This is a genomic window from Terriglobus sp. RCC_193, assembly GCF_041355105.1.
Lineage (GTDB): Bacteria > Acidobacteriota > Terriglobia > Terriglobales > Acidobacteriaceae > Terriglobus.
The window spans coordinates 1,095,758-1,151,290 of sequence record NZ_JBFUPK010000001.1 but is presented as its reverse complement, the minus strand read 5'-3'; the positions used below and the strand labels follow the sequence as shown (position 1 = coordinate 1,151,290).

Here is a 55,533-nt window from a genome sequence, read left to right as displayed (position 1 = left end):
CGCCGGTTGCTGCTGTGTAAACACCAAGTTGTGCCCAGGGATTGTGGTATTCGCCTGCGATGACGGCAGCGGAGGACCATGCGATGAGGCTGTGACCGGAGACGAAGGACGAATCCAGTTTGGAGGTGGAGGAGAAGAAGTCGCCTCTTGCGTTGTCGACGTTTGGGCGTTCACGGAAGGTGGCAACCTTGACGAGTTCACCCACGGCATACGCCTCCACCAAAGCCTGTGAGCCGAGGATGCCTGTTTCGCGGGAGCGCTCGTCGCTTTTGATCCTGCCCCATGCGTACATGCCTATAGGTGTGGCGATGGAGGTGTACAGCAGACCGTCGGATACATTGGTGGCGGTTTGATTGAAGCCTGGGTTGCGGCTGACCACATCGCGCATGGTATGCGTGTCAGTGGCGAAGGCTGCGCCGGAGGCGCCTGCAAGCGGGAGCAGCCATGTCAGGTCGCGGGGGCGCAGGTATGCGGGGGAGATGAAGATATGGACGGCGTCGGAAGCCATGCTTTTCGGGAGACCAAGGAGGGTGACCTCAGGGTGGGGCTGGTCTTCGAGGGGGATATGTTCGGGCGTTTGCCCGTGCTGTGGTAACTGCGCTGCAGAGTAGGAAGGCGCGTCTGGGATTGCCGTGCTGGCTTGTCCGTGGGCCGTGGCCGAAAAAGTAAGAAGCAGGGTTAGGGCAAGGAAGGCAGGGGTAATTTCCTTTTCTCGAAAAGAAGGGGAGACGAATGCTTTTGCAATCACGGAATCCAGATTGCCTAAATGAACCTTAATCCTTGCTGAATGCTAAAGATATGGCTTGTGCCGATATACAGTTACCTCCGGAAACACTGAGTAGAGAAAATGTGTGGCGTAATTTGGCGTCGCACCAGGTGGCGTAAGTTTACGTAGCAACACTCGAACGGGAGAGTGATGAATGGCTGCTTTTGCAGATGATGTGCGTTATGGAATCAGAAGATTGCGGCGTTCGCCGGGATTTGCAGCGACCGCTTTGCTTACGCTGGCATTGGGCATCGGCGCTACTACGGCCATCTTCACGCTGATCTATCAGGTCATTCTTCGTTCCATGCCGGTGGAACATCCGGAACAGATTTACAAGGTGGGGAAAGAGATTGAGTGCTGCGTGGATGGTGGCCTGCAGGATGACTGGCGCATCTTCTCCTACGATCTGTATCGCACCTTCCGCGACCATGTGCCGAATGCGCAGGATATGGCGGCAGTACAGGCCGGGTCGATTACGGTTTCAGCGCATCGTGCGAACGAGACAGCCACGCAGCCGGTAGAAGTCCGGATGATTTCCGGGAATTATTTTGACGTGTTGCGTGTGCATCCGTACGCGGGGCGCCTGATTCATCCCGATGATGATCACGAAGGAGCGGCGCCGGTTGCGGTGTTGAGCTATCCGGTGTGGCAGACGAAGTTTCACGGCGATCCCAGCCTCGTGGGACAGACGCTGATTCTGACGGGGCATCCAATCACCGTGGTCGGCATCACGGCAGACGGATTTATGGGCGACCGTAATTCCGCTGATCCGGTGGGTGTATGGATCCCGGTGACACAGGAACCTCTGTTTTCGGTTCGCAACCTTTCGAAGCAGCCAGCTTCGCACTGGATGGATTTGCTGATGCGTGTTCCGGACGCATCGAAAGTGCCACAGATTCAGAATGCGATGAGAGGGACGCTGGTGCAGTGGCTGCTGGCGAATCGCGATCCTCAGTCGCGCGATACGGTGGAACAGATACGGAAGCAGACCACGGAACTGGCACCCGCGAGTGGTGGCATCAACGACCTGCGCGACGACTATCAGAAGAGCCTGACGATGCTGCAGATGATTGCGGGCTTTGTTCTGCTGATTGCGTGCGCGAACCTGGCGAACCTGATGCTGGTGCGCGGTGTGGCACGGCGTCAGGAGTTGAGTGTGCGATCCGCGCTGGGCGCGAGCCGGAGTCGGCTAATCCGCGAGATGCTGGTGGAGTCTGTCCTGCTGGCAGTGACAGGCGGAGCGCTGGGCCTGGTGGTGGCGTATGTGGGTGTGAAAGGCATCCTGGCGCTGGCCATGCGTGGCGCAGAGATAGTTCCTGTGAGTGCTTCACCTTCTCTGCCGGTACTGGGATTTGCGCTGGTGCTATCGACGGTGACGGGTGTGCTGTTTGGAATTGCGCCGGCGCTGATTGCTTCACGTACAAATCCCGCGGAGGCGCTGCGTGGTGCGAATCGTACTACCGGACATAGCGGCGGCATGCAGAAAACGTTGGTCATATTGCAGGCTGCGTTGTCTGTGGCTCTGTTGAGCACAGCCGGTCTGCTGATCATGAGCCTGAACAAGCTGGAGTCTCAGAACTTCCGCTTTGAAACCAAGGGCAGAGTGATTGCCTTTATCGACCTGGCGGCGGCGGGATACAAGTACGAACAACTCGATGGGCTGTATCGGCAGGTCGATCAGGCGTTCGCAGGGCTTCCGGGTTTGCATGATGTTTCTTACGCGACCTATGGACCGATGGCATTCAACAACTGGGGTACGAATGTTGCGGTGGAAGGCGGCAATCCTGATGACAAGTTGAATGTGAGTTATACCGCGGTGAGTCCTCACTTCTTCGATGCCGTGGGGCAAAAGCTGATGCTGGGCAGGACATTTACGGAACATGATTCCCCCACCAGCACGCATGTGGCTGTGGTGAACCAGCAGTTTGTGAAGAAGGTTCTGAAGGGTGGATATCCGATTGGCAAACGGTTCGGCCAAGACCGCAGAATGAGCGGTGAGTTTCAGATTGTGGGCGTGGTGGACGATTCGAAGTACGGCAATCCTTCGAGGGAGACGCGACCGATGTTCTTCACGCCGATGAGCCAGACGTCGGACTACAGCAATATCAACGCTCCGGCGGCGGTGCTGGAGCAGGCAGTGAAGGGCGAGCAGTACAAACACTTTGCGACGAACCTGATTGCGCGTTACGACGGCGATCCTTCGATCGCGACAGCGACGATACGGCGGATCGTGGGCCAGATCAATCCCGATATCGCGGTGACAAGGCTGACAACGTATGACGACCAGGTGAGTAACTACTTCACGCAGCAGAAGCTGGTAGTGCGGTTGACGACGATCTTTGGGACGCTGGCGCTGTTATTGGCTTCGATTGGGCTGTATGGCGTGACAGCGTATGGTGTGGAGCGTCGGATTCCGGAGATTGGTGTGCGGATGGCACTGGGTGCGGATCGCAGCAATGTGGTTCGGCTGATTCTGCGGGGTGCGGCGATTCAGACGGCGATTGGTGTCGCTGTGGGGATTCCGCTGGCGCTGCTGGCTGGGCATTTTCTGCAATCGCAGCTGTATGAGGTGAAGGGGATCAACGTGAACGCATTGCTGATGGCGTGTGGCGTGATGATCGTGAGTGCGCTGGTGGCGAGTGCGGTGCCCGCGGCAAAGGCGGCAAATGTGGAACCGATGGAGGCGCTTCGGATGGAGTAGGTTTGTTGCAATTTGAGACGGGACGCGGCTCCTGATGTTCTGGGAGTCGTGTCTCGTCTCATTCGCGTCGAACCGTTATCCGTCAGTCGGCCTTTAAATTGTTCGCTCCAGCTCAGCGGACTTTCGAATGGAAGCCGGCCCCATAAAGGCGCTTAGTTTTCGGACGGCGTTTCGATGTGATCAATGACCATGACTTGAACCGAAGTCTTGGTCGGAACGAGCTTCAGTCCGATCTGCTCTTGCATCGCGGTGTAAAGACCCGGCGGCGAGTCACTCTCAGAATGAGAGTGCGTTACATCCACGGGACAGTAGCTCTGCGATTCATCGGGTAGCCATTTGAGATCGAAATCGTATCGATCCTGCAAACCAGTTTGATCGACCACGGGCTTGTCCAGAAATGCCTCTTGCATGCCTTTGGCAACGTCTGCAAGGGAAGCATTTCGAACGGTGAGAACGATCTGGCAGTTGTAAGAAAACCCTGTGCTATCGCCGGCTTTGCGTGTGCTTCGTGTGAGTTTTGGACCACCTTTGGCAATTTGGATGGCATAGGCCGAAAGTTCACGAGACTCGTAGTGGAACGCGAACTTGAAACGAGAGACGAGCAGCTTCTGAAACATCAGCCGCGACTGCGCCAGATTGGGACGGCCTATGATGTCGGGCACACCATCCAGGTCAAAAGGCATGTCAAGAATCGACGATGTGCCACTAACGATCTGCTTCTGGTGCAGGCCATACGAAAAGGCGATTAGTTCGCCGATAGGAAAATTGAATGCGACGATATGGCGTCCATTGTTTCGAATACCGGTGCCATGCGGAGCGGAAGTATCGCTTGGCTTAATGACGGCGACATCGAACGATGGAACTGCATTGGAAGGCATCGGTGGAAGCTGCGACGTCGTGTTTGATTGGGCGGGCACGGTGACGGAAAACGAGAAAACCATGAGAAGGACGATGAGCATGGGTCTTGTCACCGAGCGCACCGGTTTCTCCTTGCGATGAACATCTCGCACAATTAAACATTATTCGTCAGACCCGCTTATCCGATATGGGCTGAGCCGATCAACGGCTGGTTCTGTGCCGTAGCGCGATCAGTCGTTCTCATATCTGGATTACAAAATGAAGATGGGGCGCCGAAGCACCCCATCTGGTCGATATGTCCGTGTTGTTTAGCGCAGGGCAGCGGGATCGTTCACGGTGTTCTGTGTGGCGTCTCCCGCGGGTGCTGTTGCAATGGCTGCAGTGCGTGCGGTGGCGACGAAACGTCCGGGCCATACGCCGAGCGCCAGGGTGGCGATGACGGCGGCAGCCAGTGCGATGTAGCCGGGGAGGCGGCGACCGTCTTCGTGCGTGAACAGCGTTGCCGGGCGGCCTGCGGAGGTGAAGCTGCCGGAGGTGGGTTCGTTGGGCTGCGGCGTGCTGTACAGGCGGATGATCAGGCGCAGGTAGTAGTAGCAGGCGACGCCGGAGTTGGCGAGACCAATGATGGCGAGATTCACGTGGCCCGCGTGCAGGACGCCGGTGAACACGTAGAACTTGGCGAAGAAGCCGCCGGTGAAGGGAATACCGATCATGGACAGCAGGAAGAAGCTGAGAGCCGCACCGAGAACGGGGTGGCGGAGCGCCATGCCGGTGTAGTCTTCGCCGGTGCGGACGGTTTCCTTATAGCCGGAGATGAGCGTGATGACGGTGAAGGCACCGACGTTCATGGCGGCGTAGGCAGCGGAGTACAGCGCGGCCGCTGCAATGCCGTCGGTGGGCAGCGCCGTGAACGCGCAGATGAGATATCCGGCATGTGCAATCGAGGAGTATGCCAGCATACGCTTGACGTCGCGCTGCAGCAGGGCGCCGAGATTGCCGATGCACATGGACAGCGTCGCGATGACGGCCATGAGGATGGCCCAGCGTGGCTGGAAGATGGCGTAGCCCGAGAAGAGGATGCGCAGCAGGACGGCGAAGGCTGCGGCCTTGGGCGCGGTGGACATCATGCCAACGACCGGTGGCGGTGCTCCCTGATAAACGTCCGGGGTCCAGACGTGGAAGGGCGCTGCGGAGACCTTGAAGCCGATGCCGATGATGATCATGGCAACGGCGACGATGGCCAGCATGGGGGTGTTGGTGTTGGTAATGACCGTGGCGACCGTGTTGATGTTGGTGGAGCCGGTGGCACCGAAGGTCAGCGCAATGCCGTACAGGAAGAACGCCGTGGCGAAGGAACCGAGTAGGAAGTACTTCAGCGAGCTTTCGGTCGCAGTGGCTTCCGTCTTGCGGTAGCCCGCCATGATGTAGGTCGAGATGGACGAAATCTCCAGACCGATGAAGACCATGAGCAGCTCTGTGGAGCAGCACATGAGCATCATGCCGACGGAGGCGAAGCAGGTAAGTGCGTAGTATTCGCCCGCATGGCTGTTGTTGCCATCGAGGAAGTCCAGCGAGGACAGCAGAGAGAGCACGACCACGAAGCAGATGATGACCTGGAAGAAGACCGAATAAGCGTCCACGCGGATGGAGTCGCTGAAGGCATTCATGATGCCCAGGTGGAGCTGCCAGAGCGTGATGCCGGTGGTGATAAGTGTGCCGAGTACGGCGAACCAGCCGAGCGAGCGGCGGGACTTGCCAGCAGGCAGCAGAGGCTCCACCAGCATGATGATCACGCCGAAGAGGGTGAGGACATACTCCGGCAGAAGGGCCAGGACGTTGTTGGAGAGCGATTCGAGCATCTTAGCGTGCGTCTCCTGTGCGAATGGCCGAAGCAACGGCAGTGGTGTTGGCGGGGAGGCTCTGCGAGTAGGTCTCGGCTTCCACTTTGCGAGTGGAGTCCGCGGGAGCGGGTGTGTAGCCGGAGTAGTGGACGCCGAGCGGATCAAGCGAACGGGTGAAGGTGGGCGAAGAGAGGCCCATGAAGAGGAACAGCGCGACCAGCGGCCACAGTGCGAGGTGTTCGCGCGGCGTGATGTCCCAGCCGGGCTTTTCCGCGGTAGTGGACCCGAGGTTTGCGTAGAAGACGCGCTGGATCATGGTGAGCAGGTATGCCGCGGCGAAGATGACGCCGGTGGTGGCGATGGTGGTCCAGAGCCACGGACATGCGGTCAACGTGTTGCCTGCGGTGCCGGAGAGGATGAGGAATTCACCGACGAAGCTGTTCAGCATGGGCAGACCGACGTTGGATAGCGCCGTGATGACGAAGAGCGTGACCATCCACGGGAGCTTGCCGGCGATGCCGCCGAGTTCGCGCATGTCGTAGGTGCCGTACCGCTCGTACAGGAAGCCCATCAGCAGGAAGAGTGCGCCGCCGGAGATGCCGTGATTCAGGATCTGGTACATGCCGCCGTCAAGGCCGTTCACGGTGAAGGTGAAGATGCCCAACGTAATGAACGACAGGTGGCCGAGGGTGGAGAAGGCGGCGAGGCGCTTCAGGTCGTCCTGGATGAGAGCGACGCAGGCACCGTAGACGATGCCGATGGCGCCGAGAGCGATCATCAGCGGAGCGATGCGGTGCGACTGTTCCGGAAAGATACCGAAGGAGAAGCGCAGCACGGAGTAGAGGCCTACCTTACCGGCGAGGATCATGACGGCGGCGGTGGGCGCTTCGCTGACGGCGTCAGAGAGCCAGCCGTGCAGCGGGAAGACCGGAATCTTGACCGCAAAGGCGACCAGGAAGGCCAGGGAAGCCAACCACAGGGCTGCTGATGAGCCGTTGATGCCGTGATTTGCGGCAAGCGTGATCAGGTGTGGAATCTGGAAAGTGCCGGTCTTGGCGTAGATCCAGATGACACCCACGAGAAGGATGGCCGAGGGGATGAAGTTGTACAGGAAGTACTTCATCGCGGCCTTCTGGCGGTTATTGCTGCGGCCATAGATGGCGATCAGCAGCGTCATGGGGACCAGCGCCAGTTCAAAGAATGCATAGAACAGGAAGAGGTCCAGCGACATGAAGACGCCGAAGATGGCGACCTGCTGCAGCAGGAACAGCGAGTAAAAAAGCTTCTGGCGGTGGGTGATGCTGTTCCAGGAGGCAAGCACGCCGAGCGGTGCAAGTAAACCGCTGAGGACGATCAGCCACATGGAAAGACCGTCCACGCCGACGTGGTAGTGAATGACCGGCGAGGGAATCCAGATGCGGTCGAATTCGAAGGCGAAGTTGAGAACGCGGCTGCCCGGGGCAATTACAGACTGCGCCTGATGGAAGTACGTGGGCAGGTGCAGCGTGAAGACAAAGGTGAGCAGCGTGATAATGAGCGCTACCCATTGGTGCGATTTACCGCGCTGCGGCAGAAGTGCAAGGATTGCAACTCCGGCCAGCGGCGTGAGGAGAATCAGCGTCAGGATGAGGTCGTTGAGTGTCATAGGTCCTCGCGCGTCTCCTTACTTGAGGTGCAACGCCGCTTTGGTGGCGTGCTCAGTCAATGCGGTGTAGGTCATCAGCAGGATGACGGCTGCGGCTCCTGCCGCGAGCCATCCGGCGTAGGAACGAATGTTGCCGGACTGCATGCGGCGTGTGCCGTTGCCTGCCTGGCGGGTGAGGAAGGCAGCGAGAGCGCCGCTGCCACTGACGAGGCCGCCGTCGATCAGCGCACCAAGGATGAGGCGCGAGAAGACGAGAATCGGCGTGACGATGGCGTAGTGGTAGATCTCGTCCACGTAATACTTGTTCGATACGAGTTTGTAGAGCGGGTTGTTCGTTGCCTTCGCGCCGAGCGTACCGGGCTTCTTGTAATAGAAGAAGTATGCGGCGAGGAAGCCTGCGATTGCGGTCAGCAGGGAAACAGCGGCAAGGCCGAGTTCCATGCCGTGCGATGCAGTCTCTTCGGCTGCGGCGTGTGCGCCTTCCATGGCCGGTGCGAAAACAGGGGCAAGGAACGCGCCGATTTCATCGTGGCCCCACTGCGCGGCGGGAACGCCAACCCATCCACCGATGATGGACAGGACGGCGAGGATGGCCAGAGGTCCGAGCATGACCCACGGAGATTCATGGACGCCGTGGTGGCCGTGTGCGGATTGGCCTTCGTCGTGTTCCTCTTCACCGGCGTGTGCAGCGTGGCCGTGAGCCGCGCCGAGGGCGTGCTCGTCAAAGCGCTCGGTGCCGAAGAAGGTCTTGAACCAGAGACGGAACATGTAGAACGAGGTCAGACCTGCGGTGATGAGGCCGACGGCCCACAGCAGGTAGTGCAGCGGGTTCTCCGTGTGGGAGAAGGTCTGCCACAGGATCTCGTCCTTGGAGAAGAAGCCGGCGAAGGGCCAGATGCCTGCGATGGCGATGACGCCCATCGTCATGGTCCAGAACGTGACCGGGATGCGCTTGCGCAGGCCGCCCATGACGCGCATGTCCTGCTCGCCGGAGAGTGCGTGGATGACCGAACCTGCAGCGAGGAAGAGCAGTGCCTTGAAGAAGGCGTGCGTCATGAGATGGAAGACCGCCGCGCCATACGCCGCAACACCGCAGCCGAGGAACATGTAGCCAAGCTGCGAGATGGTGGAGTAAGCAAGGACACGCTTGATGTCGTGCTGCACTGCGCCGATGGTGGCGGCGAAGAGAGCCGTTGCCGCACCAATGATGGCGACTACGCCGAGCGCGAAGGGCGAACGGTCAAACAACACGTGCGAACGGGCGACGAGATAGACGCCTGCCGTGACCATGGTTGCTGCGTGGATGAGTGCGGAGACCGGTGTGGGGCCTTCCATGGCGTCCGGCAGCCAGACGTAGAGAGGAATCTGCGCGGACTTACCGGCTGCACCGACGATCAGCAGCAGAGCGATGGCGGTGAGGAACCCGCCGTGCAGTTCCGGGTGGTGCTGGATGGCGGCGAAGACCTGCGTGAAGCTCAGCGTACCGAAGTGGTTGATGAGCAGGAACATTGCAAGGAGAAAGCCGAAGTCGCCGACGCGGTTGACGACAAATGCCTTGCGTCCTGCATTGTTAGCCGAAGGCTTCTTCCAATAGAAGCCGATGAGCAGGTATGAAGCGAGTCCCACGCCTTCCCAACCGACGAAGAGCAACAGGAAGCTCTCTGCCAGAACCAGCGTCAACATGAAGAACATGAAGAGGTTCAGGTAGGCGAAGAAACGCCAGTAACCCTCGTCGTCTGCCATGTAGCCGGTGGAGTAGATGTGGATGAGGAAGCCGACGCAGGTGACGACACCCAGCATGATGAGCGTGAGGTGGTCGACCGTGAGGGCGAAGCGCACGCTGAATGCGGCGGTCTCAATCCAAGGCCGGGAAGCTGCGGTGATCTGAAGAACGTCATGCGAACGCATGAAGAACCAGAGCCACACCCACAGCAGGGCCGGGATGGCGGTGAACAAAAGTGCGATAGCTGCGACACCGGCTTTGGGGAGCCTACGGCCGATGGTGCCGTTCAGCAGGAAGCCGGTGAAGGGAAGCAGCGGGAATAGCCAGAGCAGATGTGCGGGCATCGGTATGTATCTCGTCTCCGCTTAGTTCTTGAGCAGGTTGATGCGGTCCACGTCCAGCGTCTGGCGGGTACGGAAGATGGCGATGATGATGGCAAGACCCACGGCAGCTTCTGCGGCGGCAACCACCATGACGAAGAAGACGAAGATCTGTCCATGCACGGAGTGATGCACGTGCGAGAACGCAACAAACGTCAGGTTCACAGCGTTGAGCATGAGCTCGATCGACATGAAGACGGTGATGATGTTGCGCTTAATAAGGAACGAAGCAATGCCGATGGTGAAGAGCACCGCGGCAAGAACCAGGTAGGCGTAGATGGGCACCATGTGTTTAGTGCTCCTTCCGTGCGAGAACCACCGCGCCAAGGATGGCAACGAGGATCAGGATCGAGGTGACTTCGAAGGGTAGCAGCAGGTCAGTGAACAGCGTCTTGCTGATCTCCACCATGTTGTTCACGCCGTTGTTCAGATGGCCACCGAGATTCACCGAACCCAGGATGTCCTTCTCATGAAAGAAGGTATAGCCCAGCAGCGCGATGACGCCGATGGCTCCGGGAATGCCGGCGAAGTAGGCAGCCTTTGAGCCCCGTGTCCGATCTTCTTCACCTGCATTCAAAAGCATGATGACGAAGGTGAACAGCACCATGATGGCGCCGGAGTAGACGATGACCTGAGCGGCGGCGAGAAATTCCGCGCCCAGCGTCCAATAGATGACGGCGAGCGACATCATGACGACGATGAGCGAGAGTGCGGAGTTGATGGGGTGACGCTGAAATAAAAAATTCAGCGCACCGGCCACACAGAGCACCGCGAAGATGATGAAAAGCGCGAGTTGCATCGTTCCGGCAAGTCCTTCGTCTGTTGCAAGAAGCGGTTTTGAGGCTGTTTGCGGGTATCCGTTCCTGTTGATTGTAAACGACGGGAACGACGGAGTTATTGTTTGGGGCGCACCTCAGGAGATTCAAAGGGCAGCAGGCGGAGATAAACGCCGTTGGTCCAGCCAAAGCCTGCGTTGTTGCTGCGATAACCGGCTGCGAGAGGCGTGTCGGTGGTGCCGGTTTCGGCGTTGTATTTTTCGCGAATGGTTCCTTCGCGGTTGTAGTTTGCTTCGACGGTTTGCAGGTAGTGTTCTGCGATTCCGTTGGCTGCGGCGGTATGGCCGGTGGTTTGTAAGCCGATGGCGGCAAAGTAGACAGTTGGCGCCCACATATAGGGAAGATCCCACTGTATCCCTGTGGGCTGGTCGCTCATGGCAAGACCGTGGGATTCCATTAGCTTCGGCATGATCGTGGTGATGGTTGCGGTCTGTTGCTGTGGCGTTGCTATGCCTGCCCACAACGGATAGAACGCAGAGGCATAGGTGTAGGTTGACCGCTTTGCCGCGATGAAGTCGTAGTCGTAGAAGCCACCCTGCTTCTGATCCCAGAGATATTTGTTGATTGCAATTTTGCGGGCTTCTGCGTACTGCGTCCAGGTATTGGACTCTTCTTTGCGACCCAGTTCAGTGGCGAACGTCGCCATATCGGTTTCGTAGCGGTAGAGCAGGCTATTCAGACAGACGGGCGCGAAGTGGTGGGTTGATCCGCTGAAAGCGCCGAAGCGGAAGCTGGTGTCAAAACCGCTCTCACGCATGGCGCGGTCGCCTTTATAAAAGTCGCGGGACAGGCGCATGCCTTTGACCTGGGCTGCGGCACAGACCTTGCTCTCAGCCTTGTTGCAGCTTGCCTTGTCGGGCGCGGAGGCTGGTACGAGGTACCGCTTGCCTTCGGTGGGGTGGGCAAGCATCCAGCGGATGGCGTCGGGGTAGTAGGTGCTGTCGTCGGCCATTTCGATGACGGGGCCTTCGCCAATGTCGAAGTAGCGCGCGAGGCCGGTGTCACCGGCTTTGTGTTCGGTAGTGCGCCAGAGGGCGTAGTCGCGTTTGGCGGCGATGTAGGCGTGCTGCAGCCACGCTTTTTCCTCGGGGCTCTTTGGAGATGCAGCATCTACTTCGCGGATCATTTCGCCAAGTAATGGTGGCTGCGAACGTGTGAGGTAGTAGGTGCGGTTGGCGTTCAGGAGCGCGCCGTAGTGCTCGATTTCAAAGAGGAAGTTGTCGACGATGCCGCGAGCGAGTTCGAGGCGGCCGTCGCTGATGAGGCCGAGGATGATGAAGTAGCTATCCCAACCGTATTGCTCGTTGAAGCGACCACCGGGAACCACATAGGGATGCGGCAGGTAGAGGAGGCCGGGGGCCTTGAGTTCTTCCGGGCGCACGTCGCCTTCGGAGTGGATCGCTCGCGGGAGACGACGGACGTCGACCCTGCAGTTCCGTTTGAGCTTCGCTATGTCAGCGGGTTCGGGGATGTCGGCGGGTAGGTAGAGGATTGGCTCGGTGGTGACCTTGGGGTCGATGAGGGAGTTGCAGTCGGTGGTGGAGCGGGTGAGTGTGTCCCAGGTTTTGGCGATGTACTGGCGGATGGGTTCGCGTTCGGTTTGCTGTGCGGATAGAGATCCGCAAAGCAGCATCGCCGCTGCAGTGGCGACTGTTGTGAGTCGATTGCAGCGGCGATGGCTTGTCTTACGCAATGGTGGTTACCCCTTGAAAGCCAGGACGAGCGCGGTGCCTACGATGTTGAGCATGGAGAGCGGCAGCAGCCACTTCCAGCCGAAGCTCATGAGTTGGTCGTAACGGAAGCGCGGCAATGTGGAGCGCACCCAGATGTAAAGGAACAGGAAGCAGAAGACCTTGAAGACGAACCAGAGCACCGGGAAGAGGTGCGAAAGGATCGGGCCGCCGAAGTTGTCCGGCAGGAGGTGTCCAAGCGGGGAAGATGCGCCACCGAAGAAGAGGAGCGTGGCCACGCAGGACACCGTAATCATGTTCGCGTATTCCGCCATGAAGAACATGGCGAACTTCATGGACGAATACTCGGTGTGATATCCGGCGACGAGCTCCGATTCCGCTTCCGGAAGATCGAACGGAGCGCGGTTGGTTTCCGCGTAGGCCGCCATCAGGTACACGAAGAAGCCAAGAAGCTGCGGCCAGATGTTCCAGCTCAGCAGGCCATGCGTGGCCTGGGTGTCCACGATGTCGCGCAGGCGGAGTGAACCGGAGCGCAGGACGACGCCGACGAGTGAGAGGCCGAGTGCAAGTTCGTAGCTGATGACCTGGGCAGAGGCGCGCAGGGAGCCGAGCAGCGAATACTTGTTGTTCGACGACCAGCCGGAGAGCGCGATGCCGTAAACGCCGATGGAGGTGATACCGAGGACGACCAGAAGGCCGATGTTGATGTCGGAGATCTGGAAGAGGTCCACGCCGTGGTAGACGAACATGTTGCCGAAGGGAACGACGGCGATGGAAACCAGTGCGCAGCCGAGCGCGATGATCGGGGCGAGTACGAAGAGCGGACGCTCCACCGCGAAGGGCATAAGGTCTTCCTTGAGGAAGAGCTTGATGCCGTCGGCCAGTGGCTGGAAGAGGCCGAAAGGGCCAACGCGGCTGGGTCCCCAGCGGTTCTGGATGAGTCCGATCAGCTTGCGTTCGAGCAGAACCGTGTACGCCACCGAGGTGAGCGTGATGACGAGGACCACCACGATTTTGAGGATCGTGAGCAGGATGAAGATTTGCGTGTCTGTCAGATGCATCGCGGCTGTCTTATGTCCTTATCAGTCAGCCGGGATGCCGGCGGGTTCTACTGCGTACTTGTCAGCCAGTTCGGTCAGCTTGGGCGAGTAGCGGCCCAGCGTGCCGGAGGTGAAGAGCGTATCGTCGGCGGGCAGGACGAGGTCGCGGCGCGCCGGTGCGATCTGGATGAGGTCTGCCGGAGCTGCGGGCGACAGGTGCTGGTCGTTGCCGCTGAGAAGCTGCAGACGGAGCAGATCGTAACCCGGGACGAGGCGCTGGATTTCATCGAGCACCGCGAAAGGATCGAACGGCGAGAGCTTCGGCTCAAGGTTGTTGCTGGTGAGCCATACGGCGTGACGGTCGGCCTCGCCGGCTTGTGCGCCTCGGGTCTGGCCCAGGTCGGCGCGGAGTCCGGTGGACTTCTTGCCGAAGGGAACCAGCTCGCGGATGTTTGCGCCCATAGCATCGGCCACGCGGACGATCAATTCCAGGTCGGTGCGGACACCGGCGCGGTCGCTGGCCTTCTGTACGAGTTGCAGGTCGCCGTAGCTGTTGGTGACGGAACCGGATTTCTCGTATAGGTTGGCGCAAGGCAGGATGACGTCTGCGAGCTTGGCGGTTTCCGTGAGGAACATCTCGTGGACAACCGTGAAGGTGTTTGCGAGATAGGACTCTCCGATAGAGTAGCGGCTGACCGGGTTTGCGTTGACGATGTACAGCGCGCCGAGATTGCCTGCGTTGGCCGCATCGAAGATGCCGACGAGGTCGAGGCCGGGCGTTGCATTGAAGCGCTCGCCGTACTCGGCTGCGAAGCCGTGCTGGCCATTGACTGGCTGGTAGCCGGGCAACATGTCGGGCAGCAGGCCCATGTCTGCGGCGCCGTGTGCATTCACGTAGTCGCCGAGGAGCGCGAACTTCGTGTTGGGCAACGACAGGCCGAAGTCGATGAGGCGCTTGAGGGCTTCGCCGCGCAGTTCGTCGCCGATGAGAATGACGAGCGACTGCTCTGCCTTCACGGCATCGCGCAGGGTGTTGAGCGCATTGTCGCCTGTGCCATTTACCAGCGCGTCGATGGCTGCGCCGTAGCCGAGTTCGTCGATCTGAGCGAAGTTCTTCGCCTGGCGACGGAGCTTAATAGTGCGGTGATTTACGATGAACAGCTTGGCGTTGTTCAGGCGCACGTTGGTACGCAGATTCCATGCGGTCAGCGGAGCCTCGTTGGTGGGGTCGCCGCCGACAAGGAGGATCGCCGGAGCCTTCTCATTGTCATGCTGCGAGGCGAAGCGATCGCGATGGCCTGCGAGGGCTGCGGCCAGCGTGACGTAGTCGGCCGTGCGGTGGTGATCGATGTTGTTGGTGCCGAGGACCGTGCGTGCGAACTTCTGCAGCAGGTAGGCCTCTTCGTTCGTGAGGCGGTTGCCGCCGATGACGGCGGTCTGCTTGCCAGCGTCGCGGATTTCGCGAAGGCGCTTGCCGGTGAAGGCGAGTGCTTCGTCCCAGGTGACGGTCTTGAACTCGCCGTTGGGCTGACGGAGCATCGGTTCGGTGATGCGCTGGGGCGAGTTGGCAAAGTCGAAGCCGTAGCGGCCCTTGTTGCAGAGGAAGTCGCCGTTCAGGCCGGACTTGTCACGGTTGTCACCGCGCATGATCTCGCTGCCGTCGGTGGTGGAGCGCACGCCGAGCGTGGTCTTGCAGCCATCGCCGCAGTGCGTGCAGATGGTGGCGACGTGGTTCATCTCCCACGGGCGCGTCTTGTAGCGATAGGTGTCGCTGGTGAGCGCGCCGACCGGGCAAACGTCAATGCACATGCCGCACTCTTCGCAGTCGAGCTTGGCAAGGCCGTCTTCGGTTTGCGATGCGGGGATGTTCGGCGCGATGACGGCGGAGGAGCCGCGGTTCTGGATACCGAGAGCGTAAACGTCCATGCCTTCGCCGCACATACGGACGCAGCGGTAGCAGAGGATGCAACGCGGACGGTCAAAGTAGACCGTGGGCGACCATTTCTGTTCTTCGCGGTGGTTCTTCGGTTCGGTGTAGAAGGACTCTGCCGCGCCGTACTTAAAGGTCATGTCCTGCAGTTCGCACTGGCCGCCTGCGTCGCAGACGGGACAGTCGAGCGGGTGGTTGCCGAGGAGGAGTTCCAGCGTGGCCTTGCGGGCCTGCGCAATCTCCGGTGTCTCGGTCGCAACGATCATGCCTTCAGCGACGGGCGTGGTGCAGGCCGTCTGCAGCTTGGGCATTTTTTCAATGCGGACAACGCACATGCGGCAGGCCGCCTGGAGCGACAGGCCGGGGTAGTAGCAGAAGGCCGGGATCTGGATGCCCGCGGCCTTGCAGGCGTCGATGAGCAGCGTGCCCGCGGGTGCGGTTAGCTGCTGGCCGTCTACGGTAAAGGTTACGTCTGGCATTCTGCTTCCTTATGCTGCGGTGGCGTGAGCCGGTGTCGGTAAAGAGAGAGCGATGCGTTCCAGGATATAGACAGACTCATCCGCCGGTTCATCCGTAGGAACATCAATGCTGGTGATGCCGGGATGAGGGACAGGATCGCCCGATTCAGCGAGCCAGCGCAGATGAGCCTCTGCTGCGCCAATGAAACGTTCCTTGGCTTCTTCAAGGTTCTGACCAACCGCAAAGCACCCGGGAATCTCCGGCGACATCGCGCCGAAACTTGTAGGTCCCTTTTCAAAGATGACGAGATACTTTTCTCTCATTTCAACCCTGTCTGTTTCAGAATCGCGTTTAAGAGTCCCGGAGGGACGTCGTCGTTGGGGTGGCCGGCAATGGTAACTTTGCCCTTCTTTGTCGGATGTTCGTAGTGTGCATGACTGCCTTTTTGACTGTCATGGAACCATCCGTCCTGTTCGACCAATTTCCTCAGTTCACGAAATTTCACGATCGTTAGTGCGAAGCGCCGATGAGTTCATCGGTGGTGATGAAGGCCTTTTCGGTGCGATGGCCCTTCAGATACTCTTCAAACTCGCCGCGGAACTTCTTAATGAAGCCGAGCGTGGGCATCGCTGCTGCATCGCCGAGTGGGCAGAAGGTGCGGCCCATCATGTTTTCGGCGAGGTACTGAATGTTGTTAATGTCCTTCACGTTGCCCGCTCCGTTGTAGAAGCGTGTGAGGGTCTTCTTGAGCCAGTCCGTGCCTTCGCGGCAGGGAATGCACCAGCCGCAGGATTCATGCTGGTAGAACTTGATGGTTCGCAGGGCAAACTCCACGATGGAGACCGTTTCGTCAAGAACAACGATGCCGCCAGAGCCGAGCATGGTGCCGGCTTTGCCCATCTGGTCAAAGTCGAGGCCCACGTCGATTTCATCGGGCAGAAGGACTGGGCAGGATGATCCGCCGGGGACGACGGCCTTCAGCTTGCGTCCGCCCTTGACGCCGCCTGCAACGTCGTAGATGGCCTTCTTCAGGTTGTAGCCCATGGGCAGCTCGTACACGCCGGGACGCTCCACCATGCCGCTGATGCCGAAGAGGCGGGTGCCGCCGTTGCGCTCGGAACCGAGCTTGGCGTATGCCTCGCCACCCATCAGCAGGATGTGCGGTGCGGAGGCGATCGTCTCTGCGTTATTGATAACGGTGGGACCACCGTAGAGGCCCACGACAGCGGGGAACGGTGGCTTGATGCGCGGAACGCCGCGCTTGCCTTCCAGCGATTCCATCAGCGCCGACTCTTCACCAACCTCATATGCGCCAGCACCGGACTGCGTGACGATGTCGAAATCCACGCCTTCCTTGCCGAAGATGTTCTTGCCGAGGAAGCCCTTGGCATATGCGTCGGCAACGGCCTTTTCGACGATCTTGAGCAGGTAGCGATACTCACCACGCAGATAGATAAAGCCCGTCTTTGCACCGATGGCGAGGCCCGCGATCATGGTGCCTTCGATGACGGCGTGTGGGTCGTGCAGGAAGATGACGTGATCTTTGCAGGTGCCGGGTTCGGATTCGTCGCCGTTCACGAGAACGTATTTCGGCTTGTCGCTGACCTTGGGGACGAACGACCACTTGAGGCCGGTGGGGAAGCCTGCGCCACCACGACCGCGAAGGCCGCTGGCCTTCATCTCGTTGATGACCCATTCCGGGCCGCTCTCAATGGCTTTCTGTACGGCCTTGTAGCCATCGAGTTCGAGGTACTTGTCGATGTCTGCCGCGCCTGCGCCGAAGCGGCGGGAGAGGACTTTGACTTCATCGGGATGTGAGACGAGAACGGGCATGTTACTTCACGTCCTTTCCGCGGCCTGCTGCGTAATCTTCGAGGATGACGTCGACTTTTGCGGGCGTGAGGTTTTCGTGGAAGTCGTAGTTGACCTGCATGGCGGGAGCCCAGCAACATGCGCCGATGCATTCGACTTCTTCAAGCGAGAAGAGACCGTCCGCGGTGACTTCCTTGTGGCCGATACCGAGTTTTGCCTTGCAATGATCGAGAATGTCGTAACCGCCGACGAGCATGCAGGAGATGTTGGTGCAGACCTGTACGTTGAACTTGCCCGCGGGTTTGGTGCGGAGCATGGAGTAGTACGACAGCACGCCGCGAACGTCCAACTCGAGAAGGTCGAGACGCTGGGCAATCTCAGCCACGACGGCGTCGGAGACATAGCCGACCTCGTCCTGCGCATAAAGCAGCATGGGAACAAGAGCCGAGCGCTTGACGGGGTACAGCGTAACAAGTTTGTCGAAGCGCGCGGCCGTGGCCGGCGAGAAGATGCTGTCGGTTACGGTGCTCACACGGTAATTATCGCCGATGCAAGGCGCTCTGCGAACAGGTCCATCTCATCTTCGTGGTCACCAACGATGGCACGCCCATTTTCCGTGAGTTTGAAGGGCTTCGATTCGCCTTCGCTGGTGCGATATTCGTCATGCGTGAACTGCATCCATCGCAATCCATAGCGGACCAGAATGGTCGCATCAGAGACTTCAACAACGGCGTGAAGTTCGCGTCCCAGCGAGTGCACGGCAGAGTAAGAACGCAGCAGGGAAGCCCACGATGTCCAGAGTTCGCGATGAAGCTGTGCAGTGATGTCGCTCACCTCTTCACGCTATCGCATCTGGAGCGCTAGGATGTGGATGTTCCTCGCGAGGCGGCATTTCTGCTGTCTCTACCTGCACTGCGAAACCTTCTCGCCGTGGTGTGGATGGGGGCTGATCCGCGAGAGTGTGCTCAGGGAAGCACGGAGGTTAACTCATGGCTAAGAATCAGTTTTCCTACATTGAACTGCCGGCAACAGACGTGGCCGTACTGAAGTCGTTTTACGGAAACGTCTTTGGATGGACACACCAGGACTGGGGCCCGGACTACGTGACGGCGCATGGATCGGGATTGGAAGCAGGCTACAACGGCAGCGATGAGGGGCGGTCAAAGAGTCCGCTGGCGATGATTGAGACGGATGCGATTGAAGCGGTGGCGGAGCAGGTAGAGGCTGCGGGTGGGGCGATCACGCAGCCGATCTTCCAGTATCCCGGCGGACGGCGGTTTCACTTCACGGATCCCTCAGGGAATGAACTGGCCGTGATGCAGCCGGATAAATGATTCAGGCAGCAACCCGCCTGCCCTGAACATCGGGTACGCTGGGGTGCTTTTGAGTCTGTTCCGCAGGTTCGTCTGCAAGGAGGTTCCAGCCGTCGTAGGTACCCTTCATGCCAGCGGCGGTATGGACCAGGTCTGCGACGAACTCCTCGCGGACAACGTCGCGCAAGCTGCGCTTGACCCCCACCTGGATGGCCCAGCGGCCGTTGGATTTCTGCTCCGGGTCACGAGTAAGAGAGCGAGTGCCTTTTGCGAAGAGAGCTTTGTTCAGTGCGCGGGCGCATTCTTCGTCGGGTGCGGAGAAACAGAGGACCAGGGAGCGTGTGACTTCCACGTTGTACTGCTGATCGATCAACTCCTTGATGCGGATGCTGTTGTTCGCAAGCTGCTGGTCAAGGTTTTCCTTCTCACGCAGATCGGCGGCCATGGTTTTCCTCGTGTGCACTCATGTGATGCCGAAAAGGGGATTTTGTGTTTCTTCCCAATGCACTATGTTTTGGGAGCGTTGTCGGCTTTGGGAGCGTTGTCGATTTCTTCGAAAATATCTGCGATGTCGACGCGAACAGGCGTGCCGGGGATGGTGAAGGCATCTTCCATCATGGGAACGGCACCGCCATTAGAATCCATGGTCCATGCTTCGCGCGTTTCAGGATCGATAATCCAGATGTTGGATACCCCCATGCGCTGGAATTCCTGCGCGCGGACGATAATGCGTTGAAAACGGTCTTCCGGGGAGAGGACTTCCACGCAAAGTACAGGAGCAATCGAAAGAATTGGTTCGATTGGATCCGAGGAGGACACAACGCACACATCCGGGACTCGATACCGTGACGCTGTCACCTGAATGCGTTGCTCTGTGATAGGACGCAGGCCCCAGGCTTTACGATTTGCGAAGAAGATGGCCGCAATCGCGGTTTGTACGAGCCCGTGTTTCTGTTCACCCAAGTTGCGCTCCTCAACTTCACCATCCACGTAGTCGCAATCCGGACGATAGACGGTGTGAAGGTATTCGCTTACCGGGATGTGGGCGGCGGTTGCCATACAGTCATTTGACTCCTTCCGTACCTTCAACGCAAGAAGAAACCCCACATCTCAGAAGCGAGATGTGGGGTACTCATTTGGTTTGGGTTACTTACCGGTCGATCTCGCCGAGGACAATGTCGATGGAGCCGATGACGGCTACGACGTCGCCCAGGAGTTTGCCTTTGCACATGGTTTCCAGCGCCTGCAGTGTTGCATAGCTGGGATTGCGCATGTGGACGCGCAGGGGCTTTGCCGTGCCGTCGGAGACCACGTAGTAGCCCATGACGCCGCGGGGCGATTCCACTGCCTGGAAGACTTCGCCTGCGGGGACTGCGAAGCCCTCGGTGACGATCTTGAAGTGGTGGATAAGCGATTCCATCTGGGTCTTCATCTGCTCGCGGTTGGGCAGGATGATCTTGGGCGCGTCGGCCACGATGGGGCCTTCCGGCATGCGGTCCAGCGCCTGCTGGCAGATCTTTACCGACTCGTACATTTCTTCGAGGCGGATGACGTAGCGCGCCCAGACGTCGCCTTCGGTGCGGATGGGTACCTTGAACTGGTACTTCTCGTAGCCGGAGTAGGGCATGTCGCGGCGCAGATCCCAGTCCACACCCGAGGCACGGAGTGGCGGGCCGGTGACGCCGAGGGCAATTGCGTCCTCAGGTGAGAGGTAGCCGACGCCCTTGAGGCGGTTGATCCAGATGGGGTTGCCGCTGAGCAGGCCTTCATACTCGGCGATCTTCGACGGCATGATCTTCAGGAACTTCTGCACGCGGGCGAACCAATCGATGGGTGGTTCCATGGAAAGGCCGCCGATGCGGAAGTAGCTGGTCATCATGCGCTGTCCGGCGACGGCTTCAAAGAGGCGGAGGAGTTCTTCGCGCTCGCGGAAACAGTAGAGGAAGACGGTGAGCGCGCCGATATCCATGGCGTGCGTGCCCAGCCAGACGAGATGCGACTGGATGCGCGTGAGCTCGTTCAGCAGGATACGGATGGTCTCTGCGCGTTCCGGAATCTCAAGGCCCAGGAGCTTTTCAACCGCCAGCACGTAGGCCAGGTTGTTGGTCATGGGGCAGAGATAGTCGATGCGGTCTGTGAGAGGAACGACCTGCTGGTAAAACTTGGCTTCGGTGGTCTTCTCGATGCCGGTGTGCAGGTAACCAATGTCCGGCGCGACGGAGAGGACCGTCTCACCGTCGATCTCAAGCACCAGACGGAGCACGCCGTGGGTGGACGGGTGCTGCGGTCCCATGTTGAGGACCATGGTGTGGTCGTTCGAGGGGTCCTGGTTGTGACGGCGAGCGTCTGCGACGACGTCGTCCACACCGGGGTTGATCATGTCAGGAGCGGCTACAGGTGCCATGTTGCTTGTCCTCAAAAGTTGCTGAAAGCAGAACGCAATGGGCGCAGTGATTACGCCATGTTCGCAATGTTTAGCGGTAGCCCTCGACGGGGTAGTCCTTGCGCAACGGATGGCCCGTCCAGTCGGTGGGCATCATGATGCGGGTCAGGTTCGGGTGGCCGATGAGGCGGATGCCGAACAGGTCCCATATTTCGCGCTCGTAGAAATTCGCGCTGGGCCAGACGGAGGTGATGGAGTCGATGACCGGATCTTCACCGTCGAGCAGTGCCGCGAGGCGGATGCGCTGCTTCAGCTTCATGCTGACGATGTGGTAGGTCACCTGGAAGCGTGGTTCGCTGGGATACCAGTCAACTGCGGTTACATCTTCAAGGAAGTTGTAACCGGCCTTCTGCACGGCGGTTGCAGCAGCGACGATGTTCTGCGATGCGACGTAAATAGTGAGTTCGTCGCGATCAAATTTTGCCTTTACGGCGAGATCGGCAAGCGCGACTACGGCCGGGTTGTCGGCCATGTGTTCGCGAACGGCTTCGAGGGAGAGGAGAGCTTCTGCCATTAGAGGTCCGCCTTGTCCTGGCTCCAGTCAAGGACGCCCTTCTTCCAAACGTAAAACAGGCCCACGGCTACAAAGCCGAGGTACACGATCATCTCCCAGAAGCCGAAGAAGCGCGATCCGGTGATGTGGGGGAGCTGGCGATAGATCACCGCCCAGGGAAGCATGAAGACGGCTTCCACGTCGAACAGAATGAAGAGCATGGCAACCATGTAAAAGCGCACGGAAAAGCGTCCGCGGGCGTCGCCGACGGGCTCCATACCGCATTCGTAGGCGCCTGCCTTGACCTTGCTGGCACGCTTCTTGCCGATGAAATACGATCCGACGACCATGCCGCCAGCCAGTCCGACGGCCACCAGCAACTGGAAGGCCAGCGGAAGGTAATTCCAGATATAGGGATGTGACGTGTTCATGCCATCCTCTGAATTTTCTTTAGTTCCAGTTCTGATTCTAGTCGCAAGACGTTGTGAAGCAAATGGCAGGGGAACATACTCGGGTTATGACGGAGCGCAGGCATACTTTGACGGCGATTCTTCCGTGCACGAACGTGGCGCGGAGCCGCGCGTTTTATGCGCGACTGGGATTCACGAATGCCTCTGGCGATGAAGAGTACCTGATGCTTTCAGACGAGCTGGGTGGCGAGATTCATCTGCAGCCGTCGGTGCCGGGCTGGCTGATTCCCGGGAAGAATCCGTTTGGACTCTACCTGTACACGGAGAAAGTGGACGAACTGGCTGCTGTCTTCGGCGCGGAAATTCTGGAAAAGGGCAAGCGGCCGGAAGAGAAGCCGTGGGGGATGTATGAGTTTTCGCTCTCCGATCCCGATGAGACGCTGGTTCGGATCGGTTGGCCCATGCGACTGCGTAAGGCTTAACGCGTTTTCTTGGCGGGTGATGACGGCTGATACTGGAAGACCTGTTCCAGCGGAATCGCAAATACCGTCGCGATACGGAAGGCGACCTCCAGTGACGGGGAATACTTGTCCGACTGGATGGCGATGATGGTCTGGCGGGTGACGCCGATGCGGTCGGCCAGGTCCTGTTGCGTCATGGAGTGTGTGGCGCGGAGGTCGCGGATGATGCCCGATGTTTACCTTGGGTTGGCTTGAATTTTTCGATTGCGAAGTTCTTCCATGAGATAGGCATATTCCCTCGTGATCACTGAAATGCCCTGACTATTGAAGGCCCTTTCAATTGCAGCTTGCTCCTGAAGACTCAGCCTGCCGTCATAGTAGACAATCGCCTTGTTTGTAAAAGTCGCGTCATCTGTGTTCATAGGTCTTCCGCCGCCATAATCCACTTCCGTCCCACGAAACTTATCTCTCTCTTTGAGAACTTGTTGGTAATTTTCCGCAGCCGTTTTCGCTACTAAGACAGGGGTTACATTCGCTGGAATGTAGTAAGCAATAGAAAATGTCTGCTCGGTAAGCGAAAACACCATCTTTGCCACGATGTCGATTCTGCGACTGTGATTCAGCACCACAATTTGTGGCACATCTTGAGTAACCGATGATCCACTGAAGTCTTGATCGAATAGCTGTTTCATTGTCAGGCTGGCTATCCCGAGAGACTTCCCACTATCGGAAGGCTTTTTGGTCGCGATCGGAAACACCCAAATTCCCAAAGGCACAATGAAGAAGAAAGGCACTACGACGCAGGAAATTTTCTTGGCCTGCCTCGCCCTATCTGTTCCGGAACCTATCCATTTCAGGCCAAGGAGTGGATGGACAGTAAGCAGGTATATCAGCAGAAGGCCAATTGCAAATACCCAAGAGTTTGCTTTGCCACCTTTGTCAAGCAGGAATAGCAAGATCGTTAAGACGATGCTCGCGCAAAACTCAAAGGAGAGGGGTATTGCTCTTGATGCAGAAGGCGCAGAATACTGTAGTGGTGTATTTTCGGCTGTCGATTCCAACCTCTTAGTTCTCTTGTTGCGGCTAGCCCTTCCCATGCGCCGTATCCCGTCCGTTTGAGGGCGCCGAAAGTACTGATTCCACCCATTTATGGATATTAAATGCCGGCGCCTAAGAGGGGAATAACGGATTACGTCCTATATTCGCTGGCTCCCACAGTTATTGAAAGAGGGACAAATAAGCGTCTGCAATTGTTTGGCCGTAAAAAGCTGCAATGAGGCCCGCAACGGCGAGGAAGCTGCCGAAGGGGAGACGAGTAGTTGCTTTGCCTTTGCCTCGTGCGAGAAGCAGGACTGCGTAGAGCGTGGCGAGGAAGATGCCGATGGCCAGTGCGACTACTGTTGGAGCGAAGCCGAGGAAGGCTGCAATCATGGCGAGGAGTTTGGCGTCGCCGAGGCCCATGCCGTCGCGTTTGCGGAGGGCTTTGTAGATGGCGCGGATGGCGTAGAGCAGAAGGAACGCTGCTGCGGCTGCGAAGATGTGGCTGAAGATGTGGAACTCTGGCCCGGTGAGGAAGACATTGCCGGTGCTGCGGCCTGCGTTGGCGCTGTTGATGTTGATCTCGTGCTTGAGGACGACGTCGTCCTGTTGTGAGTCGAGGAAGAACGCCTGCATGCAGGTGATGGCGAGTCCCACGAAGATGCCACCGTAGGTGAGGTCGCTGGGCAGGATGTGTTCACGCCAATCCGTGACGGCGAGGCCGATGAGGAACCATCCAAGGCAGGCGGTGGAGAAGCAGCGGAGAGTGAGCTGCGTGATCGGGTCGAAGTCGCCGGGCAGCGGATGGGTGAACGGCCAGAAGCTGACGACGAACCAGAGAGCTACAGCGAGTTCGACCGCCGGGTAACGCCAGGAGATGCGCTCGTGACAATCGCGGCAGCGGCCACGGAGCAACAGATAGCTGAGCAGCGGAATGTTGTCATACCAGCGTAGCTGCGCGTGGCAGTGGGGGCAGCGAGAGCGCGGCGAGATGATGGATTCCTCTGCAGGAAGACGTACGATGCAGACGTTGAGAAAGCTGCCAAGCGCGAGGCCGATGATGCCTGCGAGCGCGGGAATGATCCAATGGGATGCCACGAATTTCAGTATAGGTGTGGGTGTTGTTGAGCCGTTCGAATATGGGCGCGATACGGCGTCTCGCAGGCATTCGCTGTGTGCGATCTGGAAGGCGTCTCATGTGCCATGATTCGCAAACTTAAATCCGGTGAATTTCGTATTTACTCCCGCAAGGTGGATGAGAAGACGGGTAAGCGCAGGAATCTGGGAACGTTTTCTTCGCGCGAAGCCGCCGAGAAGCACGAGAGGGCAATCCAGTACTTCAAACACGGCTGAAGATGAAGCTCCAGACAAACGAAGAACCCCCGGCAGCATATGCGACCGGGGTTTTTCTTATTGCAGCGATTACTTGCTGCGTGCGCCTGCTACTGCGAGGCCGAGCCCGGCAACGATAAGAACGCCGGAGACAACAGGGCCGATCGGAAAGGAATGCTCTTCCGTGTGGCTGACCTGGATGGGGCCTAGTTTGGCGTCCTGCTTCTTTTCCTTGAAAGAAAATCCACCGGTAACCAGCGTCACAATGCCCGCGAGAACCAATACAACTCCAACAATGGTGAGACCCTTCATGGAACCCCCAGCTTTTCTCTTTCTGAATTCAGCAACCGGTTTTTTGAGACGTTGGCAAAAGGTGGCGGGGATGCCTTGAGACTGGCGGATTCCGGCGTTTGTATGGTCTTGCTAACGGTTTTCGGCAGGCGTAGTCTCACGCTTACACGGGAAAGGAGGATGGTCCAAGCCTATGAAATGTGACAGTAGTTTGTGTGGTTCAACACGTGAGGTGACTGAGGCCTAGAGCGTTCCGCTCCAGACCTGGCAATCTCGCCGAACAATGCACTACATCCGCCAGTATGGGGATTTTGCACGGCTGACTCCGCCGAGGCCCTCCGAACGAGTGGACGCCTCAGGTCAAATCTCAACAGTTCACCGCAAATAAGAAATGGCCCGCATGCCTATCCGGCACGGGCCATTTCTTTTTTGTTTTGTTCTTGCATCGAGCATTCGCAAGGAACATCTTAATTACGGATAATAAATATCCGTATAAGAAAGAGAGGGATAGTCTCATGTCACTTCGTATTGATTACGCGCACCAGTCACCCGAGTTGTTCCGCAAGTACCTGGAGATGAGCATGGCTCTGAAGAAGAGCGTCATCGACGAAAAGCTGCAGGCCTTGGTGGAGATTCGCGCTTCGCAATTGAATGGCTGCGCCTTCTGCCTGGATATGCATGTGAAGCAGGCGAAGATTGCCGGGGAACGTGAGTTGAGGCTTTACCATGTGAGCATCTGGCGCGAGAGCAACCTGTTTACCCCGAAGGAACGCGCCGCCCTGGAGTGGACCGAGGCGGTGACGAAGCTGGATGCTCATGGCGTGAGCGACGCCATTTTCGAGTCGGCTCGGAAGGAACTTTCGGAGAAGGAATTGACGGACCTGACCTTTGTTTTGATGGTGATTAATGGATGGAACCGTGCCTCCATTGCTTTCCGGGCGGTGCCGGGATCGCAGGATGAGGTGTACGGCCTGGCGGCGGCAGGGTTGAGCTAATGCAACTTCGGAATCATGTGGAATGGGCCCTACACTGTTGCGCGATACTGGCGGGGTTGCCGGAGGGCCATTTTCTGCCTGCGAAGGTGCTGGCGGAGTTTCATGGGGTTCCGAAGGAATATCTGGCCAAGGCGCTTCAGGCGTTGTCGCTGGCGGGGCTGGTGGAAGGAACACTCGGCCCCAATGGGGGTTATCGCCTGAAGCGTTCGCCGGATCAGATTACGTTTCTGGATGTGGTGGAGGCGGTGGAGGGGAAGGCTTCCACGTTTGTCTGCACAGAGATTCGCGGGAATAATCCATGCCGCGAACCGGGGTATTGCGACACAAAGCCCTGCGGCATTGCACGGGTGATGTGGGATGCGGACCGGGCGTGGCGGGAGAAATTGGCGAGTGTGCGGATGTCGGACCTGCTGGTAACCCTGCTACAGGATGTGCCTGCCGACCAGCTTGCGAAGAATGCGGCATGGCTGACTAAGCGCAGTTGAATTGGACGACACCTTTTACCGTTTCTGGTGACGCAGGACACTGCATAAGCGTGAGAACCGCTCATAGAATGGAAGGCATGGAACCTCTCGTCATTGCAGGCAAGGCATTTCAGTCGCGGCTGATTGTTGGAACAGGAAAGTACAAGGATGGACCGGAGACGCGGGATGCCATTGAGGCGTCGGGCGCGGAGATGGTTACGGTGGCGGTGCGTCGCGTGAACCTGGACCGGTCCAAGGAGTCGTTGCTGGATTTTATCGATCCACAACGGTACTTCCTGCTGCCGAATACGGCAGGTTGCTATACCGGCGAGGAGGCGATCCGTGCTGCTCGGCTGGGGCGTGAGGTGGGTATCTCCGACTGGGTGAAGATTGAGGTCATTGGCGACAAGCGGACGCTGTATCCCGACGTTGCCGGGACACTGTTAGCAACTGAGGTTCTGGTGAAGGAAGGCTTTACAGTTCTTCCGTATACCTCTGATGATATTGTGTTTGCGAAACGATTGATTGACGCCGGTGCGGCGGCCGTGATGCCGCTGGGAGCGCCAATCGGATCAGGCCTTGGTTTGCAGAACACAGCGAACCTTCGCATCCTTCGCGAGATGATCACGGAAGTTCCGTTGATCGTGGACGCGGGTGTGGGCACAGCGAGCGATGCGGCTGTTGCGATGGAGATGGGGTTCGACGCAGTGCTGATGAATACGGCGATTGCTGAGGCGCGCGAGCCGGTGCTGATGGCTGAGGCGATGGGGAATGCAGTGCTGGCCGGACGGCAGGCTTATCTGGCGGGTCGTATGCCGAGGCGTCTGTATGCTTCAGCGAGTTCGCCGCTGGAAGGCGTTTCGCGGTAGCTCTTAACGAAGAATCAGGTGGAAGCCAGTGCGCGGGAATGGGGTTCTATGGTCTGAACTTCGTGCACTGGCTTTGCTTCTTTCATCAGCAGCCAGTATCCGGCTGCGAAGGTGAGCAGGATGAGCGGGCCGTCGATGGCTTTGCGGATGAGCCAACTGTAGATGGCCAATCCGTTCAGGACGACGAAGGCAAGGACTTTCAGCGTGTAGACGAGCTCAGGGCGGGTAGTGCTACGTGCGACACGCCAGCCGATCAGTGCCAGGGGCAGGGTGATGGCTGCGGCGTCGTATTCCATGATGCGCGGATTTAAGAGCAACACGCCGACAAGAAGAACAGGACCCCACTGCTGAAGCGTGATGCGACCGCGTTCGTATAGGCGAGCGCCATAGAGCAGAGCCGCAAAGATGGGGAGTGCATAGGCCGCAAAGAAGAGGTAGCAGCTGGGAGAGTAAGGGATGCCGCGCTTGTAGAGGAAACTGCTGAAGAGACCGGCAGGGCTGCAGCCAAAGTCGTGATTAAAGCTGAACTGTAGCTCTACCGCCTCAAGATAGTGACGGAAGAGTGATGGCATGAATATCGGTTGCAGTGCGTATAGACCGATACCTGCCGTGATGACGCTGAAGGTAGGAAGCCAGTTCTTCTTACTGGAGAGCGGCGCGATGAGAATCAGCGACAGCATGGGCGCTTTCACGCAGGTGGCGAAAAGAATCACTGCGTAAAAGGGGATCCACTGGTTGCGTCGCCAGCCGAGCAGGGCTGTGGCGAAGATTGCTCCGTAAAGGATGTAAGCAATATTGCCGCTGAGGATGACGCCGTTGGCCAACAAACCCGGGAAGAAGAGGGCAATGCCTGCGAGGTAGAGGACCCCCGGAATTTCAGAGGCTTGTGCGAAGGTGGCGCAGACCGCGATGGCGCTAAGTGCACCGGCGAAATAGACCAGCCAGTACAGCGTTATGAGTAACGTGCGCGGCAGATGGCCAAGGGCTTTCAGCAGCGGCAGCGTGATGGGCGCGTAGACGTAGCTATAAGGCGGCGCCTGATCGTTGGCCAGCCGCCCGTTGGCTGCCAGTTGTTGGTGATGCTGCTTCTGGATGTCTGTGGCGTCCTGGTATGGGTCATGGCCGCGATCCATGCTGATGAGCGCGTGGTTGTACACCTGCATGTCCCAGGCTGTGTCATCGAGCGAGGCCCAGATGGGCAGCGCCAGGGCAGCCATAAGCCACAGGATGCGGACGGCCAGGGGGATTCGTTCCAAGAGACTCCAGAATCGTCGTGCAAAAAGACTCAATGCGTGACCTCGATATTGCCTGACATCGCAGGATCATAGTCTGGCCGTGCGTCTGCGGTATGGCGACGGACGGGCCACGTAACGAAACTGCTTACCGATAGATTCCAGACAGACGCGATCATAATGCCGGCGAAGCCCGCAACCAACCATTCCACCCCGGATTGCCAGAGGGCGCGGGTGAAGATGAAGTTGGCCCATGCGCCAAAGGAGCAGGTGACGGCGAATCGCAGGATTCCCGGCAGGAGATGTTTGCCTTTGAGACGGCGGTCGCGGAAGGTGATCCGGTTGTTCAGGACGAAGTTTTCCGTCATGGCAAGGAAGGTGGCGATGATCTGTGCTGTAAGGAAATGTACATGCCGTCCATCTACCAGATAGAGCAGCGTCAACAGATGAAGAATAAGGCCGATGGTGCCCACCAGCATGAACAGTGTGAGCTGGACGGGGATGACGTCGCCCAGCATTTTGTTCAGCACCAGGAAGAGATATTCGATGGCAACGGCGGCGTCCAGCTTGCTTTCACCGTGGGTACGGGCGCGGAAGGTATAGCCCACCTCTGCCAGTCGTATCGGGCGGTGGGCGGAACTTAGCATGTCCACGAGGATCTTGAAGCCTTCTCCGCGGACGTTGCGCACCACTTCCATAAGGAAACTGCGCCGGATCAGAAAGAAGCCACTCATGGGGTCAGAGAGTTTGCAGCGGCAGATGCATTGGCTGAGGCGCTGTCCGGTGCGGCTGAGAAGGACACGCGACTTGCAGAACTCGCCCATGCTGCCGCCGTCGGCGTTGCGCGTGCCGACGACCACATCGTGCGAGCCCTGTTGCAGGCATTGCACCATACGGGGAAGGATGCTGGAGTCGTGCTGCAGATCGGCGTCCATGACAGCAAGCAGAGGGGCCTGCGAGGACAACATGCCCTCCAGGCAGGCCGAGGAGAGTCCACGGCGCCCGATGCGATGAATGAGGCGAACACGAGGGTTCGTCTTTGCGTGGACGGAGACAACGTCCGCAGTGCCATCGACGGAGTCGTCGTCAACGAACACGACCTCCCAGTTCCAGCCTTCGAGAGACGCAGACAGTTCTCGGATCAGGAGTGGAACGTTCTCCCGTTCGTTAAAGGTTGGTACGACGACACAGAGTTCTGGTGTCAAAAACGCCTCCACCGGATACAGCCCCTGCAAATCAACAAAGTTGGATTCCAGTTGCTGTTCTAGGGAGACGCGTGTGGCGCAAATTGGATTACACCCCGGGCGGGGAGGAATCTTCTCAGGCGTGGGTAATTTCTTCCGATGCGAACTGACTAGCGGAGAAAAACGCTCAATTCATTGGCTGCGGCGCGCAAATAGGGGAGAAATTTGGCCTGCATCTCCATCATGGGCATGCGTGGGGCGTGACCGCTGAGGTTGATGGTGGCAATGACCTTGCCGCTGGGAGCGTACACCGGAACGGCCATAGAACGGAGTCCGACTTCGTATTCCTGATCGCAGACGGCGTAGCCGTTGCGGCGGACATTGCGCAGGAGCATACGAAGTTTTTCGACCGTATTCACTGTTCGAGGTGTAAATGGCTTGAGGACGACACGGGACAGGTAACGTTCAACTTCATCCGGCGGCTGCGATGCGATGAGGACGCGGCCCATGCTGGTGCAGTAGGCGGGCAGGCGGCTGCCGATGTGAAGATCGACGCTCATGAGTCGCTGCACCTGGGTGCGGGCGATGTAAACGATCTCGTCGCCGTCCAGCGTAGCCACGGAGAAACTCTCGTTCAGCTTTTCACTCATGCGTTCGAGGATGGGCTGCGCCGCAGAGGAGAGTGTGTTGCTGACGGTGTAAGTGTGGCTGAGCGACAGCATCTTGGGCCGCAGGGAATAACGCTGGCCGTCTTCGGAACCCACGTAGCCAAGTTTGTTGAGGGTGTAGAGGCAGCGGCGGACAGCCGCGCGGCTGAGACCTGTCTTGTTCGCAAGCTGAGAGATGGTCATCTGCGGCGTTTGCTGTGTGAATGTCTCCAGCACCGTGAGGCCGCGCGCCAGCGATGTCATGAAATTGGCATCACCCTGGTAGATCTCGAGCGCCTTTGCGGGAGAGACCTTCACGGGTGGCGGGGGCACTGCGGGAGTGTCGGTGAGAACGGCAGGCGAATCAAGGACAGCAGAGTCAGACACGAAGGCACCTCTTTGCGGTAGTGTTCGAATAACGCGCAGACGGACGATTAACGCACTTTCAGTGTAACGCCGCAGATCGATTCGCTGCAATTCCTTGCCTGTCTGCTGGAGGAAACATCGACACGTTGCAGACCCGGAACACGCTCTAAAATGGAAGCACTATGAGCTCGCTCGAACTTCAGGTTTCGCTTCCTTCCGCGCTGCAAAGCACCGTTGCTACTACCGCTGCCGATTGGCACAACGGCAACAAACTGGGCCGTCTTTTTGCCAAGGACGCTTCGCTGTGGACCAGCGGGCAGGGCTCTGACGATGAGTCGATCTGGCTGGGATGGCTGGATATTGTGGAACGCCAGTTGGGCGATCTGCAGTCGTTTGCAGCACTTCGTGATGACGTAAAGGCTGCTGGTTTTGAACATGCGCTGCTGCTGGGCATGGGCGGATCGTCGCTTTGCCCGGAAGTGCTGTCGTTGACCTATGGTCATCAGGCAGGTTTCCCGAAGCTGCACATTGTGGATTCGACCGATCCGGCGCAGGTGGCAGCGGCACGTGCCGCCGTGAACCTGAAGAAGACGGTTTGCATTGTGGCTTCGAAGTCCGGCTCGACGCTGGAGCCGAACATTCTGAAGGATTACTTCTTCAGCGAGATGCAGAAGGAAGTGGGCGCTGCTGAGGCTGGCAAGCACTTCATCGCCATTACCGACCCAGGCAGCAAGATGGAAGCAGTAGCGAAGGCGGATGGTTTCCGTCACATCTTCTACGGCGATAAGACGATTGGTGGACGCTTTTCCGCGCTGTCGAATTTCGGAATTGTTCCGGCTGCTGTGGCTGGTCTGGATGTGCCGAAGTTCCTGCAGCAGGCCAAGCGCGGCGTGGATGCGGCGCACACGGCTGAGATTACGAAGAACCCGGGTGTTTTGCTGGGCATCATCCTGGGCGATGCCCACAACGCTGGCCGCGACAAGCTGACGTTCTTCACGTCGCCACAGATTTTTGATCTGGGAGCGTGGCTGGAGCAGTTGATTGCGGAATCGACCGGCAAGCTGGGCAAGGGCATTACGCCTGTGGATCGCGAGACGATTGGCGCGCCGAGTGTGTATGGCAACGATCGTGTGTTCGCCTACATTCGCCTGAGCACCGCAGATAACACCGCTCTTGACGCGAAGGTAGATGCGCTGGCTGCGGCTGGTCATCCCGTGGTTCGCTTCACGATTGACGATGTGTATGAACTGCCGGCGATCTTCTACCTGTGGGAGATTGCGGTTTCCGTTGCGGGTTCGGTGATGGGCATTAACACCTTCAACCAGCCCGACGTGGAAGCTGCGAAGATCGAGACGCGCAAGCTGACCGACGAGTATGCTGCGACGGGCAAGCTGGCGGAGCATGAGCCTATTCTGGATGTGGACGGCATTAAGCTGTTTGCGGATGAAAGCTATGGACAGACGCTCTCCACGACTGCTTCCGGCAAGACGCTGACCGATTACCTGAAGGCACATCTGGCGCAGATCAAGCAGCACGATTACTTTGCCACGCTGGCCTACATTGAGATGACGCAGGAGCATGAAGACCTGATCCAGAGCTTCCGTATGTTGGTGCGCAACGATAAGACCGTGGCCACGTGCCTCGGCTTTGGACCGCGCTTCCTGCACTCCACCGGTCAGGATTACAAGGGCGGACCGAACACGGGTGTGTTTCTGCAGATTACTGCGGATCACGCGGTGGACGTGTCGATTCCAAATGCGAAGTACACGTTTGGCGTGGTGATTGATGCGCAGGCGGCGGGTGACTTGGCTGTGCTGCAGCAGCGTGGACGTCGTGCTCTGCGGGTGCATCTGGGGGCAGATGTATCGAAGGGGTTGAACCAGCTTGGGCTGGCGATCACGGAAGCACTGGCGTAACTCGAAGACATAGAACGAACGCAGCGATCGCGGCGATGTCCGCAACGGTCGCTGCGTTTTCTTTTTCTTGCTACGTCGTGGTTAGGAAAGGAAAGCAGGTCCTTCGACTGCGTGCTTCGCACTTCGCTCAGGATGACGAACTACGTTCGCATGGCTTCGTTCAGCAGTGTGCTGTTAGAGCGCGGCGAGGACGTCTTCCGGTTCAGGGCGGACACGGAAGTCGGCGTGAGCCTGCGCAAAACGTATGGTGCCATCCTGACCGATGACAAAGGTAGCAGGCAGTGGCAGCTTCCATACGCTGTCATCCGGTGCGGCCATGATGTTCTTGCCACTGTTGATGAACGGGATATTCACCAGGATGGAACGATAGTAGCGTTGCAGCGTTGCTGATACGGCATAGGCAATGCCGAACTGCTCTGCCAGTACGCTGTTTGCGTCCTGCAGCAGAGGGTAGGGGATATGGTGCTGCTGCACGGTGAAGTCGCTCTGGCGCAGCGTCTGCGGTGAGATGCCGATGAGCAACGCACCGCGTTCGCGCACCTGCGGATAAAGGTCGCGCCAGACTTCGAGTTCAGTAACGCAATAGGGATCCCAGCGACCGCGGAAGAAATTGATGATGAGCGGACCGAGCGCGAGAAGATCGGAGGAACGAACGATCTTGCTGCTGACAGCGTCTGCCAGCGCGAATGATGGCGCCAGAGTACCCACGGGCAGGATGTGATCTTCAATGCCAGAGCTGAAAAGTTCGGCAATGGCCTGCTCGCTGATGGCGAGCCGTTCGGCCTGCACCAGCTTTCGCGTGTTCTGTGTAATCTCGTCGAGCTTATCCTGCAAAGCGGCCATGGCTTTATTGTCTGATGTTTCGGCGCTTTGCTTCAACTAAGCTGGATAAATGCATCAGGCAATTGAGTTCATCCTGGAAGTAGAAAAGCTGAAGACGGTAACGCGGAAGGTGAAACCGCTGGAATTGGAGCGGTATGAAAACTCCGCAGAACATAGCTGGCAGCTTTGCCTGTTTGCGTATTCGCTGGAAGTGTATGCAGCCGAGCCCGTGAACATGAATCATGTGATCCGCATGCTGCTGGTGCATGACATCGGCGAGATTGATACGGGCGACACCATGGCGTTTGTGGAAGGCGGATGGGCGGAACGCAAGCGCGATGAACTCGCGGCGATTCGGCGTATCTTTGGCTTTCTACCAAAAGATAAGGCCGCGGAACTGGAATCGTTGTGGCAGGAATTTGAAGCGGGCCAGACGGCGGAGGCAAGGTTTGCCAATGCGATTGACCGCGCTATGCCTGCATTGCTGAACCTGAATAACAACGGCCAGAGCTGGAAAGAAAACGGCATCAGTTATGAGCGCGTGGTGAAGCGTATTCGCGGGCAGATTGAAGAAGGATGCCCGGCACTGTGGCAGTATATGGAGCCGCGCCTTGCCGAAGCGAAAGAACGCGGCTTCTTCGGAGCGTAGCTATCCCTTTGCGGCGGCTTCCAGATCGGCGACAATGATTTTTTTCATCTGCATCATGGCCTGAAATCCCTGGGGTGTCTTCACCAGATCGAAGATGTTTTCAGGGCAGATCTGCCACGCCAGACCGAACTTGTCTTCCAGCCATCCGCAGGCGATTTCCTGACCACCGTTGGCTGTTAATTTATTCCAGTAATAGTCAATCTCTTCCTGGTCCTTGCATGTGACCAGGAAAGAAATGGCTTTCGTGAAGCGGAATTCGGTGTCGCTGTTCAGTGCTGTGAAGGAGAGGTCTTCCAGGCGGAAAGAGATCGTCAGTGGTTTGCCACCGGGGCCGGGGAGACCGCCTGTTTTTTCAGCGTCCGGGAATACGGATATGTAGAAATCGACAGCCTCTTCTGCGTTGCCGTTGAACCAGAGAAACGGTGTGATTTTGTGCGTGGATGCGATGGCCATGAAGGCGTTCTCCTTAATGTGGACATTGTACACATTGCTTAGCGAAGAAGGGACGGCATAGCGCCGTCTCTTCTTCGCTGACAATGAATTTTCATGTGGCTTACATTCCTGCCATATCCATGTCATGACACCGCATGGGTGCGGCCTTTGCTGTTACGACACGTTTTGCAGGGGTAGGAGAGCGAAGTGAAGAACGCTTTCTTGCTGGTGCTGTGTTCAGTTTTGCCAGCTCTGCGGTGAGCCGTGCAAAGCCCTGTTCACGTGCAGTCTTGTTGCCTTCCACCGTGTTGGTGGGGTCGACGCCTGCGCGCATGAAGCCATGCCCCGCGCCATCATAGGTTACGGGCTCGTACTTCTTGCCTGCCGCTTTCATCGCTTCGATAGTCGCGGGGATGGTGGCGTCAATGCGCGCGTCGTTGCCTCCGTAGAAACCATAGACAGGCGCACTGATCGAGGCCATGTCCGCAGTGGTGGGTGGTGGGCCGTAGAAGACAAAGGCTGCGTTCAGATCCTTGCGGTGCGTGGCAAAGGCGAAGCTCTTGCCGCCACCCCAGCAGAACCCGACGGAAGCCAGCTTGCCGTTGGATGCGGGCACTTTGGTGATGTAGTCGGCTGCGGCGTCGAGATCGGCCATGACAACGGCGTTATCGAGACCACTGACGGCCTTGGTGACCTGGTCCTGCGAGGGGAAGCTGTCTGTTCCGCCGCCGTTGGGACCGAGGCCTGTGAGGACGTCCGGCGCGATCACGATGTAGCCCGCGGCGGCAAGATCATCGGCCATGCTTTTGGCCCAGGCGCTGAGGCCGAAGATCTCCGGGATGAGGACGATAGAGGTGGCCTTCGTTTTCACTTCGGGATACACAACAAATGCGTCGAGTGGCTTGCCGTTGGCCTGCAGCTTGACGTATTCGTGGTGGCGCGGGGAGGCGTCGAGGCGTTTCACCGCCCAGTCCTGTGCATGGATAGCGGCGGTGGCGCTGAAGAGCAGGGAGGCGACGAGTGCAAGGGCGCGGAGTCTCATGCGCCGAAGTATAAGTCGGCCCACGGTGGCTCGTCAGGATAAATCTTTCGCAGGATCAGGATTCGCCGATCAGGATGCCGGAGAGAAAGACCAGTCCGCCACCGACGATGACCTGCAGGCAACTGACGGCGAAGCTGGTTTTCATGAAGCGGTAACGAATCCAGGAGATGACCAGCAATTCGATGCCGACGACAAAGTAAGCGAGGATGAGGGCGCGATGCACGTTGCCGATGAGGAAGGGCAGCGTGTGGAGGAAACCGCCGATGAAGGTCATGGCACCGGTAACGATGCCTCGCAGAATGGGGCTGCCGCGGCCCGTGAGCTTGCCGTCGTCTGACAGCGCTTCAGAGAAAGCCATGGAGATGCCAGCGCCTACGGCTGCCGCGGCGCCGATCAGGAACGCCGTGTGCGAATTATGTGTCGCAAAAGCAGTGGCAAAGATGGGGGCGAGCGTGGAGACTGAGCCATCCATCAGACCGACGAGACCAGGCTGGACGATGCGCAGCAGGAAGCTCTGTTCGTCTGTAATGAGGCCCTGGATGTTGCTGAAGGTACTTTCTGTCGATGGCATTCCTCTATGTTGATACGAAGATGCCATTGCTGAAAATGGCGACTGATTGAGTCGGCGAGCAGGCAAAGAAAAGCCCCTGCAAACAGGGGCTTCTCATGTATTGGTTGGGTTGAGTTCGAAGGCCGTCTGCGATCTCTAACGAATGAGCATAGGGCTTTTGTGGATGATGGAGATACGCGCGAAAGCGCGTCGAGAACGGCACGAAGTGCTTAGCGGCCGAAACCGCCACCCATGCGGCCGGCTTGTCCCATCTGGCTCATGAGACGGCGCTGCATCTTGCCGCCACCGGAACCGAGACCCTTGAACATCTTGCGCATCTGGCCGTACTGCTTCAGCAATTGGTTCACTTCCTGAACCGATGTGCCGCTGCCGACTGCAATACGGCGACGGCGAGAACCGTTGATCATCTCGTGGTCGATGCGTTCCTTCTTCGTCATCGAGTTGATGATGGCTTCGGTGCGCGCAAGTTGCGAGTCGTCGACGTGCTCGGCGGCCTGCTGCAGACCCTGGAAGGGACCAACGCTGGGCATCATCTTGAGGATGGATTGCATGGAGCCGAGCTTCTTGATCTGGCGAAGCTGGTCGCGGAAGTCTTCGAGCGTGAAGCCGTCGCCGCTGAGGGCTTTCTTGGCGAAGTCTTCTGCCTTGCCTCGGTCGAGCTTTTCTTCGGCGCGCTCAAGCAGGGTGGCGATGTCGCCCATGCCCATGATGCGCGAGACGATACGGTCCGGGTGGAAGGCTTCAAACTGCTCCGGCTTTTCGCCCGTGCCGAGGAACTTGACGGGCGCGCCGGTGACGTTGCGGATGGAGAGTGCCGCGCCGCCGCGTGCGTCGCCGTCCATTTTGGTGAGGATGACGCCGGTGATGCCGAGCTGCTTGTGGAAGGCGTCGGCGGAGTTGACGGCATCCTGGCCGGTCATTGCGTCGGCCACGAAGAGGATTTCGCTGGGGTTGAGCGCAGCCTTGAGCTGCTTCATCTCATCCATCAGCGCTTCGTCAATGCCGAGACGTCCGGCGGTATCGACGAGGAGGATGTCGTTGCCGAAGTTGCGGGCTTCGCGCAGTGCTTCCTTTGCGAGACGCAGGACGAGTGGCGTGCCGACTTCTTCTTCGTTGACCTTGCCGATGTAGATCTGCGCACCGACGGCTTTGGCAACGATGGCAAGCTGCTCACGTGCGGCAGGGCGGTAGACGTCCACGGAGACGAGCAGGGGGCGGTGGCCGCCCTTCTTGAGCCATGTGGCCAGCTTGCCGGTGGAGGTGGTTTTACCGGAGCCCTGCAGGCCCGCCATAAGGATGACGCTGGGTGGCTGCGAGGAGAACTTGAAGCGCGCGGTGTCCTTGCCGAGGATTTCGATCAGCTCGTCGTTGACGATCTTGATGATCTGCTCGGTGGGCGAGAGCGCGGTGGCTACCTGTGTGCCGACAGCCTTTTCGCGGATGTGGTCGATGGTGGCTTTGACGACGTTCAGATTGACGTCGGATTCGAGCAGTGCAAGGCGGATTTCGCGCAGGGCCTCGGAGATGTTCTCTTCCGTGATGGTGCCCTGACCGCGGAGGTTCTTAAAGGCGCGCTGCAGTTTTTCCTGAAGATTCTCAAACATGGCTTTGTCCATCTAAGTTTAACAGTGAAGAGAAGGAGAACCGAGGATGGCAGAGGAACGGCCAGAACCGTGGCTTCGCGGGACGTTGACTGAGGTAGAGCCGGTGCGGCGCGCCGTTCTGCATGCGTTGGAGCTGGCGGAAGAGGATGTGCTGCGGTGGACGCGCGATCTGGATGACGAAATGCTGGAAATGAAGCCGCTGGGGCTGCCTTCGGTTGCGTTTCAGATGCGGCATATTGCGCGGAGTATTGACCGGTTACTGACCTATGCGGATGGGCTTCGATTGTCAGAAGCGCAGATAGCCGCGCTGCGATCAGAGCACGTTGCTGGAAGGAGTGTGGAGGAGCTGCGACACCAGGTGGTGGAGGCAATTCGTAAGGTTCGGCCTTTTGCGGCGCAGTTTTCACAGGAAGAGTTGAACGAACTGCGCAGTGTGGGAGGGGCAGGATTGCCGACGACGCTGGTGGGCCTGCTGATCCATATTGCAGAACATACACAGCGCCATGTGGGGCAGTTGATTACTACGGCGAAGGTGGCTGCGGCGTTGAAGGATGCGGAAGGAAGTTGATGGGAGAGAAGCGGGCTTCGTAAACCGCGCAGTACAATCTTCAGCTAAATCGTCTTTCAGGAGGGGGACCTGATCGTGAACTTTTCTCGTCTCAGTGTTCTCCTGACTTCACTCCCGATATTTTGCCTTAACGTTGTCTCTGTCTCTGCCCAGGAGCCTTCACCGACACCCTCTTTTGACGTGGTCTCTATTCGACAGGTGAGTCCTGATGCACAACGAAGCAATGACCAGCCAGACATAGAAGTCAGGGCGAACGGATGGCGGTTGAACGATGAGTCATTGTTCGCCGCGATTCTTCATACTTACACCCCGCCTCCGGGAAACGCGGCCTTTTATACTTTGAAGCAAGTCGAAGGGGTTCCCAATTGGGCCATGGACGACTTGTATGTGATTGACGCCCGGATCGGAGATAACGACCTCGAAAAGTGGCAAAACCCTGCTACACGGGCAGATTTGCTCCACTCTATGATGAGCTCTATGTTGGCAGACCGCTGCAAGCTTGCTGTCCACCGCGAGTCAAGAGAGGTGGCGGTCTATTCTTTAACCTTGTCTAAAGAAGGTCCCCGATTTACTGAATCTATTCCAGGATCCAGGCACCCGACGGGAGGGCCTATTCCCGGCGGTGGTGAGTTTATACCCAGCGACAGCCAGGGTGTTATGCACTTTTACGGTGTGCCTCTTAGCGCCGTTGCCGGAGTGTTATCCAACATCATGGCGCGACCGGTGCAGGATGCGACAGGACTTACCGGTAGGTACGATATCTCCCTAAAAATGCCCTCGATGGATTCGCCAAGCCAAGAGGCATCCACCAATCGTTCTGGGTTGTCTGTTTCCGAGGCAGTAAAGGAACTTGGTCTCAAACTTGTTCCGACAAAGGGGCACGTCGAGATTCTAGTCATCGACCATATCGAGAAGCCCTCTGAGAACTAGAGAGCTACATGATCGCCGGCTCCTCCGTTTTACGCACATGCGCTTTGCGCTGGAGAGCTAATCCTTGACCAGCTTATAGACCAGGCCGAGGATGGCCGTTGCGATGAAGACCCACAGTAACTGGTACCAGTAAAAGAACGGGAAGCCGAAGAGCGTGGGAGTCTCGCGGTTGTAGAGGCTGGGGAAGATGAGCGCCACGACAGGCAGCAGCAGAAGCCACAGCCATCCACGGTTTCGCTTTTCGTTTTCGACTGGTTCCTGCATGCGCCAAGGATAGCGCAGATGCGTTGATACGATGAAGGTATGAGTGAAAGCACGTCCGCGAAAGCTGGAGATGCATTCCGTGAAGCTGCGGCGATTATGGCGCGGCTGCGTGGTCCGGGTGGTTGCCCCTGGGACCGCGAGCAGACCTTCGATTCCATCAAACCGCATACGCTGGAAGAGACCTATGAGGTCTTCGACGCAATTGATCGGCGTGCCTGGGGCGAATTGCGCGATGAGCTTGGTGACCTGCTGTTGCAGGTGCTGTTCTACGCGCAGATGGCCGAGGATGAGGGCCATTTCAACATTGATGATGTGGTGCGTGGATTGAGCGCGAAGCTGGTCCGGCGGCATCCGCATATCTTTGGCGATGTGGTTGCCGAGACAGCCGGCGATGTCATTCAGACGTGGGATGCGGTGAAGCAGAAAGAGCGGGAAGGTAAGCCCGCAAAGGATGACGGCCTGCTGGGCGAAGTCCCGCGTTTTGTACCTGCACTGGTTGAGGCGCGCAAGCTTGGTTCCAAGGCAGCTAAGGTTGGTTTCGACTGGCCGGATGTGAGCGGCCTTTTGGACAAAGTGCAGGAAGAGATTGCCGAAGTTCGCGAAGAGATGACGGAGACTCCGAATGTGGAATTGCTGGAAGAAGAGATTGGTGACCTTTACTTTGTGCTGACCAATCTTTCGCGGCATTTGCAGGTTGATCCGGAACAGGCATTGAAGAAAGCGAATGCGAAGTTTCGTCGGAGATTTCGTGCGATGGAGCAGATGGCGGGTGAGGGATTTGTGGCGTTACCACTGAACGAAAAAGATGCGCTTTGGAACAAGGCAAAGCTCAAGGAGAAGAGCCTGTGAGTGAGCTTCGTGTAGAGCAGCTGCATACGCAGGAAGAGTTCGATGCCTGCGTGCATTTACAGCAGAAGACATGGCAGTATTCCGCGGGTGAGTTACTGCCGCGCAGGGTCTTCTTTCTTGCCGATAAGTTGGGTGGGCATGTGCTGGGCGCATGGGATGGCGCTACCTTGGTGGGGTTCAACTTAGGCCTGCCCGCACATCGCCATGGAATGGCATACATCCATTCGCAGATGCTGGCGGTGCTGCCGGAGTATCGCAATAGCGGCCTGGGCCGCACCATGAAGCTGCAGCAGCGTGAGATTGCGTTGGAGCAGGGCATTAAGTTAATTGAGTGGACCTATGATCCGCTGGAAATAAAGAACAGTTTTTTTAACCTTTCTCGTCTGGGTGCAATTAGTCGCCGATATATCCCTGACTTTTATGGAGCATCGTCATCGCCTTTGCAGGGTGGTTTGCCGACAGATCGCCTCTATGCGGAATGGTGGATTGATTCGGATCATGCGAAACGTGTCATGGCGCGTGAGCCGCTGAACGAGAAAATAGAAGCCATGGTCTCTGTACCCGCGCAGATCTATGCGTGGAAGGCGGATGGCGATAGGCATGCCGCGGAGACACAATCGCGAGTGCGGGAGGCATTGCAACGACACTTTGCCGAGGGACTTGCTGTGATTGGTTATGATCGCGCGGAAGACGGTACAGGCAAGTTTTTGCTGGGAGTTCCACCAGCCGAACTCCCAAGATATTAGGAGAAGACAATGAAAATTGATGCGATTGTTTTGCGCGAAATCAAGATGCCCCTCGTGCATCCATTCCGTACCAGCTTTGGGCTTACGACGGACCGTCGCATTCTTCTGATTGAGTTGCAGAGTGAAGGTTTCACTGCGTGGGGCGAGTGTGTTGCAGGCGAACATCCGTTCTTTTCCGACGAGATGATCGACACGGCATGGTTCATCACAGAGCACGAACTGGCTCCGCGTCTGGTGGGCAGAGATATTGCGGCGGGCCGTGATGTTCCGCAGTTGCTGTTGCAGGTGCGCGGGCACCGCATGGCGAAAGCTGCGTTGGAGAATGCTGTTTGGGATCTGGAGGCGCAGGTCCGTGGGATTTCGCTGGCTAAGTTGCTGGGCGGCACGCGAGAGAAGATTGCCTGCGGTGTTTCCATTGGGATGGAGATGGATATTCCGAAGCAGCTTGACCGCGTTGCGAAGGAAGTAGCTGCGGGATATCAGCGCATTAAGTTGAAGTGCCAGCCCGGGTATGACTCGGAGATGTTTGCAGCAGTGCGCAAGCGCTGGCCGGATATCCTGCTAAGCTGCGATGCCAATTCTGCCTATCAATTAAGTGATGCAGACCATATCGCGTCATGGGATCAATACAAGCTACTAATGATTGAACAGCCGCTCTGGTATGACGATTTCTATTTCCATGCGCAGTTACAGAAGCGTATCCACACTGCAATCTGCCTGGATGAATGCATCCGCAATGCACGGGATGCACAGGCTGCGCTGGAACTTGGCAGTGGAAAGATCATCAATATCAAGGTGGGACGTGTTGGCGGCTTTACGGAAGCGATTGCGGTACATGACGTGTCGCAGAAGCACGGCGTGCCGGTATGGTGTGGTGGCATGTTGGAGAGTGGTATCGGTCGCACGCAGAATATCGCGTTGAGCAGCCTGCCGAATTTCTCACTGCCGGGTGATGTCTCCGCTTCTGCTCGTTACTGGAGTGAAGACATCATTGATCCGGAAGTTACCGTCAGCAGCGAGGGCGAGATTATTGTTCCTGGTTCTGCGGGCCGTGGTTATGAGGTTCGAAGGGATCGTGTAGACGCGCTTACTGTCCGCCAGCAACGCATCACGGCTTAATCGAAGGAATTGCCAGCAGGGTATTGACCGCATCACGCACGGAAGGTGCGGTCGGAAGAAACTGTATGTCTGTCACGGACAATGTCTGTTGATACGGAGCAACATGCACCATTAATTCGCGGAGTTTTACGTCCATCTTGATTTCGGTGTATGCGTCATGTGTGAGGCTGACGGGCTTTTGCTCATAAGACACGGTACCCCCCTGGTAGACACGTGCAAGAATGCCAAACATCAGATTCAGGTTCTGAATAATGCGAACTTCGATACGCGTAAGGTGATGGGTTTCCGCGTCGATCCAGATGCGGCCGGCAATTCCCATCAGCAGTGATTGCGTTGTGGAGCCGGGATGGAATGCAGGGTCAGGCGCGTAATCCAGCACGATTTGCTGTCGTGGATGATTGGGGAGCTGTGGCTGTCCTGTTACTGGTGTAAAGATCATTGCCTTTGGCAGCGTTTTCATCAGCTCGATGCCGTATTTATCACTGCTCTCGGATTTTTGACGGCGCTTGCGGACATCTTCGGGTGTAAGTGCGTGAAGGCGTGCAAATTCGCCGCTTTCTTCTTCCGTAGTGAGCGGACGCCCTTTGAAAGTAAGCGTGCGCGATATGTTTCCATCCTCTGTTTCAATGACCTCACGGATGCTGTCTTCTTTTTGGTCTGTGCGATGGACACGGTACTGTAATCCCCATCCGCGATGATGGAAGTCATCCAATTGAAATTGGACCGCCTGCTGAAGAATGGCAGAGACAGAGGACGGGGTAAGAGATTCCTGTGCGCCTGCTGTAATGCTGATGAGAAAGCTGGCGATGGCCAGCCACACAAAATACTGATTCCAAACGATTCTCAACATGGGCGCCGTTTAACTCTGCCGTAGGATGCTTTCCTAGCCTACTAGGTGACTTTGCAGGTGCGGACAGAATCTCCGCGTTGCCGAGCAGCCTGCACTTGATTAGACTCACCGGGAGGTCAGGAGGAGAGTTTAAGCGATGGCGGCAGAAGGATCGACAGTTCTGGGAAAATCAATTCAGGTGCGCGGCGAAATTTCCGGCGCGGAAGATGTCATTGTGCACGGTCGGCTGCAGGGAAGTGTTGCGCTGAAGGAAAGCCGCCTTACAGTGGGCCCAGATGCTGAGGTGGAGGCAGAACTGCATGTGCACGACGCGATTCTCCTGGGCCGGGTGAACGGCAATGTGACAGCAACAGGACGTGTGGAATTGCGTAAGGGAGCTTCGCTGATGGGCGATCTCAACGCGGCTCGGCTCTCCATTGAGGAAGGATCCGCAATTCAGGGTCGCGTATCGTTGTCGGGGACGAAAGAATAGGCCGCCGTCTTTTCATGGAGAGCTAACGTCGATGCGATACATCGGCAGTCAAAGCACCGGAGGTAGATGTGCGTCTATTTGGCAGCAACGAATCGCGCGGGGCGAGCGCAAAGGCAAACGCTCGTATTCCCAGACCTTCCAGTGGATGGAGTCAACTCCAGAAATCGCTGCGCGAGCAGGAAGGTTTGCGCATTCTGGATATTGGGCCCACGTCGTCCACGAATATTAATTTCCTGACGGCCATGGGGCACAGCGTGTACATGGCGGACCTGGTGGAGGATGTCGCCGACCCAAAATGGGCACGGACGGATGCGGACGCACCTTTTCCGACGGAAGACTTCGTGCGCGAGAATCTGGATTTTGGGGAAAGACTCTTCGACACAGTACTGTTCTGGGATACTGCAGATTATTTTCCGACCGAATTGCGCACAGCCGTAGTGCGCCGTATTCATGAGGTCATGCAGCCAGGCGGACAGTTACTGGCATTTTTCCATGTCAAACCGGAGAGCGGCCTGCAACGTTACCATCTGCGTGATGATGGCCAGGTGGACACGCAGTTTGCGGCACCGGTGGACGTACGCGATACGTTGACCAATCGGCAGATTGAACAGCTGTTTCGTGAGTTTGCGAGTTACAAATTCTTTCTCGCGAAGGACAATCTGCGGGAAGTGCTTGTGACTCGGTAGACAGTAAATAAGGGGAAGCCACTGGGCTCCCCCTTATTTACTGACCGAATTCCGGCTTTTACTTCTGGGCCCTGCGGGTTTCTGCCCAGCGCTTCTTCTGCGCATCTGCAATCCGCTTGCGTGCTTCTGCACTCAAGGTGCGCTTCTTTGGAGTTGCCTTGGAAGCGGATGTCGTGGTGCTCTTGCGTGGACGTCCCACAGGCTTCTTTACTACCGCCGGGGCAGCACTGCTGCCGCCAGCAAGCAATGCACGGGCCTGCTGCAGCTTGGCAATCTGTGCATCAATCTCTGCAAGAATACGATTTACTTCCAAGAAATTACCCCCTGTGAGCATAAATGCTCATTGAAAATGAGTTTAGATCAAAGATTACCCGTTTGGATACCAATTGGAGTAACACAAAACCAAGATATCGGTAATCGATTTGTTGTCCGATCAGAAACTATCTGGACGAGACGCGGTCAGTGAATACCCAGGATTTTCATCGGTATCTTCAAAACGGGAAACGGCTCCGAGGCCGCGCCGCTGGCTACCATCATCAATGGCGGCTCGTAACTGTTGTGACGTAACAGTGCGGTCATTGGCATAAGACGCTGCAAGACGGGTTAGCGCAAAGGACACGATGTCCGAATGGTGTAGATCATCCATATGCGGGTCGCGCCGCATGTTCAGCCAGAGACGATGCACAAGCTGGACATCGCTGGCCGGAATGGTTGGCGCATGAGGACCAATATGGAAACTCTCTGCTTCACCAGTGGGTGGCACAACGTAAAAAGTGAACTGGCGCTTGGGTTCAGGTAATGTTTCCCACGCCTGGCCTACATGATAGGCCTGCTCCTGCGCCGTTAGTTTGGTGGAAAGTCCAGAAACAACTGCGGCCACATCCAATGAATTAGCCGTGCGGACAATCGCTGCGAAGATATCGCCAGCAGGAACGACAACAAGTCCTATATGTTTGCCAAAGCTTTCTGCAACAGAGACAGCTTTGGTGAACAACATTTGTTCGTGTTCACTAAAAAGTTGTTCTGAGGCATCAACATACTCCGGTCCACCTGCGCCCATCATGCGCGCAGCTAGAACGACGATGTCCTGCTCTTCGGTATCCGTGCGCGCCAAAGCCCATTTCAAAGCATGTGGTGTGGCAGCATCGCGCATGGTAATCAGGACGCCGCCAGGGCGGATGGCAAGATCATCGCGGCCTACTTCTTCCGAATGTTCTAACTGGAAGTGCTCCTTCATCTGTCGTTCCGTCTGTTTGTGACGACGTTTGTTATCCCGTTCCGACAAAGAGAAGATGATGAAAAATCCAATGGCGAAAATAATGCCACTGACGGTAGCCACCGATTTCGTGAAGAGATTCACGACCGCCGTGGTGCACAGTACAAGGAAGACACAGAACAGGCCAATCGGTAGCTCGGTTTTGCCAATGCGAAGGTTTACAGGAACCTTTGCGCCGCGTTCACCTTTGTATTTCCATCGCAGGACGAGCATGGCGAGTGCGTTAAAAGTGAAGCTCCAGATGACGCCAAAGGCGTACGCTTCGCCAATCATGATGACGTCGCCGCGTGTCACCACGATGACGAAGAGCTGGATCAGTGCCACCATGTTCACGATGCGGTAACTGGTCCCAAAACGCTTCTGCGGTTTGCGGAACCAATCCGCAAGTACGCCATCTTCTGCCACGCGCATCAGCACGCCTGTGGAACCCACAATGGCAGTATTTACAGCGCCTCCCAGGATCAGGAAGCCAACGATTACAACAAAAATACGGAAGGCGACGCGGAGTGCCAGCGGACCGACCATGTACATGGCCATGCCGGCGATCAGGTTATCGCGATACACGCTGACGCGAACGCTATCCGGAATAAGCATCACTGCCAGCAGAGAGCCCAGACCGGTGAAGACCATGCTGTAAATGGCGATGACCAGAGCAGCACGTTTCAGGTTCTTCAATTTGGGATGTTCAATTTCGCGATTGACTTGGGCCAGCGATTCCTCGCCAGACATGGCAAGCACCGAATGGCCGAAGGCCATCAGGATGCCGAAGAGGCCGAGATTTTTCGCGAACTGAGTGTGTTTCAGGAAGCCCAGAGCGTCCGGGCTGAACTTAAAGTTTGAAGGTGTAGGAAAGGGGGGAAGAGTTGCTCCGATGTGTCCCACGCTAAAGAGGCCCCAACAAATGAGAACGACCACCATAACGGTGGTGATCTTCATAATGCTGAGAGCCTTTTCGCTGGATTCCTCAATGCCTTTGATGTTCTGCCACCAAAAGAAAATAGTGATCAGCACAGCGATGAACGCCGAAGTATGGTTCACATTGAGTTGAAGAGGTACGCCTGCCGCGTTTACAGCCCAGTGATGATATCGGGGCGAGACGGCGGCCTGAGCCAGCAGGCCATTGAGAAGTCCGACGACATATTGTCCGGCAGATACGCCCGAGATGGGTCCCGTAAGGACGTAGTCAAACATCAGCGCGGAGACACTGACTTTGGCAAAGGTGCCGCCGAGGGCTTCTTTCACAATGCGGTAGACGCCACCACGTGTGTACATGGAACAACTTTCCACGTAGACCGCGCGCACCGCATAAGAGAAGAACATGGTGCCCAGGATGAGCCAGGGGGCAGATTTGCCCACCGCTTCTTCCGCGATGCCACCCGCATAAAAGGCTGAAGATCCAAGATCGTTGAGAACGATGGCGGCCGCTCGCCAAAAGGAAATGAAGGTCAGCATCACGGAGGATGCGACCACGAGGCGGACACGATTTGGAACGGGTGGTGTGTAAGTGCGTTTCGACGCCATCTTGTACCGGGCCTGTCCGCTTGATGTGCCGAAGAAACCTGCACATGCGAAAAAGCGCCCAGCGGTGAGTCTACTGCCGGTGGGGATAGCAGTCAATCATGTCGTGGGAGCTTAATGCAGATTGTCAGCTGCGCTGGACTCTTCGCCGTTGTCAGAGAAGAAGTCGTGCATGTCTTTTACCAGGGTGATCGCCACGACAATGGCCGATCCTCCCATGCCGATAAGGAACATGGGGATGAGAACGTGTGCAAGTCCGCGGATGATCAGATCAAGCATTGATGTTCATTGTAATCCCAACGCACAGATTGGCCAGGGGTGCTAGACTCCACGCGATGCGAGTGCTCTCGGTGCGCGCTTTTGCCGCGCTTCTTCTTACCAGTGTTTTGCAGGTGGTGATTTTCCCCGTTGCAGGACCGCTGCCGGTGTGGCGGGCGGCATTTTCATGGTTCGCACTGGTACCCCTGTTGTGGCTTTTATTGGTCGAGGGCCGCACTTGGAGCGCATGGAAATGCGCAGCAGTTGGCTATGCGAATGGCGTGCTCTGGTATCTAGGTACCTGTTACTGGGTCTACTCCACCATGCACCTCTACGGAGGATTGCCAACTCCGGTCGCGGCGCTGGTGATGGTGCTGTTCTGCCTTTATTTAGGGCTGTATCACGCGTTATTTGCCGGTTTATTAGCCGTAGCACGCAGAGCGGGAATTGCAGTGGCACTGATCGCCGCGCCGTTTTTATGGGTTGGCGTTGAACTTGCACGGGCACGCATCACCAGCTTTCCGTGGAACCTTCTGGGATACTCGCAGGTCGATAGCTATGCGCTGACACGACTCGCTCCTTTGACTGGTGTCTACGGCATCAGTTTTGTGTTGATGGCAGTAAACGCTGCGATTGCAGCGGCGCTTGTCTTGCCGCGCAGACGCATTCCCGCTGTCGCTGCATTGTGTGGTGCGGTGCTGGCTGCCGGGGTGCAGAATGTGGGCGGATGGATGGCGCCTCAACGCCAGGCGGGTTCGCAGAAAGCTGTCCTGATGCAGCCGAATCTTTCCGTGGGGCAGGAAGAAGCGGAAGACGCTGGGACGCTGGCAAGAAACTTCGCTGGTCTATCAATACAGGCTGCTTCGCTGGATGACTCTCCTGTGCGGATTGTTTTGTGGCCGGAATCTCCTTCGCCGTTCTATACCAATCGACCAGACTTTACTTCAGTCGCGGCACAACTTGTTGAGGCGGTACATGCACCGATGATTGCCGGAACCATCGGGGTGGAGGCGGCTCCGCAGGAACGGCGCGGCTATCACATCTATAACTCGGCTGCGCTCTTTCTTCCGCCCCGGGGCTATGTAGGGCGATACGACAAGATTCATCTGGTGCCTTTTGGCGAGTTCACACCGTATGCCAGCCTGTTTTCTTTCGCCAGTGGATTAACGCAGGCCGTAGGCACCTTTGATCGGGGCAGCAGCCGTGTGCCGCTGGGTGCAGATGGCCATCGTTATGGCGTCTTTCTTTGCTATGAGTCCATCTTTGGCGACGAAATCCGGCAGTTTGTGGCCAATGGCGCCGAGGTGCTGACGAACCTATCGGACGATGGCTGGTATGGCGACACCAGCGCGCCTTTCCAGCACATCAATATGGCGCGGATGCGGGCAATTGAGAATCATCGCTGGATTTTGCGTGGCACCAATAACGGCATTACGGCTTCGATTGACCCGAATGGCCGAGTGGTGGAGCGCATGGAACGCCACCAGCGCGGCGCTGCTGCTGTGCATTTTGACTATCTCCATGACCTTACTTTCTATACCCGCTTTGGAGATGTCTTCGCACTTGTATGTACAGGGATAGGTATCGGCTTTCTTCTGTATGGGACGACTCGGCAGCGCATCGCGATAAACTGAGAACGATATGTTGACCGATCTTGAATACCAATACTCCCCGGTTCGTGCACGCGTGCGCGATCTGCGGGAGTATCTTTGACTCGCCCAAACTCAAACAGCAACTGGAAGCCGTTGAAACGCAGATTGCGGACCCGGCACTGTGGGCCGATGCGGCGCGTTCACAGCCATTGATGCGCGAACGCAAACGCCTGGAAACACTGCTTGCCGACGATGCAGAGTTATCGCGCCGCAGTGAGGATGTGGAAGCCTACTTTGATCTGGCACGCGAGGGCGAAGATGTAGAAGCCGACCTTGCCAAGGCGATTGAAGAGATTGATCGCTTCGTGGAAGACCTGGACGCGAAGACCATGCTCTCGCAGGAGAGTGATCCTCTCAACGCCATCGTTACCGTGCATCCGGGCGCAGGCGGAACGGAGAGTCAGGACTGGGCGGAGATGCTGATGCGCATGTATCTGCGCTGGGCCGAGCGCAATGGCTTCAAGACTGAGATCAACGAAATTCAGGATGGGGACGAAGCAGGCATTAAGTCTGCGACATTTACCATCTCCGGCGAAAACGCCTTCGGCCTTATAAGCGGAGAAACAGGTGTGCACCGGTTGGTGCGTATCTCTCCCTTTGATTCGGCAAAACGTCGTCACACTTCATTTTCGTCTGTCTTTGTATCGCCGGAAATTGATGATTCGATCGTGATCGACATTAAGCCGGATGATCTTCGCATCGACACCTATCGTTCCGGCGGCAAAGGCGGACAGCACGTCAACACGACGGACTCTGCCGTGCGTATTACGCATCTTCCTACGGGCATTGTCGCGGGCTGCCAGAACGAGCGTTCGCAACACAAGAATAAAGAGAAGGCGATGAAGATGCTGCGCTCGCGCCTGTATGAGTTCGAGCTTGAGAAGAAGCGAGCAGCAAGCAAGAAGCTGGAAGATTCCAAGTTGGATATCAACTTCGGCTCACAGATTCGTTCGTATGTGTTGCAGCCGTATCGCATGGCAAAAGACCTCCGCACGCGCGTGGAAGTAGGCGATGTAGACCGTGTGCTGGATGGCGATCTGCAGCCGTTCATCCGTGGTTACCTGAAGATGAGACGCGAAGGCAATATTCCTGCGGAAATTGCAGAAGATATTGACTAGAAGTGATGCCGCTGTTCTTCATGCGGCATCCAATCGTGCATGGCAAACACCACGCTCGAAACCGAACTGAAGAAACAACTGAAAGCGCTGCTGGATGGCGGGCAGGCGCACGCGAAGCTGGACGATGCAGTGTCTGGCGTGCCTTTCGATGTGCAGGGGAAAGTTCCACAGGGACTGCCTTATTCACCGTGGCAGTTGCTGGAACATATCCGCATTGCGCAAAAGGACATTCTCGAATTCAGTGACAATGTGGACGGCAGTTACAAGGAACTGAAATGGCCGGATGACTACTGGCCGAAGTCGCCGGTGCCGCCCGATGAGAAGGCGTGGGACGCGAGCGTGAAATCGCTCAGGAAAGATCGTGCTGCCTTCGAGAAGCTGCTGGCGGAGGGCGATCTGATTAAGCCATTTCCGTGGGGTGATGGCAGCCAGAATCTGCTGCGTGAGGCGCTCTTGATTGCAGACCATGAGGCATATCACACGGGAGAGTTGGTGATGGCCCGACGGCTTCTGGGCACGTGGAAACCGAAGAAAGGTCACGCGTGAATTCATCGGAAGATATCGAGAGGATGCTGGCGGCAAAGACAATCGCTGTGGTCGGGCTATCCGGCGATCCATCGAAACCGAGTTACTTTGTCTCTGCATACATGCAACAGGCAGGGAAGAAGATTCTGCCGGTGAACCCTGTTGTTCAATCTGTGCTGGGTGAGACGAGTTATGCCTCCCTGCGTGATCTTCCGGAGAAACCGGAAGTCGTCAATGTTTTCCGTCTTCCCAGGGCGATCCCCGCGATTGTGGAAGAGATGATCGAGCTTGGCCTGACGAATCTGTGGGTGCAGCAGGGGATTCGTAACGAGGAGGCCGCCCGTAGGGCCGAAGCGGCGGGAATTCATGTGGTGATGGATCGTTGCATTATGGTGGAGCATCGGATGCGTGAGCGCTAAGTTGCGCCGCACCACTACAATGAATGCAATGCTCTCACTTCGTTCCTCCCGCCTTCTTTTTGCCCTTCTGCTAACCCTTATGCCGGGTTGTCTCTGTGCGCAGATTGGGACCGTGGTGGGGAATGGGGGACCGGGGCCTGCCAAGGCACAGCACCTGACGGTGGAGATGATCTCTGCCGGGCCGCAGATTGCCGCCGGTGGGACGCAGACGGTGGCGTTCGTCTTCTCCATGGAGGAGGGGTGGCACGTGTACTGGAAGAATGCCGGGTTTGCCGGGTTCCCGCCGCGGGTAAAGTGGACGGTGCCAAACGGCATTACCGCCGGGCCGCTCCAGTTCACCGCGCCGGAACGTCTGCCGCTGGATACCACGGTGGATTATGGCTATGAGGATTCGGTGGCCTATCCCGTAACGGTGGAAGCAGGGAAGAAGCCTAAGGCGGATAAGACTGGCAATGTCCACCTCGCAGCGGAGATTAGCTGGCTTGTGTGCAAGCAGGTCTGCATCCCCGGCAAGGCGAACCTGGGACTGGACCTGAAGCTGGTGCCTGCCGGAACAGCCGTAAGCCATGATGGCGAGCAGGTAGGCGAACTGGGCGCGGCGCTGAAGGGTATGCCGAAGCCGCTACCCGAGAAGTTCCGGATTACAGCGAGCAGTTCTGGCAACAACATTGTCCTCACAGCGATCACCGGCACGCGCGAGACGGATGCCGAGTTCTTCCCGGCGGAGCAGGACGTTATTGCCGATGTGGCGCAGATACAGACAGACATCCTGGATAACGGCGCGCAGATTCATCTCACTCGTTCGCCGAATGCCAAGACGCCGCCGAAGCAGCTATCTGGCGTGCTGAAGCTGGCCACTGACGAGAGCTACACCATTGATGTGCCCATTGTGGCTGGGCCCCCGCCGGTGCAGGCTGCCGGGGCTGGTGCCGGGACTCTGAGTACGGCGACGGCGGTTGGTGCTGCAGCGCTGGCATTCGTTGGCGGCGTGCTGCTGAACCTGATGCCGTGCGTGTTCCCGGTGCTGTTCCTGAAGGCGTTGTCGCTGTTGCAGACCTCATCGGCAGAGAAGCAGCATGTGCGTTCGCACGGTGTGGCGTACACGCTGGGGATTGTGGCGTCGTTCTGGCTGGTGGTTGCGGCGCTGCTGGCCCTGCGCGCCGAAGGGCGGCAGCTTGGCTGGGGATTCCAGTTGCAGTCGCCGGGATTTGTGGTGGTGCTGGCGAGCTTCCTGTTCTTCTTCGCTCTGTCGCTTGCAGGCATGTTCGACTTTGGCCTGTCGCTGACGAGCACGGGTGATTCGCTGACGCACAAGAGCGGTTATACCGGCAGCTTCTTCACCGGTGTGCTGGCGACGGTGGTGGCGACGCCCTGCGTGGGGCCGTTTATGGGAGCGGCGATCGGGTTTGCCCTGGCTCAGCCGGCCCCGGTGACGTTCCTGGTGTTTACCACGCTGGCGCTTGGTCTGGCGGCGCCTTATATGCTGCTGACCCTCAATCCGGCGTGGGTTCGGTTGCTGCCCAAGCCCGGCGCCTGGATGGACCTGCTGAAGCAGATCACTGCGTTGCCGCTGTTCCTTACGGTGATCTGGCTGGTCTACATCTATGGGCGTCTGTCGGCGGCGAACGGCATCTTTGCCATGGCGATGCTGCTTGGCGGTTTACTGCTGGTAGTGATTGCGGCGTGGACGCTGGGGCGCTGGCCGGTGCGTAAGTGGAGCACGGCTGTTGCAGCGGTGCTTTGCGTGCTGGCGATTGCGTTGCCGCTGTATGCTGCGCGCGAGAGTAAGAGTGCGGTGACGTGGCAGACCTTCGACGCGGATGCCGTGGCGCAGGCCCGTTCGCAGGGCAAGGCCGTGTTCGTGGACTTCACGGCTGCGTGGTGCCTGTCGTGCCAGGTGAATGAACGTATTGTGCTGAAATCCAGCGAGGTGGAGAAGCAGTTGTCCCAGCCCAACGTGGTGGCGATGAAGGCGGATTGGACGCAGTACGACGCCAAGATCACTGCCGCATTGCAGGCTGCAGGCCGCGATGGTGTTCCGACGTACATTGTCTATCCGGCGAATCCATCAGCTCCCGTAGATGTTTTGCCCGAGGTGCTGAGCAAGAGTGTGGTGCTGGATGCGCTGGCGAAGGATCTGAAACAGTAGGAGGGGTACCCCCTCCCCCCTGTTTTTCTAAAATCGTCTTTCTATTGGGGTTAGGGTTTTGGTGGATGTAAAATCCTCTGCCTGTTGGGGTTAGGGGCAAAATCGTCTTTCTAAATGGGTTAGGGCCGCGCTTTGCGCGGCCCTTTTCTGTTCTGTTTCTATTTTAGTGGTTTGAGGGAAATCCTCTGCCAAGTTTATTTCTTTTGGTTTGTTGGGGTTGGGTTGGTTGGGGGCTTGACAGCACTTCGTGCCGTTCTTGAATACTTCGGCTTGGTGCCAGCCATGATCGTTCCGTGGGCGCGCGGGGTTTGCTTCATGCTCCTGTTTGTCTTTTTGGCCGCGCGGTTTTCTTGGTTGGGTTTCTCTTATGGCACGGCTGAAGCCGTGCCCCTTCAAAGAAGACGCGCTTTGCGCGTTGGATCGCTCCTTTGGAGCGATGGAGAGCGGCAAAAGCCGCTCTGCCCAGGTTAGCTTCGCGAACCTGGGGCACCCGGTTCTTTGGCTGGTGGTTCGTTTTGGGTTTTCCTGGTGCGTTGTAGAAGGTGTGGAGGAATGCAGGTCCCCTTCGCTTCGCTCGAGGGCATGCTTCAGCTTCGCTGCGCTTCGTTCAGGATGACGGTCTGCGACCGTTGGAGCTTCGCTGGATGACGGTGCTTTGAGCGAAGGAGTTTTGCTGGGGACGAACTTCGTTCGTTGGAGCTTCGCTGTACGCACTTTGTGCGTTGTATCGCGTACTTCGTGCCGTTCTCGAAAAGCCGAGCGATACCCCAGGTTAGCTTCGCGAACCTGGGGCACCTGTTTGTTCTGGCTCTAACCTTCGTTGCGAAGGGCAATCATGGGCTCGATGCTGGCGGCGCGACGTGCGGGGATGGCTGAGGCTATGAGGGCGGCAAACGCGAGCAGCAGAGCAGCCCCGATGAGCATGACAGGGTCCCAGGGCTGAACGTTGAAGAGCTGATCTTTGAGAAGTTTTCCAGCGAGGATAGCGAGCGGGATACCGATACCGAGGCCTATGGCGATCTGCCAGAACGAACCACGCAGAACCATGCGGACCATGTCCGACCGGTTGGCGCCTACTGCCATACGGAGTCCGATTTCGCTGGTGCGTTGTTCGACGATGTAGGACATGACGCCATAGAGTCCGATAGCGGCAAGGAGAAGGCCGAGCACACCGAAGATTGTGGTGAGTGTAGCGATCATGTCCTGCTGCTGGAAGTCGGCGTTGACGACGGAGGTATAGGGATTGACGCCATTGAGAACGAGTTCCGAGTTGACGCCTGTCAGAGCTTTCCGGACTTGTTCTTCCAGGCCGGGTGGGTTGCCGGGCGCCCAGAGGACGATGTTGTAGAGGTAATGGGACCAGCGGTCGCCGTCGGTGAAGTTGGGATCGTCGTATTGCACGGATTGCGCTTCAGGAACCCAGAACATGGGACCGATTGGTTCTTTGTAACCCCATGTCATGTAGCGAATATCGCGAATGACGCCCACGATCTCATAGGTTCCGGAGTATTTCAGGCGGTTCTCGCCGAAGTGTTGACCGATTGGGTTTTGCCCTTTGAGGAAGCGGTTGACGAAGGCCTGATTCACGACGGCGATGTGGCGGGTGGTCGCGGTGTCTTCTTCGGTAAACGCGCGGCCCAGGGCGACTTTGGCGCCGATGGTGCTAAAGAAGCTGGGGGTAATACGAGCCCAACCCGCGCTGGAGTCTGCTTTGGCATCGGGCTCAGGTTGTCCCTGGACGCGGATACCTTCGTTCCAACTGTCGCCGGTCATGGGAGCGTAGGTTGCGGACGCAACGGCACGGATGCCGGGGATAGCGAGGAGTCGATCATTGAGCTGGCGATAGAGCGGCTCCATCTGCTCAGGCTTGAGGGTGGA

At 57.6% G+C, this 55,533-nt stretch carries 59 protein-coding genes (2 of these 59 only partly in view); 21 read left to right on the top strand and 38 right to left on the bottom strand.

What is annotated here, in order from left to right; all coding sequences use genetic code 11:
• Window positions 1-508, bottom strand: the 5' portion of a protein-coding gene (locus tag AB6729_RS04815; RefSeq protein ID WP_371080430.1) for a phosphatase PAP2 family protein. 125 nt of this gene lie to the left of the window's left edge; 508 of the gene's 633 nt are visible here — the first part of the coding sequence; its start codon is at window positions 506-508; its stop codon lies off the left edge, out of view.
• A gap of 412 nt (window positions 509-920) precedes the next feature.
• On the opposite strand from AB6729_RS04815, the gene AB6729_RS04810 reads away from it, so the two are divergent.
• Complete coding sequence (locus AB6729_RS04810; RefSeq protein ID WP_371080429.1) at window positions 921-3,467, top strand: ABC transporter permease; 2,547 nt, start codon at window positions 921-923, stop codon at window positions 3,465-3,467.
• 152 nt (window positions 3,468-3,619) lie between these two features.
• Here the strand turns inward: AB6729_RS04810 and AB6729_RS04805 are convergent, their stop codons facing one another.
• The 14 genes from AB6729_RS04805 to AB6729_RS04740 all read right to left on the bottom strand — a co-directional run bounded on the left by AB6729_RS04805 (window position 3,620) and on the right by AB6729_RS04740 (window position 18,516).
• Window positions 3,620-4,447 carry a TIGR03435 family protein gene (locus AB6729_RS04805; protein ID WP_371080428.1) on the bottom strand — a complete coding sequence of 276 codons (828 nt, stop codon included), beginning with the start codon at window positions 4,445-4,447 and terminating at the stop codon, window positions 3,620-3,622.
• Between the two features lie 186 nt (window positions 4,448-4,633).
• Window positions 4,634-6,184 (bottom strand): NADH-quinone oxidoreductase subunit N, encoded by a 1,551-nt coding sequence (locus tag AB6729_RS04800; RefSeq protein WP_371080427.1) that lies wholly within the window; start codon window positions 6,182-6,184, stop codon window positions 4,634-4,636.
• A gap of 1 nt (window position 6,185) precedes the next feature.
• Window positions 6,186-7,811: a NuoM family protein gene (locus tag AB6729_RS04795; RefSeq protein ID WP_371080426.1), complete on the bottom strand. Its 1,626-nt coding sequence runs from the start codon at window positions 7,809-7,811 to the stop codon at window positions 6,186-6,188.
• Window positions 7,812-7,829: 18 nt separating this feature from the next.
• Complete coding sequence (nuoL, locus tag AB6729_RS04790) at window positions 7,830-9,878, bottom strand: NADH-quinone oxidoreductase subunit L (RefSeq protein ID WP_371080425.1); 2,049 nt, start codon at window positions 9,876-9,878, stop codon at window positions 7,830-7,832.
• 21 nt (window positions 9,879-9,899) lie between these two features.
• Window positions 9,900-10,202: an NADH-quinone oxidoreductase subunit NuoK gene (gene nuoK, locus AB6729_RS04785; protein ID WP_371080424.1), complete on the bottom strand. Its 303-nt coding sequence runs from the start codon at window positions 10,200-10,202 to the stop codon at window positions 9,900-9,902.
• A 4-nt stretch (window positions 10,203-10,206) separates the two neighbouring features.
• Window positions 10,207-10,713: an NADH-quinone oxidoreductase subunit J gene (locus tag AB6729_RS04780; RefSeq protein ID WP_371080423.1), complete on the bottom strand. Its 507-nt coding sequence runs from the start codon at window positions 10,711-10,713 to the stop codon at window positions 10,207-10,209.
• 95 nt (window positions 10,714-10,808) lie between these two features.
• Window positions 10,809-12,443 (bottom strand): trehalase family glycosidase, encoded by a 1,635-nt coding sequence (locus AB6729_RS04775; RefSeq protein WP_371080422.1) that lies wholly within the window; start codon window positions 12,441-12,443, stop codon window positions 10,809-10,811.
• A gap of 6 nt (window positions 12,444-12,449) precedes the next feature.
• Window positions 12,450-13,502, bottom strand: coding sequence for an NADH-quinone oxidoreductase subunit NuoH (nuoH, locus tag AB6729_RS04770; protein ID WP_371080421.1), 1,053 nt, complete (start codon window positions 13,500-13,502; stop codon window positions 12,450-12,452).
• 21 nt (window positions 13,503-13,523) lie between these two features.
• On the bottom strand, window positions 13,524-15,890 hold the full coding sequence (locus tag AB6729_RS04765; protein ID WP_371080420.1) for a molybdopterin-dependent oxidoreductase: 2,367 nt from the start codon (window positions 15,888-15,890) through the stop codon (window positions 13,524-13,526).
• A gap of 9 nt (window positions 15,891-15,899) precedes the next feature.
• On the bottom strand, window positions 15,900-16,193 hold the full coding sequence (locus tag AB6729_RS04760; RefSeq protein ID WP_371080419.1) for a type II toxin-antitoxin system HicB family antitoxin: 294 nt from the start codon (window positions 16,191-16,193) through the stop codon (window positions 15,900-15,902).
• Window positions 16,190-16,375, bottom strand: coding sequence for a type II toxin-antitoxin system HicA family toxin (locus AB6729_RS04755; protein WP_371080418.1), 186 nt, complete (start codon window positions 16,373-16,375; stop codon window positions 16,190-16,192). The genes AB6729_RS04760 and AB6729_RS04755 overlap by 4 nt, the downstream gene beginning before the upstream one ends.
• A gap of 5 nt (window positions 16,376-16,380) precedes the next feature.
• Window positions 16,381-17,703 (bottom strand): NADH-quinone oxidoreductase subunit NuoF, encoded by a 1,323-nt coding sequence (nuoF, locus tag AB6729_RS04750; protein ID WP_371080417.1) that lies wholly within the window; start codon window positions 17,701-17,703, stop codon window positions 16,381-16,383.
• A 1-nt stretch (window position 17,704) separates the two neighbouring features.
• Window positions 17,705-18,214: an NADH-quinone oxidoreductase subunit NuoE gene (gene nuoE / locus AB6729_RS04745; protein ID WP_371080416.1), complete on the bottom strand. Its 510-nt coding sequence runs from the start codon at window positions 18,212-18,214 to the stop codon at window positions 17,705-17,707.
• On the bottom strand, window positions 18,211-18,516 hold the full coding sequence (locus AB6729_RS04740) for a transcriptional regulator (RefSeq protein WP_371080415.1): 306 nt from the start codon (window positions 18,514-18,516) through the stop codon (window positions 18,211-18,213). Before AB6729_RS04740 ends, nuoE begins: the two co-directional genes overlap by 4 nt.
• A 155-nt stretch (window positions 18,517-18,671) precedes the next feature.
• On the opposite strand from AB6729_RS04740, the gene AB6729_RS04735 reads away from it, so the two are divergent.
• Entirely contained in the window at window positions 18,672-19,016 is a 345-nt protein-coding gene (locus tag AB6729_RS04735; RefSeq protein ID WP_371080414.1) for a VOC family protein, read from the top strand.
• 1 nt (window position 19,017) lies between these two features.
• Here AB6729_RS04735 and AB6729_RS04730 read toward each other — a convergent pair whose 3' ends face one another.
• From AB6729_RS04730 to AB6729_RS04710, 5 genes are all read right to left on the bottom strand, one after another.
• Window positions 19,018-19,440, bottom strand: a complete 423-nt coding sequence (locus AB6729_RS04730; RefSeq protein WP_371080413.1) for a ribonuclease E inhibitor RraB — start codon at window positions 19,438-19,440, stop codon at window positions 19,018-19,020.
• 62 nt (window positions 19,441-19,502) lie between these two features.
• Complete coding sequence (locus AB6729_RS04725) at window positions 19,503-20,054, bottom strand: Uma2 family endonuclease (RefSeq protein ID WP_371080412.1); 552 nt, start codon at window positions 20,052-20,054, stop codon at window positions 19,503-19,505.
• A 91-nt stretch (window positions 20,055-20,145) separates the two neighbouring features.
• Complete coding sequence (nuoD, locus tag AB6729_RS04720) at window positions 20,146-21,399, bottom strand: NADH dehydrogenase (quinone) subunit D (protein WP_371080411.1); 1,254 nt, start codon at window positions 21,397-21,399, stop codon at window positions 20,146-20,148.
• Between the two features lie 70 nt (window positions 21,400-21,469).
• The gene (locus AB6729_RS04715) at window positions 21,470-21,952 is read right to left on the bottom strand and encodes an NADH-quinone oxidoreductase subunit C (RefSeq protein WP_371080410.1); all 483 of its coding nucleotides are present in this window, start codon (window positions 21,950-21,952) and stop codon (window positions 21,470-21,472) included.
• Window positions 21,952-22,362 (bottom strand): NADH-quinone oxidoreductase subunit A, encoded by a 411-nt coding sequence (locus AB6729_RS04710; RefSeq protein ID WP_371080409.1) that lies wholly within the window; start codon window positions 22,360-22,362, stop codon window positions 21,952-21,954. Before AB6729_RS04710 ends, AB6729_RS04715 begins: the two co-directional genes overlap by 1 nt.
• 86 nt (window positions 22,363-22,448) lie before the next feature.
• On the opposite strand from AB6729_RS04710, the gene AB6729_RS04705 reads away from it, so the two are divergent.
• On the top strand, window positions 22,449-22,823 hold the full coding sequence (locus tag AB6729_RS04705) for a glyoxalase (protein WP_371080408.1): 375 nt from the start codon (window positions 22,449-22,451) through the stop codon (window positions 22,821-22,823).
• Here the strand turns inward: AB6729_RS04705 and AB6729_RS04700 are convergent.
• From AB6729_RS04700 to AB6729_RS04690, 3 genes are all read right to left on the bottom strand, one after another.
• Window positions 22,820-23,029, bottom strand: a complete 210-nt coding sequence (locus AB6729_RS04700; protein ID WP_371081189.1) for a helix-turn-helix transcriptional regulator — start codon at window positions 23,027-23,029, stop codon at window positions 22,820-22,822. The genes AB6729_RS04705 and AB6729_RS04700 overlap by 4 nt on opposite strands.
• 9 nt (window positions 23,030-23,038) lie before the next feature.
• Window positions 23,039-23,863, bottom strand: coding sequence for a hypothetical protein (locus AB6729_RS04695; protein WP_371080407.1), 825 nt, complete (start codon window positions 23,861-23,863; stop codon window positions 23,039-23,041).
• 157 nt (window positions 23,864-24,020) lie between these two features.
• Window positions 24,021-24,938 carry an A24 family peptidase gene (locus tag AB6729_RS04690; RefSeq protein ID WP_371080406.1) on the bottom strand — a complete coding sequence of 306 codons (918 nt, stop codon included), beginning with the start codon at window positions 24,936-24,938 and terminating at the stop codon, window positions 24,021-24,023.
• Between the two features lie 105 nt (window positions 24,939-25,043).
• Between AB6729_RS04690 and AB6729_RS04685 the strand changes: the two genes are divergently transcribed.
• Window positions 25,044-25,193: a hypothetical protein gene (locus tag AB6729_RS04685; protein WP_371080405.1), complete on the top strand. Its 150-nt coding sequence runs from the start codon at window positions 25,044-25,046 to the stop codon at window positions 25,191-25,193.
• 69 nt (window positions 25,194-25,262) lie between these two features.
• On the opposite strand, the gene AB6729_RS04680 is transcribed toward AB6729_RS04685, so the two are convergent.
• Window positions 25,263-25,484: a DUF3185 domain-containing protein gene (locus AB6729_RS04680; RefSeq protein WP_371080404.1), complete on the bottom strand. Its 222-nt coding sequence runs from the start codon at window positions 25,482-25,484 to the stop codon at window positions 25,263-25,265.
• Between the two features lie 494 nt (window positions 25,485-25,978).
• Here AB6729_RS04680 and AB6729_RS04675 point away from each other — a divergent pair, with 494 nt between their 5' ends.
• From AB6729_RS04675 to AB6729_RS04665, 3 genes are all read left to right on the top strand, one after another.
• Window positions 25,979-26,458 (top strand): carboxymuconolactone decarboxylase family protein, encoded by a 480-nt coding sequence (locus AB6729_RS04675; protein ID WP_371080403.1) that lies wholly within the window; start codon window positions 25,979-25,981, stop codon window positions 26,456-26,458.
• Complete coding sequence (locus tag AB6729_RS04670; RefSeq protein WP_371080402.1) at window positions 26,458-26,943, top strand: Rrf2 family transcriptional regulator; 486 nt, start codon at window positions 26,458-26,460, stop codon at window positions 26,941-26,943. Before AB6729_RS04675 ends, AB6729_RS04670 begins: the two co-directional genes overlap by 1 nt.
• Window positions 26,944-27,020: 77 nt before the next feature.
• Complete coding sequence (locus AB6729_RS04665) at window positions 27,021-27,791, top strand: thiazole synthase (RefSeq protein ID WP_371080401.1); 771 nt, start codon at window positions 27,021-27,023, stop codon at window positions 27,789-27,791.
• A gap of 14 nt (window positions 27,792-27,805) precedes the next feature.
• Here the strand turns inward: AB6729_RS04665 and AB6729_RS04660 are convergent, their stop codons facing one another.
• The 3 genes from AB6729_RS04660 to AB6729_RS04650 all read right to left on the bottom strand — a co-directional run bounded on the left by AB6729_RS04660 (window position 27,806) and on the right by AB6729_RS04650 (window position 31,241).
• Window positions 27,806-29,047 carry a hypothetical protein gene (locus tag AB6729_RS04660; protein ID WP_371080400.1) on the bottom strand — a complete coding sequence of 414 codons (1,242 nt, stop codon included), beginning with the start codon at window positions 29,045-29,047 and terminating at the stop codon, window positions 27,806-27,808.
• Between the two features lie 29 nt (window positions 29,048-29,076).
• Window positions 29,077-30,240: a glycosyltransferase family 2 protein gene (locus AB6729_RS04655; RefSeq protein ID WP_371080399.1), complete on the bottom strand. Its 1,164-nt coding sequence runs from the start codon at window positions 30,238-30,240 to the stop codon at window positions 29,077-29,079.
• Between the two features lie 137 nt (window positions 30,241-30,377).
• Window positions 30,378-31,241, bottom strand: a complete 864-nt coding sequence (locus AB6729_RS04650; RefSeq protein ID WP_371080398.1) for an IclR family transcriptional regulator C-terminal domain-containing protein — start codon at window positions 31,239-31,241, stop codon at window positions 30,378-30,380.
• Window positions 31,242-31,402: 161 nt separating this feature from the next.
• Here AB6729_RS04650 and AB6729_RS04645 point away from each other — a divergent pair, with 161 nt between their 5' ends.
• Window positions 31,403-33,136 (top strand): bifunctional transaldolase/phosoglucose isomerase, encoded by a 1,734-nt coding sequence (locus tag AB6729_RS04645; protein WP_371080397.1) that lies wholly within the window; start codon window positions 31,403-31,405, stop codon window positions 33,134-33,136.
• 174 nt (window positions 33,137-33,310) lie between these two features.
• Here AB6729_RS04645 and AB6729_RS04640 read toward each other — a convergent pair whose 3' ends face one another.
• A complete protein-coding gene (locus tag AB6729_RS04640; RefSeq protein ID WP_371080396.1) occupies window positions 33,311-33,979 on the bottom strand; it encodes a peroxiredoxin-like family protein in 669 nt (222 codons plus the stop codon).
• A gap of 49 nt (window positions 33,980-34,028) precedes the next feature.
• Between AB6729_RS04640 and AB6729_RS04635 the strand changes: the two genes are divergently transcribed.
• Window positions 34,029-34,607: an HD family hydrolase gene (locus AB6729_RS04635; RefSeq protein WP_371080395.1), complete on the top strand. Its 579-nt coding sequence runs from the start codon at window positions 34,029-34,031 to the stop codon at window positions 34,605-34,607.
• Here the strand turns inward: AB6729_RS04635 and AB6729_RS04630 are convergent, their stop codons facing one another.
• The 4 genes from AB6729_RS04630 to ffh all read right to left on the bottom strand — a co-directional run bounded on the left by AB6729_RS04630 (window position 34,608) and on the right by ffh (window position 38,256).
• The gene (locus tag AB6729_RS04630; protein WP_371080393.1) at window positions 34,608-35,060 is read right to left on the bottom strand and encodes a VOC family protein; all 453 of its coding nucleotides are present in this window, start codon (window positions 35,058-35,060) and stop codon (window positions 34,608-34,610) included.
• Window positions 35,061-35,160: 100 nt separating this feature from the next.
• Window positions 35,161-36,081 (bottom strand): dienelactone hydrolase family protein, encoded by a 921-nt coding sequence (locus AB6729_RS04625; RefSeq protein WP_371080392.1) that lies wholly within the window; start codon window positions 36,079-36,081, stop codon window positions 35,161-35,163.
• 55 nt (window positions 36,082-36,136) lie between these two features.
• Entirely contained in the window at window positions 36,137-36,652 is a 516-nt protein-coding gene (locus AB6729_RS04620) for a VIT1/CCC1 transporter family protein (protein ID WP_371080391.1), read from the bottom strand.
• Window positions 36,653-36,861: 209 nt separating this feature from the next.
• Window positions 36,862-38,256, bottom strand: coding sequence for a signal recognition particle protein (gene ffh / locus AB6729_RS04615; protein WP_371080390.1), 1,395 nt, complete (start codon window positions 38,254-38,256; stop codon window positions 36,862-36,864).
• A gap of 46 nt (window positions 38,257-38,302) precedes the next feature.
• Between ffh and AB6729_RS04610 the strand changes: the two genes are divergently transcribed.
• Window positions 38,303-38,824, top strand: coding sequence for a DinB family protein (locus AB6729_RS04610; RefSeq protein ID WP_371080389.1), 522 nt, complete (start codon window positions 38,303-38,305; stop codon window positions 38,822-38,824).
• A gap of 75 nt (window positions 38,825-38,899) precedes the next feature.
• Window positions 38,900-39,754, top strand: coding sequence for a TIGR03435 family protein (locus AB6729_RS04605; RefSeq protein ID WP_371080388.1), 855 nt, complete (start codon window positions 38,900-38,902; stop codon window positions 39,752-39,754).
• 57 nt (window positions 39,755-39,811) lie between these two features.
• On the opposite strand, the gene AB6729_RS04600 is transcribed toward AB6729_RS04605, so the two are convergent.
• The gene (locus AB6729_RS04600; protein WP_334239161.1) at window positions 39,812-40,018 is read right to left on the bottom strand and encodes a DUF3311 domain-containing protein; all 207 of its coding nucleotides are present in this window, start codon (window positions 40,016-40,018) and stop codon (window positions 39,812-39,814) included.
• A gap of 39 nt (window positions 40,019-40,057) precedes the next feature.
• Here AB6729_RS04600 and mazG point away from each other — a divergent pair, with 39 nt between their 5' ends.
• Genes mazG through menC form a run of 3 tightly spaced genes read left to right on the top strand, consistent with a single transcriptional unit; the run spans window position 40,058 to window position 42,732 of the window.
• Window positions 40,058-40,867 carry a nucleoside triphosphate pyrophosphohydrolase gene (gene mazG, locus AB6729_RS04595; protein WP_371080387.1) on the top strand — a complete coding sequence of 270 codons (810 nt, stop codon included), beginning with the start codon at window positions 40,058-40,060 and terminating at the stop codon, window positions 40,865-40,867.
• On the top strand, window positions 40,864-41,613 hold the full coding sequence (locus AB6729_RS04590; protein ID WP_371080386.1) for a GNAT family N-acetyltransferase: 750 nt from the start codon (window positions 40,864-40,866) through the stop codon (window positions 41,611-41,613). The genes mazG and AB6729_RS04590 overlap by 4 nt, the downstream gene beginning before the upstream one ends.
• Before the next feature lie 9 nt (window positions 41,614-41,622).
• Window positions 41,623-42,732, top strand: a complete 1,110-nt coding sequence (gene menC / locus AB6729_RS04585) for an o-succinylbenzoate synthase (RefSeq protein ID WP_371080385.1) — start codon at window positions 41,623-41,625, stop codon at window positions 42,730-42,732.
• Here menC and AB6729_RS04580 read toward each other — a convergent pair.
• Window positions 42,722-43,582 carry a hypothetical protein gene (locus tag AB6729_RS04580; protein ID WP_371080384.1) on the bottom strand — a complete coding sequence of 287 codons (861 nt, stop codon included), beginning with the start codon at window positions 43,580-43,582 and terminating at the stop codon, window positions 42,722-42,724. The two genes, menC and AB6729_RS04580, sit on opposite strands and share 11 nt — an antisense overlap.
• Before the next feature lie 136 nt (window positions 43,583-43,718).
• Here AB6729_RS04580 and AB6729_RS04575 point away from each other — a divergent pair, with 136 nt between their 5' ends.
• Window positions 43,719-44,054 (top strand): polymer-forming cytoskeletal protein, encoded by a 336-nt coding sequence (locus AB6729_RS04575; RefSeq protein WP_371080383.1) that lies wholly within the window; start codon window positions 43,719-43,721, stop codon window positions 44,052-44,054.
• Between the two features lie 68 nt (window positions 44,055-44,122).
• On the top strand, window positions 44,123-44,740 hold the full coding sequence (locus AB6729_RS04570; protein WP_371080382.1) for a class I SAM-dependent methyltransferase: 618 nt from the start codon (window positions 44,123-44,125) through the stop codon (window positions 44,738-44,740).
• Window positions 44,741-44,798: 58 nt separating this feature from the next.
• On the opposite strand, the gene AB6729_RS04565 is transcribed toward AB6729_RS04570, so the two are convergent.
• From AB6729_RS04565 to AB6729_RS04555, 3 genes are all read right to left on the bottom strand, one after another.
• Entirely contained in the window at window positions 44,799-45,053 is a 255-nt protein-coding gene (locus AB6729_RS04565) for a hypothetical protein (protein WP_371080381.1), read from the bottom strand.
• A gap of 120 nt (window positions 45,054-45,173) precedes the next feature.
• Window positions 45,174-47,537: an APC family permease gene (locus AB6729_RS04560; protein ID WP_371080380.1), complete on the bottom strand. Its 2,364-nt coding sequence runs from the start codon at window positions 47,535-47,537 to the stop codon at window positions 45,174-45,176.
• Window positions 47,538-47,648: 111 nt separating this feature from the next.
• Window positions 47,649-47,813 (bottom strand): hypothetical protein, encoded by a 165-nt coding sequence (locus tag AB6729_RS04555; protein ID WP_371080379.1) that lies wholly within the window; start codon window positions 47,811-47,813, stop codon window positions 47,649-47,651.
• Window positions 47,814-47,869: 56 nt separating this feature from the next.
• Between AB6729_RS04555 and lnt the strand changes: the two genes are divergently transcribed.
• The 5 genes from lnt (at window position 47,870) to AB6729_RS04530 (ending at window position 53,655) form a co-directional block, all read left to right on the top strand.
• Complete coding sequence (lnt, locus tag AB6729_RS04550) at window positions 47,870-49,426, top strand: apolipoprotein N-acyltransferase (protein ID WP_371080378.1); 1,557 nt, start codon at window positions 47,870-47,872, stop codon at window positions 49,424-49,426.
• Between the two features lie 7 nt (window positions 49,427-49,433).
• Window positions 49,434-50,562, top strand: a protein-coding gene (prfB, locus tag AB6729_RS04545; protein WP_371080377.1) for a peptide chain release factor 2 whose coding sequence is annotated in 2 segments (ribosomal slippage) — window positions 49,434-49,502 and window positions 49,504-50,562 — 1,128 coding nt in all. Because the reading frame shifts where the segments join, the coding sequence is not laid out codon by codon here.
• Window positions 50,563-50,601: 39 nt separating this feature from the next.
• Window positions 50,602-51,108 carry a DinB family protein gene (locus AB6729_RS04540; protein ID WP_371080376.1) on the top strand — a complete coding sequence of 169 codons (507 nt, stop codon included), beginning with the start codon at window positions 50,602-50,604 and terminating at the stop codon, window positions 51,106-51,108.
• Window positions 51,105-51,506 (top strand): CoA-binding protein, encoded by a 402-nt coding sequence (locus tag AB6729_RS04535; RefSeq protein ID WP_371080375.1) that lies wholly within the window; start codon window positions 51,105-51,107, stop codon window positions 51,504-51,506. Before AB6729_RS04540 ends, AB6729_RS04535 begins: the two co-directional genes overlap by 4 nt.
• Window positions 51,496-53,655, top strand: a complete 2,160-nt coding sequence (locus tag AB6729_RS04530; protein ID WP_371080374.1) for a protein-disulfide reductase DsbD family protein — start codon at window positions 51,496-51,498, stop codon at window positions 53,653-53,655. Before AB6729_RS04535 ends, AB6729_RS04530 begins: the two co-directional genes overlap by 11 nt.
• Before the next feature lie 810 nt (window positions 53,656-54,465).
• Here AB6729_RS04530 and AB6729_RS04525 read toward each other — a convergent pair.
• Window positions 54,466-55,533 carry the final stretch of an ABC transporter permease gene (locus AB6729_RS04525; RefSeq protein WP_371080373.1) on the bottom strand. 1,500 nt of this gene lie beyond the right edge of the window, so the window shows 1,068 of its 2,568 coding nt (coding positions 1,501-2,568); its start codon lies beyond the right edge, outside the window; the stop codon is at window positions 54,466-54,468.

Excerpts from the sequence above, each read along its gene's own strand:
- AB6729_RS04810 (WP_371080429.1), top strand. The coding sequence starts at position 921 with ATGGCTGCTTTTGCAGATGATGTGCGTTATGGAATCAGAAGATTGCGG.
- AB6729_RS04800 (WP_371080427.1), bottom strand. The coding sequence starts at position 6,184 with ATGCTCGAATCGCTCTCCAACAACGTCCTGGCCCTTCTGCCGGAGTAT.
- AB6729_RS04795 (WP_371080426.1), bottom strand. The coding sequence starts at position 7,811 with ATGACACTCAACGACCTCATCCTGACGCTGATTCTCCTCACGCCGCTG.
- nuoL (WP_371080425.1), bottom strand. The coding sequence starts at position 9,878 with ATGCCCGCACATCTGCTCTGGCTATTCCCGCTGCTTCCCTTCACCGGC.
- nuoK (WP_371080424.1), bottom strand. The coding sequence starts at position 10,202 with ATGGTGCCCATCTACGCCTACCTGGTTCTTGCCGCGGTGCTCTTCACC.
- AB6729_RS04780 (WP_371080423.1), bottom strand. The coding sequence starts at position 10,713 with ATGCAACTCGCGCTTTTCATCATCTTCGCGGTGCTCTGTGTGGCCGGT.
- nuoH (WP_371080421.1), bottom strand. The coding sequence starts at position 13,502 with ATGCATCTGACAGACACGCAAATCTTCATCCTGCTCACGATCCTCAAA.
- AB6729_RS04765 (WP_371080420.1), bottom strand. The coding sequence starts at position 15,890 with ATGCCAGACGTAACCTTTACCGTAGACGGCCAGCAGCTAACCGCACCC.
- AB6729_RS04760 (WP_371080419.1), bottom strand. The coding sequence starts at position 16,193 with ATGAGAGAAAAGTATCTCGTCATCTTTGAAAAGGGACCTACAAGTTTC.
- nuoF (WP_371080417.1), bottom strand. The coding sequence starts at position 17,703 with ATGCCCGTTCTCGTCTCACATCCCGATGAAGTCAAAGTCCTCTCCCGC.
- AB6729_RS04735 (WP_371080414.1), top strand. The coding sequence starts at position 18,672 with ATGGCTAAGAATCAGTTTTCCTACATTGAACTGCCGGCAACAGACGTG.
- AB6729_RS04730 (WP_371080413.1), bottom strand. The coding sequence starts at position 19,440 with ATGGCCGCCGATCTGCGTGAGAAGGAAAACCTTGACCAGCAGCTTGCG.
- AB6729_RS04725 (WP_371080412.1), bottom strand. The coding sequence starts at position 20,054 with ATGGCAACCGCCGCCCACATCCCGGTAAGCGAATACCTTCACACCGTC.
- nuoD (WP_371080411.1), bottom strand. The coding sequence starts at position 21,399 with ATGGCACCTGTAGCCGCTCCTGACATGATCAACCCCGGTGTGGACGAC.
- AB6729_RS04715 (WP_371080410.1), bottom strand. The coding sequence starts at position 21,952 with ATGGCAGAAGCTCTCCTCTCCCTCGAAGCCGTTCGCGAACACATGGCC.
- AB6729_RS04710 (WP_371080409.1), bottom strand. The coding sequence starts at position 22,362 with ATGAACACGTCACATCCCTATATCTGGAATTACCTTCCGCTGGCCTTC.
- AB6729_RS04705 (WP_371080408.1), top strand. The coding sequence starts at position 22,449 with ATGACGGAGCGCAGGCATACTTTGACGGCGATTCTTCCGTGCACGAAC.
- AB6729_RS04685 (WP_371080405.1), top strand. The coding sequence starts at position 25,044 with ATGATTCGCAAACTTAAATCCGGTGAATTTCGTATTTACTCCCGCAAG.
- AB6729_RS04680 (WP_371080404.1), bottom strand. The coding sequence starts at position 25,484 with ATGAAGGGTCTCACCATTGTTGGAGTTGTATTGGTTCTCGCGGGCATT.
- AB6729_RS04675 (WP_371080403.1), top strand. The coding sequence starts at position 25,979 with ATGTCACTTCGTATTGATTACGCGCACCAGTCACCCGAGTTGTTCCGC.
- AB6729_RS04670 (WP_371080402.1), top strand. The coding sequence starts at position 26,458 with ATGCAACTTCGGAATCATGTGGAATGGGCCCTACACTGTTGCGCGATA.
- AB6729_RS04665 (WP_371080401.1), top strand. The coding sequence starts at position 27,021 with ATGGAACCTCTCGTCATTGCAGGCAAGGCATTTCAGTCGCGGCTGATT.
- AB6729_RS04645 (WP_371080397.1), top strand. The coding sequence starts at position 31,403 with ATGAGCTCGCTCGAACTTCAGGTTTCGCTTCCTTCCGCGCTGCAAAGC.
- AB6729_RS04640 (WP_371080396.1), bottom strand. The coding sequence starts at position 33,979 with ATGGCCGCTTTGCAGGATAAGCTCGACGAGATTACACAGAACACGCGA.
- AB6729_RS04635 (WP_371080395.1), top strand. The coding sequence starts at position 34,029 with ATGCATCAGGCAATTGAGTTCATCCTGGAAGTAGAAAAGCTGAAGACG.
- AB6729_RS04630 (WP_371080393.1), bottom strand. The coding sequence starts at position 35,060 with ATGGCCATCGCATCCACGCACAAAATCACACCGTTTCTCTGGTTCAAC.
- AB6729_RS04625 (WP_371080392.1), bottom strand. The coding sequence starts at position 36,081 with ATGAGACTCCGCGCCCTTGCACTCGTCGCCTCCCTGCTCTTCAGCGCC.
- AB6729_RS04620 (WP_371080391.1), bottom strand. The coding sequence starts at position 36,652 with ATGCCATCGACAGAAAGTACCTTCAGCAACATCCAGGGCCTCATTACA.
- ffh (WP_371080390.1), bottom strand. The coding sequence starts at position 38,256 with ATGTTTGAGAATCTTCAGGAAAAACTGCAGCGCGCCTTTAAGAACCTC.
- AB6729_RS04610 (WP_371080389.1), top strand. The coding sequence starts at position 38,303 with ATGGCAGAGGAACGGCCAGAACCGTGGCTTCGCGGGACGTTGACTGAG.
- AB6729_RS04600 (WP_334239161.1), bottom strand. The coding sequence starts at position 40,018 with ATGCAGGAACCAGTCGAAAACGAAAAGCGAAACCGTGGATGGCTGTGG.
- mazG (WP_371080387.1), top strand. The coding sequence starts at position 40,058 with ATGAGTGAAAGCACGTCCGCGAAAGCTGGAGATGCATTCCGTGAAGCT.
- menC (WP_371080385.1), top strand. The coding sequence starts at position 41,623 with ATGAAAATTGATGCGATTGTTTTGCGCGAAATCAAGATGCCCCTCGTG.
- AB6729_RS04580 (WP_371080384.1), bottom strand. The coding sequence starts at position 43,582 with ATGTTGAGAATCGTTTGGAATCAGTATTTTGTGTGGCTGGCCATCGCC.
- AB6729_RS04575 (WP_371080383.1), top strand. The coding sequence starts at position 43,719 with ATGGCGGCAGAAGGATCGACAGTTCTGGGAAAATCAATTCAGGTGCGC.
- AB6729_RS04560 (WP_371080380.1), bottom strand. The coding sequence starts at position 47,537 with ATGGCGTCGAAACGCACTTACACACCACCCGTTCCAAATCGTGTCCGC.
- AB6729_RS04555 (WP_371080379.1), bottom strand. The coding sequence starts at position 47,813 with ATGCTTGATCTGATCATCCGCGGACTTGCACACGTTCTCATCCCCATG.
- lnt (WP_371080378.1), top strand. The coding sequence starts at position 47,870 with ATGCGAGTGCTCTCGGTGCGCGCTTTTGCCGCGCTTCTTCTTACCAGT.
- AB6729_RS04540 (WP_371080376.1), top strand. The coding sequence starts at position 50,602 with ATGGCAAACACCACGCTCGAAACCGAACTGAAGAAACAACTGAAAGCG.